Source organism: Rickettsiella endosymbiont of Rhagonycha lignosa, assembly GCF_964031165.1.
Classification (GTDB): Bacteria; Pseudomonadota; Gammaproteobacteria; order Diplorickettsiales; family Diplorickettsiaceae; genus Aquirickettsiella.
The window spans coordinates 1,552,956-1,610,626 of the sequence record NZ_OZ035011.1; the positions used below are offsets into that span (position 1 = coordinate 1,552,956).

Sequence of the window (57,671 nt, forward strand, 5' to 3'; positions counted from 1 at the left end):
TATTATTACCGTGAATTTCGTTCTGCAAAATTAACGGGTAATCAAGAACAGGATAAAAATTTACTTATTGAGGAATATGATAGTAAAAAACTAAGTCTTCAGCGACAAATAGAAAATTCAAAGAACAGTTTTTTTGGGCGTGTTTGGTCAGAGGAATCAAAACGCCAAATTAAAATTAGTACTCTTACTCTTCTTGAAACAGCAATAAATTCAAATGATAAAAGCCTTCTATTATTAATACCAAACCAGGCATATCAATCGTTGGGTAAAGAAACCGGCGATATGCAAGATATAATTGAAGCTACCGAATCATATTTTAGACCTCGCTAACTATATTTTTGTAAGCTTTTTAACTACAAATTAATCTGACTTATCTATAAACATAAAAAATGATTGTTTAGAACTATCATTAAATCGCATGTAATAATGCTTTATAGGCCATTATAGGCATGTAAGCTTTACTTATGAGCCCATATTAGGTATTTATTTAACCTAATATGATAAGAAAAATAAGACTAACTATAGCTGGCTTAGCGCTATTCAATATGATTTTTGCCCCGTTGGGATTTGCGGAAAATCCTCCTGTGGCATATCAACTACAGGGTCTAAATCAAGACCTTAAAAGCCCTGTTCAGGATGGTCTTGATCGAAGCCTGCGAACATTAGTACATCCGTCTGCTGAAGATGTCCAGCTTTGGTATCAACATTCGATCTCTGACATCAAACAAGCTTTGCAAGCATATGGTTATTTCAAGCCAACTATTAGGCATTCATTAAAAAAAATTGGTACGAGCTGGAATGCTAATTTTCAAATTTCTGTAGGTCCTCCTTTAAAAATTACATCATTAAAAATTTCAATCGATGATACAAACCAAGACCCAAAAATAACAAAATTAATTGCTGACTTTCCATTATATAAAGGTGATATTTTTCGCAGTGAAATATACGAGGAAGCAAAACAAAAATTACTTACCCAGGTTGTAGCAGAAGGCTATCTTTCGGCATATTTTTCTAAACACACAATTTTGATTAATCGAAAAACATATACATCCGAACTTATTCTGATTTTAAACATCGGTCCACGTTATTATTTTGGCCCTATCAGTTTCCAACAATCTATACTTAATAATAGTTTATTGCAACGCTATATCCCATTTAAATCGGGTGACCCTTATTCTTCAACGCAACTTTTAAAACTACAGGATAATTTAAATAAAAGTGGATATTTTCAAAACGTATTAATCCCGGATGTGCAAATAAACAAAGAAAATAAAAATTTGCCCGTTACTTTTATGTTGACGCCACGTGCATCCCAACAATATACAGCAGGAATAGGATATGGTACCGATGTGGGGATTCGTGGAACTTTAGGTTGGGAATCTCGTTATCTTAACAAGGAAGGCCATCGTTTAAGTGTTTTAAGCCAATTATCTAAAATACAAAACAGTCTACAAACAACATACACTATTCCTGGGAAACATCCCAATACAGATAATTATAATATTAATTTTGCCATTGTCAGAAAAAAATTAACTCAAGTAACAACTACCACTCAACAATTAGGATTAGGGAGTATAGGTAAATGGAGAGGGTGGAAACGCAATTTATTTTTAAATTATCAAATTGAACGCTTTAATTATCTAAATCGACCTAAGACTAACTCACATTTACTCACTCCAGGCTTAAATTTATCTTATAGTAAATTTGATAACTCACTTTTTGCACACCATGGTTATCAATTAAATTTCAGATTACAAGGCGCTAATCAAAACTTATTATCAACTACAAGTTTTTTACAAACAGAAATACAAGGAAAATATGTATTAAGTTGGGATGAGAAAAGTCGATTATTATTTCGTGGTGATTTTGGTTATACATTAACTTCTAATCTTGCAAATTTTCCTCCCTCATTGCTTTTTTATGCCGGGGGAAGCCAAAGCGTACGTGGTTATGCATACCAATCATTAGGTCCTGCGCCTTATTTAGTGGCAGGAAGTATTGAATATCAGCATAAACTTATTAACAATTTTTATGGTGCTATTTTCTTTGATGCTGGAAACGCCGTTAATAATTTCCCCATTCATTTACAAAAAGGATCGGGCCTTGGCTTGGTTTGGGCATCCCCTTTAGGCCCTATGGAAGTTACTGCAGGGAAAGCTTTGGATCTTCCTGGACACCCCGTAAGATTCCAATTTACAATGGGGTTTGATTTCTTATGATAAATAACAAGCAACAACCTTCGATTAGATGGTTGTTAAAAAGTTTATTAATCGTTGTGTTTATAATAAGTGGTTACTTAATTCTAAACACAGAAAAAGGATTAAAATCCGCGATTTTATTTGGAAAAGAATTTCTGCCAGGCCAGCTAAAGATAAAAATTATTCATGGACGACTTTTAGGACCAATTCAGTTAAAAGAATTATATTATCAAAATAATAAAATTAATCTTTATATTTCAGAAACACAGTTCGATTGGCATTGGAACGATTTATTAAAAGGAAAACTTAATTTAGGGCCCATCTTCATCGATAAATTAAATCTTTTTGTAAAACAAAAAACTAATCAAAAAAAATTAAACCCCTATCGGCAAAAAACTTTTCGACTTCCTCAAATTTTAAAATATTTAAAATTAAATTCCATTGATATCCATCAGATTAATGTTCAAACTGACGATATAAGCCTATTATTGCATGGTTCCGTACACCAACAATGGAATATTAATTGGCAAATAAATGTTAAGGACCTCAACAAATTTATTGCCGAGTCGCAAGGAAAAATAACCTTGCGAGGAAAGATAAGTGGAGCATCCTCATATCCTGAATTTAATATAATTGCAGAAAAGACTAATCTACTTTGGCATGACTGGCAGTTCAAACAAATTCAGGCTGCACTAAATATTGATAGTAAAAATAAAAAATGGTTTTTCAATTTAGCAACTATCCAGCTTAATAATAAAATATATAAACTTTTACCGTTACAATTAAAATTATCTGGATCTTTTTCACCATTCTCTTTACAAGGGAATTTATCCGAATTTAAACTGGAAAAATTAATTCAAGCAACACAATCCACGCAGTTAGTTGTTCCTAATACACAAATTGCTAGTCATCTATCAAAACATGGATTAGAAACATCGCTTCAATCCTCAAGTAATAAAAATCAATCATTTGCTCATTTATTATTACCCAATTATCAAATGCGGTCATTTCCAACATCAAAACAAACTTTGTATGCAAATATTGATTTAAGCTTTAAAGATTTAAATTTTTTAACTCAATTAATTACTGATTTAAAAAATACTAAAGGTATTTGCAGCGCTCAAATTAGAATTACAGGCTCATTTAATAAGCCATTATTAAATTTAAATCTTAATTTACAGCAGGCCAGTACAGAAATACCTGTTTTAGGTCTTAAATTAAAAAATATAAAATATCAGCTGCATACCGATAAGAATAATTTAATCGGTATTGGTCAAATTTATTCAGGAAATGGATTTTTAGAAATTCATTCTATAACCGATTTATTAAAACAAAATCTATCAACATTAATTGATTTGCAAGGAAAAGATGTAACTATAATTCATAATCCAGAATATCAAATTATAGCAACGCCAAAATTAAAAATTCTAGCCAATAGACAACAAATTGAAACCAATGGCATTATTTTATTTCCAAAAGGCAGCATTAAAATTAATCCTAAAAATAATAACTCAATTGAGTTATCTAACGATGTAGTGTTTGTAGAAGATAAGAAAAAATCTGTTACTTCACCTTTTAAATTTAAAAATAATATTAAAATCGAAGCAGGCGATGATATTCAATTACAATATCAAGGGCTTAATACTAAATTAAAAGGTTCACTTACTATAAAACAAGATTTTAATCATCCTATATTGGCATCAGGGCAATTAAAACTTTTTCCTGGTGAATATAGTTATTATGGTCAAAGCTTAAAATTAAAAGCTAATTCTTCATTAAATTTTGCCAATACGCCTATTGGTGATCCCACACTAAATATTTCCGCTAGTCGAAATATTTTAATTTTGCCGGTATCCACCCAGAATACCTCTGTTGATACTCAATCTAAATTAGGCTCTAATAATTTTATTCAATCCTCAATTTTTTCTTCTCAGTCTATACCAATTCAATTAGATATAGGTATACAGGTGAGAGGAACATTGCAAGATCCGCATATTATTTTATTCGCTAATCCTTCTAATATCATTAAATCGCAATTAGATATGCTTTCTTATTTAATTACCGGTCAAGCCAGTAATCAGCTAAGTGCCGCTAGCACGCAATTATTATTAACTGCTGCTAGCAATTTAGGGAGTGAAAAAAGTAATATTGGTCAAATTATTAGTAAAGTTCAACAGAAAATAGGTTTAGATCAATTGACTATTGGAAGTAAACCCATTTTTAATCCGACTACTAATAGCTTACAACAGAATACTTCGTTGATAGTTGGTAAAAATATTTCACCAAAACTTAACATCTCTTATAGTTTAGGTTTATTGGATCAAATCAGTATTTTAAACATCAATTATGTTTTAAACAAAAATTTTTATTTACAAACTACAAGTAGTAACTTTGCTAATGGCTTAGATCTATTCTATAAATTGGAAAAACAGTAACGGTCCTTTTTAATGATCATGAGCTAAACGATACATTAATACTGCTGCTGTTTGTGTTTGTATTGGCAAAGATTTAATGTCCAGCGTTTCATTTTCTGAATGAGCCCCCGTACCCACTGGACCTAAACCATCCAAATTAGCTTGAGTGATCGATGCAACATGCGAAATATCTGCAGCTCCACGTAATCCCGGATCAAGCGCTATAACGGGGCCATAGCCCAAATTAATACTAACCTCACTATATTTTTTTAGTAATTCGATATTGTTAGCAGTCAAAGGCATACAAGGGATACCTTCCTGAAAGTTAAAAACCGCCATAGTAGTCGGTAAATGGTGATTTATTATCTTCGCAATTTTCTTTTTAGCACTAATCTCCTGTTCTGGAGTTATAAAACGTAGATCACCTGTAGCCATCGCGGTTTTAGCGATAATATTATCTTTTCCATAAGCCTCGCCTCCAAAATAGTTCTTTTTATAATTAATGGAAGCACCGGCCAATATAAGTCCAGGGCTAAAAGATAAACCTTTCTCAGCACTCATTTGTTCTCGCATGGTATTAAGAATACGAGTTAATTCAAAAATAGCACCATAACCTGCTGGTTTTTGAAATACTTCGAATGAATGGACGCCGCTACCTTGTGTATTTATCTGCCAATGGTCAACTCCACGACGAGCTATAGTTGCTGTATTGGGAAGCGTAGCCCATTCAAAACCTAAAGCAACATCGCTATGCTGGGCAGCAGTAAATAAAGGTTTTCTTGAAATACTGGTTGGTTTCCCCGAATATTCTTCATCTCCAGTTAATACTACTGTAATATTCATATCACTAAGAACATTTACATCCTGCAATGATTTTAAAGCATAAAGAATTACTACATCTCCTCCTTTATCATCGATTACACCAGGTCCGGTCGCTTTATCTCCGTGACGTTCAAATTTCTGGAATGGACTATCTTTGGCAAACACTGTATCGAGGTGTCCAATTATGAGTATCCTTTTACCTTTTGTGCCTGAATGCTCAGCAACTAGAGTTCCTGCACGCTGCATATAACTCGGTTCTTCAACCCAATAGGTTTTAAAACCAAGCTGCTGGAAAAATGGTCTTAAAATTTCACCTACTTGATGAACCCCAGCAATATTAGCCGTACCACTATTAATATTGACTAATTTCTCTAATAAAGAAAGTTGTTCTAACTGCTGTTTACCAATGTAAACTTTTATCTGGGTTTCTGTTGATAATGTTTGAGCGCCTACTATTTTTGCAAAAAAAAATTGTGCACATAAAAAAATGAATAAGAGAACTTTCATATGATTTAATTAATTATAATCAGATACTTAATGAACCTTATCGATTGAATGCAAAATTTATGAGTTTGTCAATAATTATTTGCGTAGCATTAAGCCGTTTAAATTGGCTTAATTTAATTTTTAATTCATCTAAATTTTCATAACTTTCGAACAGTGTCTTGAGTAATTTTTCATCTGAAAATTCTTCAAAGTAGATTACCTTGCTTAGACCTAGCTTAGCGAAGTATTTTGCGTTGTGAATTTGATCTCCACGGCTAGCTTTTTTTGATAAAGGTAGCAAAATATTTGGCTTATTTAAGGACACTAACTCATAAATAGAGGTAGCGCCCGCACGGCTAATTACTAAATCTGCACTAGCAAGAACATCAGCAAATTCATCTTGTAAGTACTCGAATTGTTTATAACTTTTAATTCCCTCAAATGCAGAGTCGGATTTATTTTTACCGCAAATATGAATAACTTGAAATTTTTCTGTTAATGGATTTATTAAACGACGAATACTTTCGTTAACTATACTCGAACCCAAACCACCGCCCATGATTAATAAAACCGGTTTTATTTTTTCGGTAAAACCACAAAATTTTAAGCCTCTTTTAGGGTCTCCATGTTGCAGCGCATCGCGAATGGGCATGCCTGTCAGCAATATTTTAGAAGTACTTTTAATGTATTTAATGGTTTCAGGGAATGTAATGCAAATCAATTTTGCGAAAGGAAAACTGAGACGATTAGCTAAGCCAGGAGTTAAATCAGATTCATGAATAACAATTGGAATGCTATTTAATTTAGCAGCAATAACAACAGGCAAAGCAACAAATCCACCTTTAGAAAAAATAATATCCGGCTTGATTTTTCGACAAATTATAAGGCTTTGTATGATTCCCTTCATTAACAGAAAAGGAGTTAATAGATTTTTCCAGGTCCAATACCGATTTAATTTTCCAGCCGTAATGGCATAGTAAGGAATTTTTAAAGGTTTGATAAGCGAATGCTCTATACCTTTCTTAGAGCCCACATAAAAGATATCTACACCTTTATTCTGCAAAGCGGATATCAGAGGCAAGCTGGGTGTAACGTGTCCCGATGAGCCACCACCGGTAAAAATAATCTTAATTTTTTTTGTCATAACACAAAATTAAATCGCTGAATTGGAGTGTAGCTCTAATTTACCCTCAAGATGTACATCATGCGGAGCTTCCGGTGGTAAAATACCTTCATTAGTAAAGCGTTCCCATAAGCTAAATAAAAATTGCGATCGTACACCAGAACGTGAATTAATATGATTGAGGTCAACGTAATATTCAACTTTAAACTCTAACAAAATTTTATCAATTTCTTTAAAATATACTTCTGGTTTAGGATTCGTTAAAATTTTTGGGATTGTTGCTAATACTTCTAAAATAATATCCTTTATTCGTTGGGGATTATCTTTCCTATTGGTTTTAACAGTCACCAAAGCACGAACTACACTATCTCGGTGCGTCCAATTAATAAAATTTTTGCTAAAAATGTCCGCATTAGGCACTAACAATTCCTGACGATCATCCGTTGTCACCGTAATCGAACGAGCTCCAATATGGGATACTTGACCATCATAATTACCTACTGTAACCCAATCACCTACTTTTACAGGTCTTTCCACCAATAGAAAAAGACCCGTAAAAAAATTATTAAATAAATCTCTTAAACCCAAACCCACACCAAACGAAAAAGCTCCCAAAATAACGCCAATATTACCCAAGGTTAGTCCCAAAATATTTAATCCAACCAAAATTCCAATAGCAATAAGCGTATATTGCGTAAAAATAGCTAAACTATTACGTAAACCAAGATCTTTCGCATGAGCAAATAACCAACGATACGCAAATTCACGAGACCAATGAGCTATCCAAGTTAAAATTACCACTAATATTGCTAATTGCACAATCGTAAAACCAGTCACAATCGCGGTACTAGCTATAACGAATAATTTTTTAGACAGTAATTTAGAAAGACTTATCTTTAATGAAGGAATACGATCTCCCCAGTCGTAAAGTTCAAATAAGCCCAATATTGATAAAAATAATAATGCTAATTTTAAAATTTGATGAAATGGTTTCAATAAAGATTGGCTCCATAACCAACCATTTCTGAAATGGCGAATACATAGTTCGGAGACCCAGCGAACTAATTCATCTAAAAGACCTCTTAGTAATAGATAAGCAGTTAAGGCGACTAAGAATAAACCTTGGTAATGCGCTATAGCCCAAGCCAATTCAACATAACCCACTAATCCTATTAAAGCATTGGTTAATAAACTGAATGGGATTAAAAAACTTAACCATCGAATCACTCTTTTTAAATAAGCATGTTTATTTTCTATATAAGGTTCAAGTAATGTAGGAACAACTTCCCAACCCTTCATTAAGACTAAAGCTACTATGAGAAGAAATAACATAAATAAACGGCCAAACAAATCTTGAACTTCATAATTAACCGGTAATTGATTAACTAAAATTGTCGCTAAGGTAACTATGCCGCCGATCAATAATGTAGTTCGTAACCGATAATAAAGTTTGACATCATGACCACTTTCGTCAGTGGTATTTTCAAGCAATAAAATATGTGCAAGCTGAATAACAATACTAAATATTAAACAAACAACACCCATGCTAATAATCAAAGAAAATAATTTGATGGATATATTTAATAAAAACAATAACCCAATTAATCCCGCCAACAACATAATTCCGGATAAATGGCGTTGCAGTAATTGCAAAACAACTATTACGGTTTGTGCAGAAAAAAAACCTCTACTACGTTGCTGCAAACGTACTCGATCTACTGCTAAAAATCGCCTTAGTTTTAACCAAGTAGCAAACCATATCAGCACACCCAGTAAGACAATAATCCATTGCCAGCTTGATACTAATTCTAGCTTGCTGAAAACTGGTTCATAAAGACCTGCTAATTTATCTATGGTTAATCTAGGGATTTGAAAAATAGTTTGGCCTAAACCGACCCAAGCATTTAAATTCAAACCTGGTAACGTTTGTCTATTAGCTAGCTGTAGTTTTAGTTGTTTTGCTATAAGAACTTGTTCAGCATCTGCATCTTTAGCCAGTTGTTGCATTTTTACAAGTAAATTTTGATAGCCGAGAATAATTTCTTTTAATGGGGCTAATTTTATCTGATCATTCGTAAAAATAAACTCTTTTTGTTGGTGATTTTTATTAATTAAATCCAAATAATTTTGTAAAAATTTAATTTTATTATGAAATAAGTCAATTGAAGTATTGACCTGTTCATTTAGACTTTCAATTTTATGTTGTAAATTGCTGAGTGTGCTTAAGGATAATTTTTGATTAAACGCTGAAGCTAAGTCTTGTAATTTATTAGCTATTCTAGCAGTGTTTAGTTCTGTTTCGAGTAAATTACTTTTTTCTTCCGCTTCAAATATTTTAAATTCTATTTGATCATAAGAGTTATTATTGATAAAACCGGTTATTTCAGCTTTTTTTAGTTCTTCGCTCCATTGGTTTAGACGTTGCATCCAATTCTGTTGATCTTGCTGGAGGCGTAGGGTTAATACATCTAAAGATTCTTGGCGTTGCGTTTGCTGTTGTAATTGATAATTTCTTTGTAAATTTTGACGCCATTCTTCAGCAAAATTAATTGTCTGTTGCACAACATCGCGCGAATCTTGTAAAACCCTAACGCGCTTTTGCTGTAAGTTGAATAAATTTCGCCGTTCTTGCAAAGTTTGCTGCAGTTGTGCCTGTTGTTGCTGAACTTCTTGAGGAATAGATAAGCCTGGTGTCGAAATTTCCCATTGATCAATTGCATTTCGAATGGAATCTTGAATCAAATCAGTAGATTGTTGTGTGGTTTTTAGACTTAAATTAATACTTTCTAAATCAGCTTTTGCCATAGCAATCAATAAATCCAGATGCGCTAAAGATTGTTTGCTAACGACCGGTGAGGCGACTTTCTGTTCATTACGCAACCCCTGCAGTTTTCTTTTTAGTAATTCACCGCGCATCTGCTCAGCAACCAATTGTTGCTGAGTCAAATTTATTGAAGGAGATTCATTAAGCTCAGCAAAAGCCGGAGAATAAAAACCCCCTAATAAAACCATAAAAAAAACAAATAGTTTGTACAAACTATGACCTCAGGGTAAAGGTAAAGGTTGCTCAGTTATGCTTATAACGCTTTTTGCATAGCCGCGCCATTTCATCCAAACATAAACAGGCGCACTACTAAGTAATAATAATGTCCCATAAAATACAGTTTCTTTCCCCGAACCTATGATAACCCAAAAAGAGTAAATTCCCGCTAAAATTGCAATAACTACTGAACCAAATAATTTTCTACCTTTTTTAAAAAGCCCAGGATATTTAAAAAAAATAACCAACTCAGACATCGTAGTTAAAAAATAAGGAATCAGCGAGGCTAAAGTTGCTAGTAAGATAATAATTGTAAATTGTTTAACCAAACTATGATTTAAGGTCATCAATAATAGGAAGGAAATTAGAATACTAGAAATAACCAAACCCGCAACAGGTGTCCCATTTTCTGATTTTTTTAAAAAAATACTTGGAAAAAGTTTATCTTGAGCAGCTGCTAATGGAATTTGACCTTGAAGTAAAATCCAGCCATTTAAAGCACCTACACAAGAAATGACTGCCCCAATAGCAACTAAAAAACTTCCTATCGGTCCAAACATGATGCGTGCAGCATCAGCATAAGGAGCATTAGAATGCGCAAGTTCCGTTAACGGCATAACTCCCATTACTGCGATACTACTCAATAAATAAACAACTGTCGCTATGGTTACTCCCAGAATAGTCGCTTTGGGAATATTTCGATTAGGGTTATCTACATGACCAGCAGGAACTGAAGCAGATTCTAGACCGATAAAAGACCATAAAGTTAAAGTTGCTGCGCCGCTAAATGCACTTAAGTTAGATTTTCCGGATAAATTGAATGCACTCAAAAAATGGGGATGAATATAAAAAATCCCTACTAAAGCAATAAGTAACAAAGGAATCAATTTTAAAATAGTTGTCAATAACTGAAAAATCCCCGCGTGCCGAACACCTAGAATATTGATAAAAGTCATTAACCACACCAAACCAATACTAACAAAACAAGACCATAAGGCATTCTTAGCCAAAAGGGGCCAAAAAAAACTTAAGTATCCTGTTAAAGCAACAACTATTGCTGCATTACCTACCCATAGTGCAATCCAATAATTATAAGCCATCTGGAATCCAACAAAATCACCAAATGCCTCTCGGCAATAAGCATAAGGTCCTCCAATGAGAGGCATTACATTAGTTAGCTTAGCAAATACTAATGCTATTAACAAAGCACCTAGTGCTGTAGCGACCCAAGAGAGCAAACTAATACTGCCATAGGCTGCCAAGGAAGCGGGTAATAAGAAAATTCCTGAACCTATCATATTACCTGTAACTAGAGCAGTTAACATCCACAACCCTAATTTTTGTTGTTTCATTTTTTTGAACATTTTGAATCTAACCTCTGAATTTTGCGCAGAATAAAACGCTATGCCATTATACCCATCTCATATTTTAATGCGAAAAGTTTATGTCAAAAATTTCAGGCCTTTATGTAGTAGCTACACCTATAGGTAATCTAGAAGATTTTAGTCCCAGAGCAATAAACACACTACAAAATGTTAATCAAATTGCTGCCGAAGATACTCGCCATAGTCAAAAATTACTTAAACATTTTGGTATTATCACTTCATTAATTTCATTACATGAACATAATGAAGCAGCTTCCAGCAAGCTTCTTTTAGATTGTCTAAAAAAAAATCAATCTATCGCCTTGATTAGTGATGCAGGAACACCACTCATTAATGATCCAGGTTATCGTTTAGTTAAATTAGCCCACCAACATGGAATTCCAGTTATCCCTATCCCTGGTCCTTGTGCTTTAATAACTGCTTTATGTGCTTCCGGTTTAACGTGTGATAGATTTATTTTTGAAGGATTTTTACCCGGGAAAAGTATCGCTCGACAAAAAAAATTACTAGAATTCTTACATGAAACACGAACAATTATTTTCTATGAAGCACCACACCGTATTCTAGAGTCAATAGATGACATGTTGGCTGTATTTGGACCGAAACGTTACGTAGTTTTAGCTAGAGAATTAACAAAAACTTTTGAAACTATCCATGGCAATAATTTAGAACAATTGAAAATCTGGTTGAATTTAGATAAAAATCAACAAAAAGGAGAATTTGTCGTCCTTGTTGAAGGGGCTGAATATCTAAACCCATATGAAATTGATAAACAACGAATTTTAGGAATTTTATTAGATGAATTACCGATCAAGCAAGCAACTTCCATAGCTGCTAAAATCACGCATGAGAAAAAAAATAAATTATATGCTTTGGCTTTGGCTATAACGGGTAAATAACATGAATGATAATACTTTTGAAACCTTTCAGCGCGGAAGTACCGAAATACTTGTTGTTGATGAATTAAAAAATAAAATAAAAGAAAATAGGCCTTTACGTATTAAAGCAGGCTTTGACCCAACAGCTCCTGATCTACATCTCGGTCATACTGTGCTCATCAATAAACTTCGTCAATTACAAGATTTAGGTCATGAAATTGATATTATTATTGGCGATTTTACAGCACTCATTGGTGACCCATCAGGTAAAAATACAACCCGTCCACCCTTAAGTGTCGATCAAGTTACAGCCAATACCAAAACCTATCAACAGCAATTTAGTAAAATATTAGACCCAAAAAAAACCAACTTGCGGTTTAACTCTGAATGGTTAGGAAAATTATCAGTTACTGACTTAATTAAACTAGCATCCTCTTATACTGTAGCTAGAATGCTAGAAAGAGATGACTTTCACCAACGCTATCGCCAGCATCAACCTATTGCAATCCATGAATTCCTGTATCCTTTACTTCAGGGTTATGATTCTGTCGTATTAAAAACCGATATAGAATGCGGTGGTAACGATCAAAAGTTTAATTTATTGTTGGGGAGAGAATTACAGAAACATTTCAAACAAACACCACAGATAATTTTAACCATGCCTTTATTAGAGGGTTTAGATGGCATACAAAAAATGTCTAAATCACTCAATAATTATATTGCTATCGATGAACCGGCAAACGATATGTTCGGAAAAATTATGTCGATTTCTGACGAGTTGATGTGGCGTTACTTTGAATTATTATCATTTAAAAAGTCTTTACGTGATATTAAATCCATGCAGCAAAAAGCTACACAAGGTTTAGCCAACCCACGCGATTTTAAAATAGAGTTAGCCTTAGAAATTATTGAACGTTTTCACACTAAAGCAGATGCTGAAAAAGCGTTCCAGGAATTTCAACACCGATTTAGAGATGGTGCCATTCCCTCGCAAATTAAAGAACTGAATATTACCATTTCCGGAGAGAATTTATCGATTGCCCACTTATTAAAGCAAGCAGGATTAGTGGCGAGCACCTCGGAAGCACTGCGCTCAATTGAGGCTGGTGCAGTTAAAATTGACTCACAAAAAATAGAAGATAAGAAACTATTAATTAAATCTGGTACCAGCCATATTTACCAAGTTGGAAAAAGACGCTTTGCCAAGGTCACAATCTTAAGTAAATAACTTTTAAAAATACTAATCTCGACTTGCGCCCGCTGATTCTAGACGTTGCAAATAATGTTCCCAAAATTTAGCATGATGCTTAGATAAATCATAGAGTGTTTCCCAACTATAGATTCCTGACTGGTGGCTATCATCAAAAATTAATCTGATAGCGTAATGACCAACTGATTCTATGTTGATGATATTCACATTTTTTTTGTTAGTGACTAATTTTCCTTCGCTATGACCGTGTCCTTTAACTTCCGCAGAGGGTGAAAAGACTCTTAAGTATTCACAGGGTAACCTAAATTTTTCACCATTATCAAACAGTATTTCTAATATTCGGGTTTTCTGTAGAAGTTTTATATCGCTAGGAATAGGAACCATATTATAAAATAAAATGACTGGTATCTTGATCTTGCGCTAAAGGTGTTAGATGTTTATCTACGTAATTAACATCAATGTTTACTTTTTTATCGGTATAATCTGTCGCTTCAAAAGATATTTCCTCCAACAATCGTTCCATTACGGTATATAAACGACGCGCGCCAATATTCTCAGTTTTTTCATTCAGATCATAAGCAATTTCCGCGATACGCTGAATAGCAAGCTTATCGAAATTTAATTCTAATTCTTCAGTGCCCAGTAAAGCCTGGTACTGAACGATTAAAGATGCTTGGGGCTCTACTAAAATACGTTCAAAATCTTTCGCCGTTAATGCCTTTAGCTCCACTCGAATTGGCAAACGACCTTGCAATTCAGGAACTAAATCCGATGGTTTAGATAAATGAAAAGCACCTGCAGCAATAAATAAAATATGATCTGTTCGGACCATGCCATATTTTGTGGAAACAGTACAACCTTCAATTAAAGGCAACAAATCTCGCTGAACCCCCTCACGTGAAACGTCTGCACCACTCATTTCACCACGACGGCATACTTTATCGATTTCATCGATAAATACTATTCCGTATTGCTCTACCCATTCAATTGCTTTACGTTTCAAATCTTCTTCATCAAGTAACTTCCCAGCTTCTTCTTTTTGAATAACAGCTAATGCATCTTTTACTTTCATACGACGGGTACGAGTACGCGCTGTACCAATATTCTGCAGCATATTTTGCAATTGATTAGTCATATCTTCCATACCAGGGGGACCCATAATCTCTACCCCGGCTGGTAAAGCTGCTAACTCTACATCTATTTCTTTATCATCTAAAAGTCCTGCTCGTAATTGCTTACGAAAAACATTCCTCGCTATAGACTTTTCTTTATTTTTAAGCTCATCTGCAGCTTCATCTTTTGCTAAACGCACTGGAGGGACAAAACTGTCAATAATTTTGCTTTCTGCCGCCTCCAGAACTTGAGGATGAAGACGTGTAATTTCCTCTTCACGTAAAAATTTGAATGCAGAATCCACTAAATCTCTAGGAATAGAATCTACATCTCGTCCTATGTAACCTACTTCAGTGAATTTAGTAGCTTCTATTTTTAAAAAAGGGCAGCCCGTAATTTTGGCCGCACGTCGGCCAATCTCAGTCTTACCTACTCCGGAGGGACCAATCATCAGTATATTTTTTGGGGTAACTTCATCTCTTAACTCTGGATCAAGTAACATACGACGTTTACGATTACGCAAAGCAATTGCAATAGCTCTCTTGGCTTCATTTTGTCCTATAATAAATCGATCAAGTTCTAGCACTATTTGTTTAGGAGTCAAATCAATTTTACTTAAATGATCTACCTCGACAGACTTATCTATGTCATTAATGGGTTGATTAATATCTTCTGAAAAATTAGCGTCTACCATAGTTAGCTCAGAAACTTGATTGGTTTCATCAATAGTTGTATCAATTAAGTTAGATATATTAGTTTTCATTAATAAATAAGTAATTAGTTTATATTAAGATTATTATTTTTTATTGGTCACACAGTCAATTTCTTCAATAGTACGTTGATGATTTGTAAACACACAAATGTCTGCAGCAATAATTAAACTTTTTTCAACAATAGCACGAGCACTTAATTTAGTATTTTGAAATAATGCCAATGCAGCAGACTGTGCATAAGCTCCACCCGAACCTATGGCAATTAAATCATGCTCTGGCTCAATTACATCCCCATTCCCACTTAACATAAAAGATTTTTCTTTATCCGCAACTGCTAACATTGCCTCTAAACGCCGTAAAACTCGATCGGAACGCCAATCTTTTGCAAGTTCAACCGAAGCGCGGTCTAATCGTCCATTACATTCTTTTAACTTATTTTCAAACCGTTCTATTAATGTAAATGCGTCGGCTGTTGCGCCCGCAAATCCAACTAATACTTGACCGTCATATAATTTGCGAACCTTACGAGCGTTCCCTTTTAAAACAATCGCATTACCTAAAGTAACCTGACCATCTCCACCGATAACGACTTTATCGTTACGCCGGACTAATAATATTGTTGTACCATGTAATGACTGCACTATTTACTCTTTAAATTGTTGGATATTGAATCTACCACTATGGTGACATAGTTGACTATTTTCAAGGTCTGAAGATATTAATTCTACCTGTTTAGGGGGTAATTTTAATCAAAATCGCAGCTAATCCGGCTTCTTTTAAACGTTTTTTTTCCTTAGTTAGGCTACCTAAGCTCGAGGGACCAATAACGATCTGGTATATTAGCTTACCATTAACTAAGTTGGCCTTTTTTTGCACGGGAAATCCTTTCAGCAATGCTTGAGCTTGCAACTGCTCTGCATGAGCACGATCAGTAAAATTACCTAAGACGAGCATATAAACTTCATCATTGAATTGACCCATTTCTTCTTCTAATTGTTTTTTAGCCTCCGCAATAGCTACTTGTTCAGGCGTTGGGCTAAGCATTGTATCTATGGGTCTTTGTCCCGAAGAAGCATGAAGTGAAGTTGTCATATCATTGGATAACGGCATTTCCTTCATTGCAGAATCAACATGTGGTGATAAATTCAAATTGTCCTGAGGCAAAATATTATAGAAATCGAATTTTGGTTCTGGGGACTGAGGCGCAGGTACTTGGGTATTTTTTTTATCAGCTATCTTTTCGGCAGATTGAATAGCTTTTACTTTATGAACTGGCTTTAGTAAAAACAAGCCTAAAATAAATAAACCGATTGAAATTCCTAACATTACCCATAGATAACGATTGTTTCTACGTCTAGGAGTTAGATATTTATATTTTGTGTATTTTTTTGCATAATCTTTAGCCATTACATTACTTCCAAAGTCTCTACACCTAATAAGCTTAGGCCATTTTTAATTACTTGTGCAGTTGCTACAATTAAATTTAGTCTCGCATTTCTCAACTTATTATCCTCTATCAGAAAAACAAATGAATTATAATAAACATGAAAGTTTTGCGCTAAATCTCTCAAATAGTGTGCGATAATATGCGGCTCGTAAGAAGTGGCTGCTGATTCTAGTATTTCTGGATAACGATTTAGTAAAACCAACAAATCCTGTTCTTGTATTTCCTTTAATTCTTTAATCGCAGTCATACCTAAAGACTTATCCCAAACCCATTTTTTTGCATTGAGTTGACGCATCACACTACATATTCGTGCGTAAGCATACTGTACATAATAGACAGGATTAGCATTCGACTGCTCTTTAGCCAGCTCAAGATCAAAATCCATATGCTGATCCGCACGTCTTAATACATAAAAAAAACGTGTTGCATCAGTACCTACTTCTTCTCGAAGCTCTCGTAAAGTAATAAACTCTCCGCTACGAGTAGACATTTGAATTTTTTTATCGCCGCGATAAAGAATAGCAAATTGCACTAATAAAGCTTTTAAACTATCTGATGAAAAACCTAAAGCTTGTATAACCGCGCGAATTCTAGGTACATAGCCATGATGATCAGAGCCTAATATGTTAATTATTTTTTTAAATTTACGTTGTTCTAAAATACAGAGACGATAGGCCGCATCTGCTGCAAAGTAGGTAGGTTGTCCATTTTCGCGTAACAAAACCCTATCTTTATCATCGCCAAAGTCTGTCGATTTAAACCATAGAGCCCCATTGGCTTCATAGGTTTTTCCATTCGCTGTTAAACGCTTTATAGTTTTATCGACAAAATTGTTCTCAAACAAACTTTTTTCTGAAAACCATTCATCAAAATTTACTCTAAATGCACTAAGATCTTCTTTAATATCGTTCAAGATTGAGTTTAAACCTACTTTAAATATCTTTTCATAATCAACATCTCCTAATAAAATTTTAGCTTTAGTGATAAGACCGTCAATATGCTGTTCCTTATTCCCACCTTGAGGTTCGTCAATAGGGATACCTTTAAATACTAATTCAGCTGCTTTAAAAAAATCCTTACCATGTTGTGAAAAAAGTTGCTCAGCAATCTTATGAACATAGTTTCCTCGATAAGCGTTACTAGGGAAAATAAATTTTTCTCCGCAGATCTCTAAATAACGCAGCCAAACGCTGGTTGCCAAAATATCCATCTGCCTTCCAGCATCATTGATATAATATTCTGCACAAACTTGATAACCTACTGCTCTCAATAATCTCACCATAGAGTCGCCATAGGCTGCCCCCCGACCATGACCTACATGCAAAGGACCAGTAGGATTTGCAGAAACAAACTCAACTAAAACAGATTCATTATTGCCTAAATTTGAAATCCCAAATTGATTGGTTTGATTTAAAATCTCTTCGATAACTGGATGCCAAAAGGATTTTTTAAAAAAAAAATTTATAAACCCAGGTTTTGCTATTTCAATTTTTTCTAGTTTAGAATTTCCTGAAGAACAATCTATATTCGATTTTATTTTTTCAGCTAATTGTAGTGGTGATATTTGTAATTTTTTCGCCAACACTAAAGCAATATTACTTGAAAAATCGCCATGTGATTTTTCTCTGGCATAATCCACTTGGATAGTCAGTGAAGCAGGTAGGGATAACTCACCCATGCTTAACAAGGCTTTTTTGATTTCTTGTTGCACTATGCATTTCATAAGGATTAAATCACTAGAGGGTCAAGAAGGGCGAGATTATAACGCAATACGCTCCAGGAAAAATATAGCCAATAAGCTGATAAATAAAACCCTTTAGGATATTAAGTCTTTTCAATTCAAACGTTTTTAACCTTTTTCGACCTAAATGTTCAATCTTGATCTGGCAAATAACCTGCGACAAGGTTAATATCCCATCAAAATAATAATAAGAGCATTAAACCATGAAAGTCTTCGCCTATTGTTTATTTGTCAGTTTGTCCCTTTTTAGTCTTTTTAGCCATGCGCAAGTAACGTCGCATAGCAAACCTATAATAAGCAAGAATATCCTTATTAATGACTTCGATGGTTTAGATATTCAAGGTCCTGTTAATGTTTACATTGATGCAACCCAAACCCATCCTTCCTTACAAATTCTGGGGGACTCGAAAAGAGTCTTTGCAGTCATTTACAGTGAAAAAAACCATATTTTACACCTTGGAACCAAACCCATTTTTCACCCTGAACCTGGAGAAAGATTAACAATCCGTGTCAATACATCCCCGTCAAAAATAAAACAAATACAATTCAATAGTAATGCAACTCTTTTTGGCAAAGGACTGACTGGATCTTTATCGCTTCGTGCGCAAGGAAAAGGTCAAATCAATCTTTACACCAATAAGCTAGATCTAAAATCTCTTTACAGTAACGGTAATGAAAGTATTATATTTCATAATTTATTGAGTTCAAACTTAAAAATAGAAGCCCACAATTCTCATAATATTGTTATTCAAGGTATCGTTTCATTAAATGAGGTCGATTATACCGGAAATGGAAATTTGAAGGTATATTGGGTTAATAGCCCTTATTTAAGAATAGATGCTAACGGTAAAGGAAAAATTAGTTTAGCAGGAATCGTCAAAACTTTAGATATCAAATTGTCACAAGATACGCAACTATTTGCACAACAATTGCGTGTACATCAAGGTTTTGTAAAAACTGAAAAACAAGCTCAAGCAACTGTAAATGTTAGAAATACTTTGCGGGCATTTGCAAAAGACAAAAGCGTGATTTATTACCTATCTCCTTTAAATTTTATAAGCAAATATTCAGAAGGTGAAGGCCTGGTATTAAATAAAAATTAAATTTAATTTTTTACTAAAATAATCTCAACGCGACGATTAAAACTACTTGCTTTAACGTTTCGATTACTCGCAATGAAATCATGTCGACCGTACCCGATCGTACGCAGACGTTGCGAACCTATTCCGTGTGACCATAAAAAACTTGTTATTATCTCTGCTTGATCCTGTGTAATCGCAGACGCTGTTTGTGGATCATAAAGATCATCGCTATACCCCACCACTTGAATGAGACCGTCTCCGTAAGATTCTATGAGCTTAATGGTCTGACTAAGCTGCTGGGTACAATTGACAGTTAATTTCCCATTTGGCCGAAAGCAACCATCACTATAGGCAATGACTCTAAGTCGATCAGCAGTTTGGACTACTTGAATGACAGGAGGGGGTAAATCCTTTTTTTCCTTTGTGTTTTTTACTGTTTTTTTCTCTAGAGGTGGGTCATTCAATGAATGATTTGAAACACAACCAGCCATAACAAACATAACTGAAATTAATAAACAATAAAAAAACAGCGAGATTTTTTTCATGATTTTATCATCTTATTTTAATAATAGGACTAATTATTCAGCCTCTTACGTAACCTAGCATAATAAAAGCCATCCGGTCCATGAATTTTGGGGAAAATTTGTCTTCCAATACTACAAGCTATTCCCCATGATTCGTCTAAAACCTCTTCCTTGGCATCAGAATGGTGAGATAAAAAACGAATTAATACATCGCTATTTTCTTCTGGCAAGACCGAACAAGTCACATATAATAAAACACCATCCGGCTTTAATATCTCCCAAAGACTTGATATCAGTTGATATTGTTGTTCAGCTAATTTACCAATATCCTCCTCTCTGCGTAATAATTTAATGTCCGGATGCTTACGAATAACTCCGGTTCCTGAACAAGGAGCATCTAATAATATTCTATCGAATAAGCCTTCTTTCCAAATGCTTTTGAGATTCTGTGCTTTCGCACAGAGCAATTGTACTTTGGTATCTGATAAGCTTAAACGATTCAAATTATCTTTAACTTTACTTAAACGGATTGCATCGGAATCGACAGCTACACAACTTAGTAGATCAGATTGTGATTCCAGAATATGTGTTGTTTTCCCTCCCGGTGCCGCACACGCATCTAAAACTTTCTGCCCAGGCTTTAGCAGCAATAAAGATGTAGCCAATTGCGCGGCCGTATCTTGTATAGAAATTTCTCCTTCCATAAAACCAGGTAATTTAATTACCGGACAAGATTCATCGAGTATAATTCCAGTTGCACTCAATTCGCTTAAGTGTCCTGTTATACCTTTATCTTTTAATTTTTGTACGTAATCTTTTCTTGTAATTTTTAAAAGATTAACTCGCAGACTCATAGGAGGTAAATGATTATTAGCAGCTAAAATTGTTTGCCATTCATTGGGCCATGCATGTTGTAATTTTTTAATTAACCAATCAGGATGAGCAAAATGACTATCTTTAGGTAATTTTTTTAATAAACTGACTTTTTGTCGTTGAAATGATCGTAATACCCCATTAATTAAGGGTACCGCCCAAACTTTGTGTAGTTCTCTCGCTCCTTGTACTGTTTCATGAACAGCAGCATGCGGAGATGTCCTTAAATAGTTAAGTTGATAAAGACCTATTAACAATAACGCATAAACGTCTTGATCAGAGGCATTAAGAGGTTTTTTTAATAAATAGGTGCAAAGTTGCCTCAAAGGGGCATACCAACGTATCACTCCATAACATAATTCTTGAATAAATGCTCTATCGCGCGAATTAATATTAGCATTTACACCTGCTGATAAAGCATCCTTAAGCGATATTTTTTCTTTTAGAACACGAGAAATAATTTGTGCGGCTGTTGCCCGAGAATTAGACATACATTCGATCTAAAATCGCACCTACATGAAATAATTCCGATTTATCATGGATGAAACTTGAAATCGGTAAGCATCTGCCTCCGGGCCATTGCACTTCTAATAAACGTAATACACCTTTCCCTGTAGCCACATCTATACCTTCTCGATCAGCTTTTAAGATTAAACCTGGCTTTTCAGAAGTGGTTTCATCAAGTACTTCGGCTTTACAAATGCGCAATATAGACTTTCCTAATACTACGCGAGCAATTGGCTTAGGGTGGAAAGCACGCACCATTCTATCTAAATAAATTGCAGGCTTTTCCCAATCTATCTCAGCTTCTGATTTATTAATTTTTTTTGCATAGCTACTTTCTTTTTCATTTTGTGGCTCTGAACGATACGAACCATTTTCAATGACACTTAAGCTCTCTATCAGTGCTCTAGCACCTAAATCAGCTAGCCGATCTTGTAAAGTTTGATTTGTATCATTGGGCTCGATAGTACAAGAAAGTTTCTTTATCATTTCACCTGTATCAAGCCCCTCATCCATCTGCATAATAGTAACGCCGGTTTCTTTATCACCTTCTAAAATAGCACGTTGAATAGGTGCTGCTCCCCGCCAACGTGGCAATAAGGATGCATGCACGTTGATACACCCAAAACGAGGAACTGTTAATATTGCGGGCGGCAAAATAAGTCCATAGGCCACCACCACCATTAAATCAACATGAAAAGAAGCTAATTTCTTTTGCTCATTAGCATCACGCAAACTAATTGGCTGCTGGACAGGAATTTTATTCTCTAAAGCCAGTTTTTTAACAGGACTCATTAATAATTTTCGACCCCTTCCAGCAGGGCGATCAGGTTGTGTATAAACAGCATATATCTTATGACTGGAATTCAACAAAGCTTGTAAACTGGGCAAAGCAAATTCAGGCGTCCCTGCAAAAATAAGTTTCAAGACTTCCCCCTTTTCTTTATTTTATCTAGCTTTTTACGTGCTAATTGACGTTTCAGAGAAGATAAATGATCTAAAAATAGCGTACCATTGAGATGGTCCACTTCATGTTGTATACAGTGCGCCAATAAATCCTCAGCTTCTATTTCATAAGGTTTTCCATGTCTATCTAAAGCCTGTAATTTAACCCAAAGTGCTCGTGGAGCTTTATCATAAACCCCCGGCACTGATAAACAACCTTCTTCCATTAATGCCTCACCTTCCTTCTCAACAATGACTGGATTAATTAAACACCAGGTTTTCGATTTATTATTAGAAACATCAATAACCGCCAGCTTTTTGCTTATAGCAATTTGCGGAGCCGCTAAGCCTATGCCCTTAGCGGCATACATCGTATCAAACATATCATCAATGAGTTGCTGTAAAGCCTCATCAAAAACTGTAATTGGCGCTGTGACTGCGCGCAAACGTACATCTGGGAGCTGGATAATAGGATAAATAGCCATAAAATTCTTATCTTCTTTTACTCATCAAAATCAAAAGTCATTATGATACTTGTATTAATAGTATACTAAATCTAGCATTCGAACAGTCTAAAAACAGATTTTCCTTTCTTCGAATGCTTAAGTCAATCGGTCTTCTTTTCAAAAGGGGGTCTAAATTGACAGCTAAGCTTTTTTATTAAAAAGTTTGCTTAAAAAATAAAAAACTCTTCAAAATTGGTTAAATTTTTTAGTAATTTTGTTTGTAGTCAAATGGCACAATAGGCAACGACTTTAATTTATGATAGATTTCCTAGAAAAAATAATAGCTTTTAATAATGAAGATGGATTCCTTGACTTAATTTAAGCAATTTAATCGACAAGGAGGTCTTTATAATTAAATAGTAATGAAAAAAAATATTATTCCTTTCATATATGATACGGTTCTCATCGAAAATGTCGATTCTTTCCTTAAATTTGTCAGACAACCACTGCCTCTAGACGAACTATGGAAAAAGATTCCCAATGATATTTTAAATGCGAAATTAGGTGAATTAGAATTTAAATCTGAAAATCGTAATAGCACTGAATATTTTATTATTAAGTTTAAAGATAATAAAAAAACAGATAAGGCTGAACTTCATAATGGAGTTTTGAGTGAGCTCGGCATCACAGTTACAGATAAAACACAATCTATCCATAAATTGATTAATTATAATTATAAATTTACCTTAAAAAAATCCTTAAAAAAAATTATACTTTCCCTTTCTAAAGAATATACTGAGATAAATGTTGCTAATATTATTACTAACAGCAAGCGTGAAAAAAAATCAAATATTTATGATAATAATGAAGCTAATGAACTTTTTTTTATTTTGTTAAAAGCCTTGTTATTGCGGGAAATTACCGTAAAGGAAAGTTTTTCTGCCCACACTTTATTAGATTGGGCAGTCTATTTAACAAGTTGGTTTATTTCTGATACCAAAAAAAATATTTATGCGCAAGGGATATATTATTCAGAGAAATATAATGAAATCGATGCTTTAATTTATAAATTAAATTCTTTTCATGACACTCAATCATTAGCAACACAATTGCTCTTGTTAAACAATCAATGCCTGCAGGAATTATTTAATATTGTTCAAATTAAAGATTCTAATAGTAGAAAAGCAATTGAAGTCATAGAATGGTTTCAATCTAAAGCTAAAGAAACTATTATTCAATTTCAAGAAAATAATTTTCTAAGTTTAGATCAACTTACTATTTTACACAAAATACTAAATGCAATAGCTAAGTTAATCCCTAGTTTTATTTTACAGAAAAAAACAAGAATCGGTTTTTTCCAGCAATGTACTCCACAAAACAAAATATTATTAGAAATAGAAAAGATTATTCAACCGCATTTTATCGAATCGTTAATGCGGAATAAACCAACGTAATAATTTACTAATCACAATTATAGTCGCAACGCCGGCTAGATATAAGCCAATAAACCATAACCATTGTCGTAAGCGTTTTTTCATATACTCATCAATAATGGATGACTGTTTTTACTTTCCCTCTAAAAACATGATAGGAATAAAGAGTATAAACTAATAAAATCGGTAATATAATTGCTGCTCCAACTAAAATAAATTTTAACGTAGAGGGCGGGGCAGCTGCTTCCCAGACCGGAAGCACATGCGGGATAATATAAGGCCATGCACTAATACAAAATCCGGTATACGATAAAACAAACAAGCTTATCGTTAAAACAAACGGCAGCCTTTCTTTTTTCTTCTGTAGGCAATAAAAATTATAAAATACTATCAATATTGTTAAAATAGGCAAAGAAGACAAATAATAAAAATTTGGTAATGAAAACCAACGGTGCATCACTTGTGGCTCAACAATCGGCGTCCAAATACTCACACTGACTAGAAAAAAAGCAACTAGGGGTAATAAAATTTTAGCTGCTTTAAACATTCTTTCTTGTAAAATGCCATCTGTTTTTATAATAAGCCAGGTTGCTCCTAATAATGCATAACCACAAATTACGGCAACCCCTGTAAAAATAGTAAAAGGTGTAAACCAATGATAGGCCGAATGTGATAAAGGCAGATGATTACCATATCCTTTTACAAAGGTGCCTAAAATGATACCTTGAATAAAAGCAGCTAATATTGAACCCACTGCAAAAGCAATATCCCAAATAAACTGACTTTTATGCGCTTTGAAACGAAATTCGAAAGCCACTCCACGAAAAATTAGTGCGACTAATAAAATCATTATCGGCATATATAAAGTTGGTAACAAAATACCATATGCCATTGGAAAAGCAGCGTATAATGCCGCCGCGCCAAACACCAACCAAGTTTCATTTCCATCCCAGACCGGCACAACGGTGCTCATCATAATATCTCTATATTCACTCGATTTAATCCAAGGAAATAAAATACCTACACCCAGGTCAAAACCATCCAGCAAAACATACATCATAATAATTAGAGAGATTATGGTTGCCCAAGTAAGAATTAAAAGCATTTATTTCCCCTCTGGCGCTAAATATTTAAAGGGTGTTTCCGTTATCACTTCTGCAACGGTTTCATCTAATACTGGTGGAGTAGGTCCTTTACGAATTAATTTAAAAAAATAAAATAAATAAAAACCAAATATAATCCCATAAACAGTAATTAATAATGCCAAGGAAATGATAACCTGATGAAGAGGCACGATAGATGCACCTTGGGAGGTGCTGATTAAATTATATACTATCCATGGCTGCCTTCCAGATTCTGCTGTAACCCAACCGGCAATAGTGCTCAAAAAACCTAAAGGCGCTATTAATATACATAAACGATAAAGCATTTCGGAGTTGTATAACTTTCCACGGCATCTCTGCCATAGCGCAAACAGCGCAACGAAAAAAAATAAAAAACCTATACCTACCATAACTCGAAACATCCAAAACGTAGCTCCTACTACTGGTCTATCTGCACGTGGGACACTTTTTAGACCTAACAATTTACCATCCCAATGGTGCGTATTAATTAAGCTTGCAAGTTTTGGAATGCTTATTGCGTAATAATTTTTTTCTTGTTTACTATTAGGTATAGCAAATAATATTAAGGGAGCACCCTTTTGCGTTTTCCAATTAGCTTCTATCGCAGCAGTTTTTAGTGGTTGGTACTCGAAAACTTTTAATCCAACCATATCACCTAACAATATTTGAACTGGAGCTATCACTATAGCTGCGGCAAAAACAAATGAAAAACAAGGTTTAGCGATATCAAGATCTCTTTTCTTTAATAAATACCAAGCTGAGACTCCTGCAATAGCAAAACAAGTGGTTAATAAAGACGCCATAACCATGTGCAGAAAACGAGGAATAGCTGAAGGATTAAATACTACCGCCCACCAACTATCTACAACATATTTTCCAGCTTCAATGTGAAAACCAGCAGGGGTCTGCATCCAAGAATTTGCAGATAGAATGCCTAAAGCAGAAAATAACGTTCCTAAGGTTACTAGCAAAGTCGCTAAATAATGCAATCTTGGACCCACTTTATCCCAACCAAATAACATTACACCTAGAAATCCAGCTTCCAGGAAAAATGCAGAAAGTACTTCATATACGAATAAAGCACCTATGACACCTCCTGCAGTACTAATAAAAGGTCCGAAGTTAGTGCCTAACTCATAAGCTAAAACAATACCTGATACAACACCCATACCAAAGGTAAGGGCAAAAATCTTAGTCCAAAACTGGCAGATTCTTAAATAAACAGGATTCCCAGTTTTTAACCAAATTCCTTCCATTACTGATAAAAAAACTGCTAAACCAATATTGAGCGTAGGAAACAAAATATGAAAACCAATCGTAAATCCGAACTGAATGCGGGAGAGAAGTGTAGTATCGATAATCATAGCGCACTTAATTAACGGAAAAATTGCTATGCAGTATACTCCACTTTCTGAAAAAACGAATCCTGTTGATTAATTAATGTATTAAATATTTATACATTGAAATATTCTAACTGGAATAATATTTAACCAACGAGTAATAAAAGAAAAATCAGTTTAAGTTTATGTTTACATATTAAATCGTCAATCACTGATAAAAGACAAGCTATAAACAAGATTATAATGAATGGTTGTGAAAATATTTGCGGTCACAGCTCGAAAACTTCTTGGAAAAATTTAATAAATGCTCTAGCATAGAAGCTTGCCTATTTTTCCATTAAAATTAGCGCTGTCCTGAATCTCATAGTCTTTAATAAGGAAGTTGCACTTGAGTACTCACGATCCTTTACGTCTATTTTTTGCTGTTGAACTTAATTCAGAACTACGTCAAGCCTTATCTCAACTTATTGATGAACTGAAGCAAGAGCCTTGGGGGCACCGCGTTAGATGGGTACACCCAGAAAATTTACACGTTACCTTACGTTTTTTAGGAACTACTAACCCTGAGAAAATTTCCGAATTAGCTAAACATGCCCATAATGCTATCAATAAGATTCAACCTTTTCCTCTTCAATTGCATAATATTCGTTTTTTTCCATCTCCAACGGCGCCACGCGCCATAGCTGCGGATATTATTCCTACTTCGGAACTATTTGAGCTTGCTAATGCCTTAGAAGAGGTTGCTTCAAACTTGGGTTTTACTCCCGAAACCAAACCTTATTTACCTCATTTAACTTTGGGTCGGATTATTCATCATCATGCTCCCAATCTACGCGAAGAGTTAAATTTAAATACTAGCCCTATGATAGTCAAAGAAATTGTCCTATTTAATAGTAAAAAAACTGAATACAGCCAGAGTTATACGCCACTTGAGTATATTTCATTACAAAAATCTGAAATATATAGTAAAACAGAAGCTTAAAATTTAAAGGGGGGTATTAAGTGATTTAAAACTAGGAATAAAATCAAAAAGAATTTTATTTTTTGTCACAGAAATTAATTACCTTCCTTCTGAAAAAATAATGGCGGAGAGGGTGGGATTCGAACCCACGTGGGACTTTAAATCCCCATCCGATTTCGAGTCGGCGCCATTATGGCCGCTTTGGTACCTCTCCAATAAGTTTTTATTATAATCTTTGCACTTGAACTTTTGTCTATGTTGCCGCTCAATTCGCAATACTCATGTATAATATACACTCCAATTGCTTCATTTTCATTGCGCTTTACCAAAAAGCCAAATGAATATTAATAATTTTTAAAATCCAATTAACGTAATTAAGCTCAGTAAACCTTACTGAATTATATAAAAATCATAGAGTTTGAATTAATTAGTTGGCGGAAGTAAGTCAGGTAATTTCTTAGGGCTACAACCAACATTCGGGGGAATAATATATCTCTCTTCTCTAGAAATCTGTAAACCAGCTGGTACTTTCAGCAAAGGTAACTCTTGACTATTTAAATATTGTGAACGTTGTGTTTTTATATACTTATTAACTGAAGAACAAGCGGTTAAGTTTACAGTAAAAATGATTAATATTAAACAAAATGGCATCGTTTTCATTTTAAGATAGCGCCTCTAATAATTCGATAACATGCTTTAAGCTAGCTTGGCATCCTGCTGACAACGTTGTCAAAGGGAGACGCAAAGCCGATGATAAAATTAAACCCCTTTCAGCCGCTAACCATTTAACAGGGATAGGGTTAGTTTCAATAAATAAGCCTTGATACAATGGACGAAGCTGCTGATCTATTTTATCGGCTGCTTCCCAATCTTCCTTCTTGGACAACTCGTAAAGATTGTGTATATATTGCGGCACAAGATTTGCTGCTACAGAAATGACCCCTTTCCCGCCTAAACGCATAATTTCTAAAGCAGTATTATCATCACCGCTATAAACATCTATGTTTTTACCACATAATGCTAAAATATTTTTTACTCGCTCAGGCTGACCTTCTTTTATACCCACAATATTCGCAATACCCGCCAATTTAGCCACAGTTTCAGGTAGTAAATCACATCCTGTACGTTTAGGTATATTGTATAAAATTTGGGGAATAGGGACTTTATCTGCTATCAAGCGATAATGTTGGTAAAGTCCTTCTTGTGTAGGAAGATTGTAATAGGGAGTTACTAGTAGACATGCATCTACGCCTATTTCCATAGCTACTTTTGTTTGCTCAATGGTCTTATGGGTAGACTGTGTTCCTGTGCTGGCTATGACAGGTATACGGCGATGAGTTTGTTCGACGACTGTTTTTATGACATTATTTTGCTCTTCAATATTAAGCGTAGACGCCTCTCCCGTCGTTCCTATAACGACGATAGCGTCCGTACGCTGCGCAATATGCCAATCAACTAGCTTACGTAAACAAACATAATCAACATCTCCATTTTCTCGCATAGGTGTTATCAGTGCAACTATACTGCCATGAAACATATTTTCATTCCTCTTATTATCAAGATTACCTATTCTTCGCACTTGAATTTTTGCCTGTGCTGCCACTCAATTCACAATCCTCATCCTAGAATCCCGATTGTTGCATGGGCACGGCACTCGCAAAAATTCCCATTGCTGTGAATTTAGACTGCTCGTACTTGAAAAAGATGGCTTTTTAGGTTGTCGGTGAGCAGTATATATAAAACAAAACGAAATTTAAAACCCTTCCTCGAAGAGCAGAAGTATAGAGGATATAAGCCGTCTATACTACTGGTAGAAATGGTAGATAACTCAGTTAGTTCCGGTGTAAGATAGCCTTGAAATTTAGCTAGCTTATCATTTTAATATAGAAGAACTTCTTTTAATAAAACTATTTCGGAATTAAGTTGAGTAAAGGGATTACAATAAAAAGATTTAGGATTACTAAAGAATTTAGAATGTAAAAGATAGGATTTAAATTATGTCTATTTTTGAGCATACATCACAATTAATGCCACTAAGAAATTGGCTAAAAGAGTCTTGTTTTCTAGCAAACTCAAGTTTTGAGCTCGAACCGTTAATTAATGATGGTAGCTTTAGGAAATATTTTCGATTGCGATTAGGTAACTCAAGCCATATTGTCATGGTTGCTCCCCCAGATAAAGAAAACATAATTGCATTTATTGCAATTGCGAAAGATTTTGCACGTCAAGGCATTTACACACCTGAAATACTTGCTTATAGCATTGAACAAGGATTTATGTTGTTAAGTGACCTAGGGAATGATTTATATCTTAATATTTTAAACCAAAATACTGTCGATGATTTATATGATCGAGCTCTTTCAGTTATTTATCAAATTCAGGTTTGCAATCCTAAATTTCCAGACAATAAGCCCTTAGATTTGTTTAATGAAGAATTTATACGCATTGAATTAGGAATATTTATTGATTGGTTTCTGAAAAAACATTTAGAACTGACAATAACCGATGAGATCGGCAGGGTACTTGAAAATACTTTTAGAGTACTTATTAACTCTGCTCTTGAACAACCACAGGTCTGCGTTCATCGGGATTACCATTCGCGGAATCTACTTTTATTAGAAAATAAAAGTGTAGGGGTTTTGGATTTTCAAGATGCTGTTTATGGACCTATTACTTACGATGCCGCTTCATTATTGCGCGATGCCTATATTGATTGGCCGAAAGAGCAAGTCCTTAAATGGATATTGAAATTTTACAATATGATCAACATTAGTCATCAATATACTGAAGAAAAATTTGTACGTTGGTTTGATTTAATAAGCCTACAACGCCATCTAAAGATACTTGGTATTTTTGCACGGCTTAATTATCGTGATGATAAACCACATTATCTTCCCATGATTTCGCGAGTATTAAATTATATCAACAAGACTTGTGAAAATTACGTTGAACTTTCTCATTTTAAAGAAATGTTACAAACAAAAATTCAACCGAAACTTTATGAGAAAGAAAAAAAATGAAAGCGATGATACTTGCAGCTGGCCGTGGTCTACGTTTACGACCATTAACAGATAAAACGCCTAAACCGTTAATATTAGTTGCTAATCAACCATTAATTGTGCATCAAGTGTTAAGATTAGCGAAAATCGGAATTAAAGAAATAGTTATTAATGTTTCATATCAAGCTAAACAAATTATAGATACGCTAGGAGATGGTCGAGCTTATGGGGTTAAAATCGATTACTCTTTTGAACCTACAGCTCTTGAAACAGGAGGAGGAATTCTCCAAGCACTACCCATTTTAGGATCTGATCCATTTGTTGTCATAAGCACCGACATATGGACAGATTTTTCGTTGGAGGGTTTATTATCTCACTCATTAAATTCGATGGCATTAGCTCATCTTATCTTAGTAGACAATCCCAGCTTTCATCCTCAAGGTGATTTTAATCTTACCAAAACTGGTTTATTAAACTTAGATGACACCTCGAATAAATTTACTTTTGCGAGTCTTGGAATTTACCATCCTGATTTATTTCAAGGTAAATCGGGTGCATTCCCGCTATCATCACTACTTTATGAATATATTGCTGAAAAGAAAATAACTGGGGAGTATTATAATGGCGTATGGTTTAACATTGGAACGCCCACTGAGTTGGAACGACTCGACGAATATCTGAAACAAAAAAAGTAAACAGCAATAAATTCATAAATTGAATTTTTGGCAAGCCGCCGCGATAATGGAACAATCGAGGATATTAAGCATACATGAGGATTGCGAATTGAGTGGCAACACAGACAAAATTCAAGTACGAAAAGTATATGCAAAATTCAATTATCAGTTTCATCGGTGCCGGCAATATGGCAAGTAGCCTTATCAAAGGGTTATTAAAAGAAAAATATCCTTCAAAAAATATTTGGGCGGCAAATAATAATATAGAACAACTGAATAAGCTAAAAAATCTAAATATTAATTTGACCACCGACAATCGTTATGCTGTACAAATGGCAAATATTGTTGTTTTAGCTGTAAAACCACAAATATTAAAAACTGTTCTTATTGAAATTGAAGATCTAATTCAAAAAAAAAAATCTCTGATCATTTCACTTGCAGTGGGGATAAACCTAGAAAACATAGCACTTTATCTATCAAATCCGTCCTTAGCCATTATACGTTGCATGCCTAATACACCTGCATTAATAGGTTATGGGGCAACTGGTTTATTTGCAAATCAGAATTGCTCAAGCTTTCAAAAAAACGCAGCTGAAAGCATCTTTCGTAGTGTCGGAACCATTGTGTGGTTACCTAAAGAAGAACAAATCGATGTGGTAGCCGCTTTATCAGGAAGCGGTCCAGCTTATTTTTTCTTTTTTATGGAAGCTTTAGAAAAAGCAGCTGTTGAACTAGGTTTATCTAAAGAAAATGCTAACTTGCTCACTTTACAAACTGCTTTAGGATCGGCTCAAATGGCTAAAGAAAGTAAAAAATCGATGGCTGAATTAAGACAGGAGGTAACCTCGCCAGGTGGCACGACTGAAAAGGCGCTAGAATTTTTTAAAAGTTCTCATTTTCCTAATATTGTAAAAGAAGCTCTTAAAAAAGCAAAAAATCGCGCAGAAGAGATTGCTAAGGATCTTAAGTAAAGTAAATCTAATTTATGTTCAATAATTTTAGTATTGTAAATGTAACGATTAATTTTTTATGACACATGAAGCTATCTACCCATGTTTGCAAGCAACTATTTCCTGAGCAAATAGTTGAGAAAATAAGCCATTTAGCCAGCGGAAGAATGGGTTGTGTTTACAAAGTTACTCTCAACAATGGTGAAATTCTTTGTGTTAAAATTTTAACTTTGGGCCACACCACTAGACTACAAGATTGCAATGGTTGGAAACTGGCATACGAGGATTTAGGTTTTAATTTTAAAACAGGTAAGGATAATCAGTATTTTTATTTCACGATTCCTTATTTTGAAGGTCAGCTATTTCATTATGCAACTGAGTATAATCTGAAATTAAGATTTGAAATTATTCAGAGTTTAATTAAAGCTATCACTGATATTCACAGAAAAGGGCTTATTCATCGAGATTTAACATGCAATAATATAATTCTTGACAAAGAGGAAAAAAATAAAGTTCACATTATTGATTTTGGTAGGAGTGTAAATGCTTTTAATTTGTATATTTCCAGCTCAGATACAGATTACATCGATAATTTACAATTATCAGGACAAAGCACAACAATTTCTAACATAAGAAGAATTTTTCAACCTTATACTGCACCCGAACATTTTAGGAAACATTACAATAATAATTCTACAATTGGATTTCGATCCGATTATTATTCCATTGCTCAACTATTCAGGTTTTTAATTCCAGAATATTCTTACCTTGCAGATGAAATTATTCATACGGAAGGGATAGATCGCAATGCAGCTTTTGCAGAATTTTCGGATCGAATAGATGATATTCTTACAAAAAATAAAAATAATCCAACGTTTAATGAGTCTAATAACTCTTACTGTAAAGATCTTAGAGCTGTATATAAAAGAATAATTTTTTTTGTTAGGGAGATTCTTCATCGATTATTCAGTCTAACTTTTCAATCTCCCGACTCAAGCCCCAAAAAAAATAGGTGCAATAAACATCAGACGTCAGTTTTTTTTAAATTAGACAAACCAAACTCTTTAGATACTAACTTTGCAAGTTCTTTACCCAGAAACGCTATGCTGTATAGATAACCGGTCCAGCATTTCGAATAGCCAGGCTTACATCAAATTGCTTAAAGTTATTAATGAATTTATCGATTAACTCATGCGCCTTAAGATCATAATCTTTTGGATTCTTCCAAGTCTTTTTTGGATTTAATAAATCACTCTCTACACCTAATAAATATTTAGGAATAGAAAAATTAAAACCCGGCAACAATTCTGATTCAGTTTTACTTACTTCATCAGTCAAAATACCTTTAACAACGGCGCGTGTTACAGGGATAGAAAAACGTTGCCCACCATCTCCGTAGGCGCCGCCAGTCCAACCCGTATTAACAAGATATACTTTGGCATGACTTGTTTTTAAACGCTTAATTAAAAGTTCTGCATAGATCTTAGCTGGCCGCGGGAAAAAAGGTGCACCAAAACAAGTACTAAACGTGGTCTTAATGGGCTCTGCTTGACCTACCTCAGTGCTACCCACCAATGCAGTATATCCACTTAAAAAATAATATGCCGCTTGTTCATGATTTAAACACGCAACCGGTGGTAATACGCCAAATAAATCACAACACAAGAAAATAACTGCATCTGGCAAGCGATCGACGCGATTTGCTCGAAAACGAGATTCAATAAAATCTACTGGATAGGCGACTCGAGTATTCTGGGTTAGCGTTGCATCTTTGTAATCTGGCTCTAAAGTTTCTGGATTTAACACTACATTTTCCATTACTGCGCCATGCCGTATAGCGTTCCATATTAAAGGTTCACGTTCTTTAGAGAGATCAATGCATTTAGCATAACAACCACCTTCAAAATTAAAGACACCCGTTTCACTCCAACCATGCTCATCATCTCCAATCAAAAAACGATCCGGATCGGCAGATAAGGTGGTTTTACCTGTCCCAGATAATCCAAAAAATAAAGCAACATCACCCTCTTTCCCTACATTAGCTGAACAATGCATAGGTAAAACATCTACTGCGGGCAGTAAATAATTCATTACTGAAAACATTGCTTTTTTGATTTCACCCGCATACTGATGTCCACATAATAAAACTTTACGATCGGTAAGATGGATAACTAAAGTTGCATCGCTATTAACTCCATCCCGCTGCGGATCAGTTTTCAATCCTGGAAGACTTAATATCGTCCATTCTGCTTTATTAATTTTTCCGTAAAAATCATTTTGACGAATAAAAAGTTGTCGCGCAAATAAATTATGCCAAGCATACTCAGTAATTACTTTGACGGGTAAATAATAGGTTGGGTCAGCCCCAACTTGAAGATTAGAAATAAATAGATCTACTTCTTTGGCATATTGTTCGGCACGTTGCCATAACAGTTGAAAGCGATCTTCTGAAAATGCTTGATTAACAGAATCCCAATCAATGTCTTTTTCACTTTTAGGCTCAGCGACAATAAATTTGTCTTTTGGTGAACGGCCCGTTCGTTTGCCTGTAGTCACTGAAAAAGCACCATTAGCTGCGATCAGACCTTCTTTACGTTCTACAGCGTGGTTTATTAATTCTTCCGTAGATAAATCAAAAAAGGTCTTAGACGAATTTTTGGATTGAACGGCCGACATAGCCTACGCTCCTTAGCTTTACAGGAGTCGGCATGTTAACACAGATAAAATAGCAATAACATTCTAGACAAAACCTTTATATTAAGGCCGCATTCTAAACGCAAAATTATTTTGCGATTCATAGGATTCAGCGGGTGGCGATAAAGCTAAAGGAGAAAAAATTAGTTTGGATATTATATTTAATAATATTAATATAAAATCTCGATAATTTTCTAGTATCAAATCATAGATTTGATTTTTAAACCCATATTTTTTAAAAAAACCAGGTGAAGCCCATGGCAAATCTGGAGTTAATAGCTTCGAAAATTCAGGAAAATGAGTTTTTGAGCTGAAATCAAAAAGTTCCGATTGTACTGTGAAATCTATATCTTCTTTAGATAATTTTTTTGTCCTAATTTCTTTGGATTCAGAATCTAAGGTGATAGTGTGTTTTACAGTAAACTCCATTAAACTAATATGTTGTTTCGTATTAAAACCTAAACAAGGAACAACATTTTCTTGATCCATTAACTGCAACCTAAGCTTGTGATGATTAGAGTTATATAACTTATTTTTAATAAAATTTTGAAAATAAGCAATTTTTTCTAGTTCTGATTCTTTTAAAATACAAGTAACCATTTCGCCATTTTCATTACAAACTATTTTAAAACCCTATTCAGGAAGGAATTTTAATTTGCTTACACTAAATTTCTCAGTAATTACCAATTGTTCAGAGCTAAACTCACAAACAATATGATGTCTACTTCCATCAGAAGTAGAGGGTGCAAAACCTAATGAATTTAAATGAAATTCTAAAAAACGCCTTGCAGAGTAAAACATTCCTCCCTGATGAAAATTGAGCAAAATAAACTCTTGGAATTTTTCATCTAAATTTTTTATCCTACTAAAAAAAAATTCGTCTGGATCAGGCTCTATTGGTTTTTTTTCTGGAAATTAAGTATTTTTATCAAGGTTAATCTGTGTATAGGACCATTCTCCTAATTCATCATCTTTAACTGTTAAACCGTGTATTCTTTTTAAATCCTGCCCTACTTGACTTTTACTCCCTGTGTTATCCGCATGAGCAAATCTTTGCAATGCTTGAAGACACTCCCCCTCAAAGCTTAATTCGATCAGCTTATTCTCCGATGTTGGAATTTTTGTCATTATTTTTACTAATTAAATTTCAGGTATTTTAAATGCAAATAACTTGAATTAATTATATTATATTAGCAGAATAGTCTTAAGTTAAAATTAAATAGGCCTATGATTACCTCAAAACCACGTTTACTCACTGGCGATACTCCGACGGGTAAACTCCATCTTGGCCATTGGGTAGGCTCTCTAGCTTTACGCATAGGCTTACAAAAAAGCTATGATTGTTACTTTATTATCGCTAATGTTCATGCATTTACTACGCGCGCGGAATTTCCTGAAGAAATTCGGCAGAATACTTTAGAGATTGCATTAGATTATCTCGCCGCCGGCATCGACCCTAAACAAAGTCATATTTTTGTTCAATCGGAAGTTCCCGCCATTGCTGAACTTACCTGCTTTTTCAGTATGCTGATTTCTTTTCCTAGAGTTATGCGTAATCCAACTATTAAAGATGAAATCCGCCAAAAAAATCTTGGTGAGAATTATCCTTTTGGTTTTTTATTGTATCCAGTCGGTCAGGTGGCAGATATACTTAGTTTTCGCCCTGAAATTGTACCTGTAGGGGAAGATCAAATTGCTCACCTAGAGTTAGCACGCGAATGCGCACGTCGCTTTAACCAAATTTATTGCGGAGTTGATCCACAAACAAAAGATGAAAATTATGTTTCCAGCGGAGGATTGTTTCCTATTGTCCAACCGAAACTCAGCCCAGTGCGTCGTTTAATTGGAACTGGACCACCCAACGCTGATGGGATATTTCCCAAAATGAGTAAATCTTTAAATAATGCCATTTATCTAAGTGATGACCCCGATACAATCAAGAAAAAAGTGATGGGCATGTATACCGATCCACATCGATTACGAGCGACGGACCCGGGAACTGTTGAAAATAATCCTTTATGGATATTCCATGATGTATTTAATCCAGATAAAGGCTGGGTTATTGAAGCGAAAGATAAATATCGTAAAGGACAGATTAAAGATGTTGAATGTAAACATCGATTAGTCGATATTTTGGTTGAAATAACGCAACCGATGCGTGAGCGTCGAAAAACCTACGAAAATGAACTAGGGGAGGTCTTAAAGATTTTAAAACAAGGAACGGAGCAAGCCAATAAAATTGCTGAAGACACTTTAGAAAAAGTTAAAACCTTTATGAAACAGGATTACTTTAAACGTACTCTTAAACTAAAGAAAGATTAGAGATAAGAATTTTTAAGTCACAGGTAAAGTCACTCCTCTCTGACCTTGATATTTGCCTTGTCGATCTCGATAAGAAACTTGGCAAATCTCATCAGATTCCAAAAATAACATTTGTGCCACACCCTCATTTGCGTATATTTTAGCAGGCAAGGGCGTCGTATTGGAAAATTCCAAGGTGACTTGACCTTCCCACTCGGGTTCTAATGGAGTGACATTCACAATAATTCCACAACGTGCATAAGTTGATTTACCGACACAAATGGTAAGAATATTCCGTGGAATGCGAAAATATTCAACCGTATGCGCTAAAGCAAATGAATTCGGAGGAATAATACACACATCATTTTTTATATCGACAAAACTTCCTTCCGAAAAACTTTTAGGATCAACAATAGCAGAATTGATATTCGTAAAAACACGAAACTCATTAGCACAACGTACATCATATCCATAGCTAGAAACGCCATAAGAAATGATCCGCCCACTCGCCGTTTGACGCACCTGTTTCGATTCAAACGGCGCTATCATATTGTAATCTTTTGCCATGCGGCAAATCCATGCATCAGATTTAATGGACATAATTTTTTCCTCAATGCTCTTTGCATTTGAATTTATTTCTACTGTAGCTCCATTCGCAATCATGATGGCTATCATATTACCAAATTGCTTAAGAACGCTGCACTTGCACAAAACTCAATTGTTGTGAGTATACTATTTTTTCTCTATGACAATTTTCGGAAACCGATAAGCTGTCTTTGATTGACTTAGCTGTTCGACTATTTTTTTGGCTATTTCTCGATAGACATCAGCAATTTCACTGCGTGGTTCTGCAATAAAAATAGGTTTGCCTGAATCCGCTTGTTTACGAATCCGGCTGTCTAACGGTAAAACACCTAATAAATTAATATTGTACTCTTTGGCAATTCGTTCGCCACCACCATCACCAAAAATAGGTTCCTCATGACCACATTGTCTACAAACATGCATACACATATTCTCAACTACACCCAATAAAGGCACTTTAACTTTATTAAACATTCCTATCGCTTTGCGTACATCCAACAAAGCAATATCTTGAGGAGTCGTTATAATCACTGCTCCGGCGAGAGGGATTTTTTGTGTGAGAGTCAACTGGATATCACCAGTGCCTGGCGGTAAATCGACGATTAAATAATCCAAATTATCCCAATGTGTATCATTTAACAGTTGCTGTAAAGCACCTGTTGCCATCGGTCCACGCCATATCATAGGCGTATTCACATCAATCAAATAACCTATAGACATAGATTGTAAGCCATAGGCATATACAGGCTCTAAGGTTTTACCATCCTTACTAGTCGGCTTCTCACTAACACCTAACATCTGGGGTTGATTAGGGCCATAGATATCCGCATCCAATATTCCAACTTTAACATCTTTTTTTTCTGCGAGCGCCAATGCTAGATTTACGGCAGTTGTTGATTTGCCAACACCCCCTTTTCCAGAGGCAACTGCAATTATATATTTAACTCGATCAGTAAGCTTTAACATAGGGGGTATTTCAAATTATAGCTTGACGCCACTCCTCGCAAAAAGGCAGAATCTAGGAATCAATAATACGCAAAAGATAAGTATGCAGCAAACACCTCGTAAATTATTAGTTACTATCGCATTACCTTATGCTAATGGCTCTTTACATATCGGTCATTTATTAGAACATATTCAAGGGGATATTTGGGTACGTTTTCAAAAAATGCTAGAGCGCGATTGTATTTTCATCTCGGGCGAAGACGCGCATGGAACTCCCGTGATGTTAGCAGCTCAACATCGAGGAATCAGCCCTGATACATTAGTAGCTCAAATTGCCGAAGAACATAAACGTGATCTTTCTGGGTTTTATATTGATTTTGATAAGTTTTACACAACTCATTCACCAGAAACTGAAGCATTCATAACACTTATTTATCAAAGAATGAAAAATAAAGGGGATGTGTATAGCAAAATTATTCAACAAGCTTATGATCCTAAAGCGCAAATGTTTTTGCCGGATCGTTATGTGAAAGGTATCTGTCCTTGTTGCAAAACTCCTGGTCAATTTGGTGATAATTGTGAAGTATGTAGTTCTACCTATTCCCCTCTGGATCTCATTGATCCTAAATCGACAATTACAGGGGCTACGCCGGTAGCAAAAGACTCAGAACATTATTTTTTTCAGCTTTCTAATTACACCGAATTCTTGCATAACTGGATAACCCAGGGTCATCATCTTGCCGAAGAAATAAGTAATAAGCTTCTAGAATGGTTTAAAGAAGGTTTACATGATCTAGATATTTCACGTGATGCGCCTTATTTTGGTTTTAAAATTCCGGGAACGGAGAATAAATTTTTTTATGTATGGATCGATGCACCTATCGGCTATATGGCAGCCTTTAAAAATCTTTGCCTGCATCGAAAGGATTTAAATTTTGACGAATATTGGTATCCTGCCACTAATACCGAATTGTATCATTTTATTGGTAAAGATATCATTAATTTTCATGCTATCTTTTGGCCAGCTATTTTAAAAAGTGCAGATTTTCGTACACCTACAGCAATTTTTGTACATGGTTATGTGACTGTTAATGGTCAAAAAATGTCAAAATCCCGCGGAACCTATATTTCCGCACGGCACTACCTTAATCATTTAGATCCCGAATATTTACGTTATTATTTTGCTTCCAAACTAAGTCACAAAACAGAAGATATTGATTTTAGTTGGCATGATTTTATCCAAAAAATTAATTCGGATTTAATCGGTAAGCTAGTCAATATTGCTAGTCGTTGTGCGAGTTTTATTAATAAAAAATTTGCTAATAAACTATCGGTAACTTTATTGATGCCTAATCTAATTGTTGAGTTTATAAGTAAAGGTGATGAAATTGCAGCTTATTATGAAAACCGAGATTACAATCGAGCAATGAAAAGCATTATGGAATTAGCTGATCAAGCTAATCAAATGATAGATGCTGAGAAACCTTGGCTCTTGATAAAAAATTCTGACTCAATTCGACGAGCTCATGAGGTATGCAGCTTAGGTTTAAATCTTTTTAGAATTTTAATGATTTACTTAAAACCGGTATTACCTATCACAGCTGGAAAAACAGAAAAATTTCTAAATATTCCTGTAATGACTTGGGACCAACGACAAAATACCTTATTGGATCATACTATTAATACTTTTGAACCCTTATTACAGCGCATCCCTGAAGAAATTATCCAGAATATGCAGAAAACGGATTCTATTGCTACCAATTAAACTAGTTATTGTTTATCTTATCTAAAAATGAAATCGAAAAAAATATCTATTTCAACAAAAGATCTTACAGCTCTAGTTAACGAGATTGACGCTTTACTTCCACAAACACAATGTGGCCAGTGTAGTTATTCTGGTTGCCTCCCTTATGCTCAAGCTATTGCAGAAGATCAAGCTAAAATAAATCGTTGCCCGCCGGGAGGTATAAAAACGCTGCAAAGTTTGGCAAAATTGCTAGAAAAAAAATCTGAACCATTTATGGAAGAAATGCATAAACAGATAACCCCACCCATGATAGCGTCTATACGCGAGGCTGAGTGCATTGGGTGTACGAAATGCATCCAAGCGTGTCCTGTCGACGCTATTCTTGGCGCTGCCAAGCAATTACATGTTGTATTAACGCAAGAATGCACTGGATGTAGACTTTGTCTTTCGCCTTGCCCGGTTGACTGTATTGATATATTGTCGTTAAGTCGGTCTAATTATAATCCCCAACAAGCACGAGAACGTTATTATGCAAAAAAACAACGTCTTGAATTAACACAAGATCAAACTAGTCTAATTAAAAATAAAACTCAACCACAAAACGAACAAAATGCTTATATTCAAGCTGCAATTAGACGAGTGAAAGAAAAAAAACAACGCTTACAATCGACACACACAAAGCTCGCTAATAACATTTAACTAAACATAACTAAACATCTAATACTTGATAGATATTGTAGTTTTCTGAATAAGTGAAGATTTGACCAGTTTTAATATCAAAAAACCAACGATGGATAGTTAATGCTTGAGTTTCTGTTTTTTCTTTAATCCAAGGAAATGTCATACAGTTTTCATAAGAACGATTTAAAGCTAATTTTGCATATTCATCTGGATTTTTTATCTGATTCCCAGGTATTTTTATTGAAGAAACCCATTTAGTAATAAAATCGTTTTGTGATAAATTTTGGCTATTTAATAAAGCATCTATTCCTCCGCATTGACTATGGCCTAATAAAATAAGATGCTTAATATTCAACAAACAAATTCCAAATTCTAAAGCGGCGCTTGTTCCATGCAAAGCTTCATCCTTTTGGTAAGGCGGCACTATATTCGCAACATTGCGCACCACAAATAAATCGCCCGGATTACATTGTAGTATTAGTGCTGGATCGACACGTGAATCACAACATGAAACAACCATTATTTGCGGTTTTTGACCCGTGTCGGATAAGTATCGCATTACAGCATTATCACCGACAGCATATTTTTTTCTAAATACACTGTACCCATGCAATATTTTACTAAAAATATGACCCATGTTTTTCTCCATATCAATACTTACTTTAAATAAATATTTAATTTGAGACTGGTTTATTATTATAAAAAAGAGCCAAAAATTACCTTTGAATAGTTAAAATCGTTAATACTAAACTAGATACTTCAATCCTTAATTAAGATATTAAATTTAACCATCATTAATGATTCTCTTTAGTGATATTACGACAAAAATATATCAAAGAAAAGCCAATAAAAACAGACAATTGTTTAAAATGTGGTAAATATATTTCTAGATATTAACGACGAGCATTTTCGAAATACTTTAAATTTTTATGAATTTATTTACGATAAGCATCTGAAAGTTCTAGATAAAATTCAGCAACGCAAATGACGAGTTTCTTTAAAGAAATGGCGTCCCCAAGGGGAGTCGAACCCCTGTTACCGCCGTGAAAGGGCGGTGTCCTAGGCCTCTAGACGATGGGGACCTACGGTTTTAAAGTCCGCTATTTTGGCTGCGCTGGACTAGAATGTCAATGTCTAAAATAAATACATGAAAGCGTTTTTTACAAAATCTATTTTTACCCTGTATATTAAGCTTAATTATTTTTAACGGGGGATAGTCTCATGTCTAACCAAACTATAAACCTTAGCGATGCACTCTATCAATATATGTTATCCATTTCCTTGCATGAGCCTGCCATTTTAAAGTCGTTAAGAGAAACGACGCTTAAATTATCATCCCATGGTATGCAAATCTCACCTGAACAAGGCCAATTGATGGCACTTCTGGTTGAATTAATTGGTGCTAAAAGAACTTTAGAGATAGGGGTCTACACGGGTTATAGCTCTTTAGTCATAGCTTTATCCTTACCTGAAACAGGAAAAATTATTGCGTGTGACATTAATACTGAAACAAGCGCTATAGCGCAAGATTTTTGGCAAAAAGCCGGTGTAGCCCATAAAATTGATCTGAAATTAGCACCGGCATTGGAAACTCTTGATAGTTTAATTAAGCAAAATTACTCGAATAATTTTGACTTTATCTTTATTGATGCAGATAAGCAAAATTATTTAAATTATTATGAGCGTTCATTAACATTACTGCGACCAGGTGGTCTAATGGTAATCGATAATGTCCTATGGAGTGGCCGCGTCGCTGATACACACATCCATGACAAACAAACTCTAGCTATTCGCGCATTTAACCAAACTATTTATCAAGATAAACGTATTAGTATGAGTTTAATACCCGTAGGTGATGGACTTACTTTAATAAGAAAACGTTAGTTGGTCCTCGGTTCTTTGAATAAAGAAAATTATATTGTCGCAATGTCTCCTTTTTGTTCTAACCATATTTTTCGATCGCCCGATCGTTTTTTTGCTAATAACATATCCATCAAAGTAATCGTTTTTTGTTCATTATCTATGGTAAGTTGAACCAGTCTTCGAGTATCGGGCGCCATTGTTGTTTCGCGCAATTGCATAGGATTCATTTCACCTAAGCCTTTAAATCGCTGTATGCTGACTTTTCCTTTTTTATTTCCGGCATTTAATCTATCCAAAATACCTTGCTTTTCTTCATCATCCAAAGCATAAAAAACTTCTTTGCCGATATCTATACGATAAAGTGGTGGCATAGCAATATAAATATGCCCCGCTTCAATTAAGGATCGAAAATGTTTTAAAAATAAACCGCATAGCAACGTAGCAATATGTAAACCATCAGAATCCGCATCCGCTAGCACACAAATTTTACCATAACGTAACCCTGTTAAATCGCCGGACCCAGGGTCGACACCCAGAGCCACAGCAATATCATGAATTTCTTGTGACCCTAATACTTGATTACTCGCTACTTCCCAAGAATTTAAAATTTTCCCTCGTAATGGCATAATTGCTTGAAACTCTCTGTCTCGTGCTTGTTTTGCAGAACCACCCGCTGAATCACCTTCAACTAAAAATAACTCTGTGCGACTTAAATCAGTTAGCGTACAATCGGCTAACTTCCCTGGCAATACTGCTCCACTTAAAATCTTCTTACGTGCGATTTGCTTACTGACTCGTAAACGTTTTTGTGCATTAGCTATCATTAGTTCTGCTAAATTTTCTGCCTCAGAAACATGCTGATTGAGCCATAGGCTAAAAGCATCTTTTATTACACCTGAAACAAATGCTGCAGATTGGCGTGAAGTCAGTCTTTCTTTAGTTTGACCGGAAAATTGAGGCTCCAATAGTTTTACAGATAATACATAGTGGCATCCTTCCCATACATCTTCAGGTGCTAATTTTAATCCCCGGGGCAATAAATCACGTAATTCGCAAAATTCTCTCATTGCTTCTAGTAAACCGGTACGTAAACCATTGACATGTGTTCCACCTTGAATAGTTGGAATTAAATTAACATAACTTTCCATCAATCCTTCACCACTTTCTAAAAGCCAGCATAATGCCCAATCAACTTCCTCAGTTTCTGCTGCAAAATGCCCATAAAAAGGCTCTGTGGGTAAACAAGTATATTGGCTTAAACTATCCTTTAAATAGCTAACTACACCATCCTCATAAAACCATTCCTCTTTTTTATTGTTTGGTTTGTCAGTAAAACTAACGTGTAAACCTGGGCAAAGAACCGCTTTAGCACGCAAACTATGTTTTAATCGATTGACCGAGAACTTTTCCGTATCAAAATAATGCTTATCAGGCCAAAAACGTAAAGAAGTTCCTGATATGGCCTGATCAACTTTACCTAGTTTTTTTAAGTTGGATTTTTTATTTCCATTTTCAAATTGAATTTGATATATAAATCCATCGCGCTTAATAGTGACTTCTAAATGACGCGATAAAGCATTGACGACGGATACACCGACTCCATGTAAACCACCTGAATAGCGATAATTTTTATGGTTAAATTTACCGCCCGCATGCAGTCTGGTCAGAATAAGTTCTACACCTGTCACTTTTTCTTCAGGATGAATATCAACAGGCATACCTCGACCGTCATCACTAACTGATAAAGAATTATCCGAATATAACACCACATCAATATGTCGTGCATAACCAGCCATCGCTTCATCAACACTATTATCAATTACTTCTTGTGCCAAATGATTAGGCCGAGAGGTATCGGTATACATACCAGGTCGTCGTTTTACCGGGTCGAGGCCGCTTAAGACTTCGATCGCTTCAGCCGTATATTTTTTTGAAGAAGAAGATTTAGATTTCATAAAATAATAGTTACTCGCTTTTTTTCAAAAATACATCTCTCACAATTTGCTCATTATGTTGTAACCATTGTAAAGCAATAATAGTTGAAGCATTATTAATTTTTCCTTGATTAAGCAAACTATAAGCGGTTTTTAATTTTAAAACATGTAAACTAATATCTTCACCTTCCTCAGACACCCCATGAATTCCTTGTGCTAATTTGGCATTAACTTGTCCACAGAAAAGATAAATACGTTCTGAGCTTCCTCCTGGACTCACCCAATATTGGCAAATGGGAAATAAATTCGTTATTTCTAGACCACTTTCTTCCTGTGTTTCTCGTCGTGCTGCTTGTTCTACACTTTCATCTTTATCAATGACACCGGCTACTATTTCGATTAACCAAGGGCTTTTGGCTTTATTAACAATTCCTACTCGGAATTGTTCGATTAAAACCAGTTGATCATTCTGCGCATCAAACAATAGAACCCCCACTGCCTCACCTCTTTCAAAGACTTCCCGTAGTCGTGGCTGACTCCATTCCCCATTATATAGACGAAATTGGACTTTCAATTGTTTTATCTGAAAATGTCCTTGATAAACTATTTGCTGCTGCAAAATTTTGACATCTGAACCGTCGAAATGGGAATTCATAGGCCTATATCTCAATTATGAAATCTGGCATAATAGCAAGCATCTATCTAGAAAAATCTACGTTTTTGTTCTTTTAGTATAAAAAAAATAATGATACAACTCGACCTTTTTATCCCTAAATCGGCTAGACGGCTATCCATATGCTCTAAATTAGTGCTAGGTATTTATTTACCTTTTGCATCCTTCACGCCTGTTTTTGCTGCTGATTTAATCGATATTTATAAAGCAGCTTTAAATAGTGATCCTATCTATCAGGCTGCGGTATCCACCCGATTATCCCAACGCGAAGCGATACCTCAAAGTGTAGCTGTACTTTTACCTAATATCTCAGCCCAAGCGAATGTTTCAAATAATTATCAAAACATTAGTCAGCTTCCTACTACCGGACAACCGAATGGAATAAGCAACTTCCAGTCTCAGGGATATAATATTTCCTTTAGACAACCTCTAATTAATGTCAATGATTGGTTAGCGGTTAAGCAAGCTAATAATACTGGGAAACAAGCTGATCTAACATTAGCAGCAGCTGCACAAGATTTAATTTTTCGCGTAGCGACTGCTTATTTTAATGTTTTATCCGCTCAAGACACTCTTCGATTCGCTAAAGCAGAAAAAAACGCTGATAGTAAACAATTGAATCAAGCTCAGAAACGCGTCCAAGTAGGTTTAGATGCCTTGACTAGTGTTTACGAAGCAAAAGCAGCGTACGATAAATCACTCGCTACAGAAATAAGTGCAGAAAATACTTTACGCAATAATCAAGAGGCATTGCGCCAATTAACCGGACAGACTTATTCCTCCATAAAAGCCTTTACAAAAAACATACCTTTGCAAAACCCGCAACCCAACAATATCGAACAGTGGATTGATGCAGCCACCCAGAATAATTTGAAGCTAATGGCTGCGCGCTATGGTGTAGAAGTCGCTCGACAGAAAATAAAGATGCAAGCTTCTGGACATCTACCTAGCTTAAGCTTAATAGGTAATTATGGAAAAACCGATACTTTTAATAATGTTCCTAATTCACTTAATAATAATGGCGGAACTTTAGGCTTAGAATTAGATGTTCCACTCTTTGCCGGCGGTGCAGTCTCTTCTAAAACCCGTCAAGCTCAATATGATTTTCAAACGGTTAGTGCTAATTTAGATAATACTTATCGACTACTGATCGTTAATACCCGACAAAAATATAATGATGTTCTTGCCGATATCAGCAAAATCAAAGCTGAGCAGCAAGCCATCAAATCTGCTCAACTTTCGTTAGATAGTACCGAAGAGAGCTATAAAGCAGGAACACGAACTGTCGTTGATATCCTGATTGCACAACAAAATCTGTATGATGTAAAACGTACTGCGGCTAATGATCAATATAATTATCTGTTAGATACACTTTTACTAAAACAAGCCGCAGGTAGTTTAAAACCAGATGATTTAATGCTGATTAATAAATTTCTTGCTTAATTACATCATTCGATAATTTACTCAAAGAGCTCTTGCATGACCATTAAAAACGTGATTATTATCATTAACCATATAGGGGCTTATTAACGTTTCTATTTCTTCTATCTTGCTCATCGATTCTGTTTTTCCTCTCTTAAAAAAACTATGCTCGCCTAATGTCGTTAAAAATCTATGTTTGCCTAACGTTGTTCTTTTTTCATTTTCCAGTGTAATATTGTTATTAGAATCAGTCTGATTGTTTTGTTTTAATTTTTCCATATAAGCTTTCAAAATAACTACTTTTTCTTGCGCTGAGTCTGAATTAACGATGCTGAGTCTACCTATTTCATCTTTGCATATATTAATAGCTTTTTGTATTGCAACTGCTTTAGGTAGTGTTCGAGCAGATCCAGATTCATTTAATTCACTTACATTGTCAGCTAAATGTTCATGCACATGTTTAATATCAAATTGGTGCCACTCTTGTTTTATCGCTTCTAAAAGTCCTAAGGAAGACGTTTCAGTGCTTGTACAACGATTTAACTGACTAAATAAACAATTTAAAATTCCGAGAATAGTTGCAGGAATAATAAAGATAATTTTTCCTATCCAATTAAAAATTCCGCCGTGATCATGATCGTGATGATCAGCTTGTTTATTACTAAAAAGCTGACTTACATCTGTCATCAATTCACTTAATGCTGAAATACCAACCATTAGCAAACAAGGAAGATTAAAAAATCTGTCCGATGCGACGCCAGTAAAGAACACATGAGTACCAAAAATAAGTAATTTAAAAATACTAAGTACTATTTTTAAAGGAATGCGTAATAAATGTAACAAATGCTGCAAATAATTTTCATTTGGCATTTGAGTTACTAATTGAGTTACTAAATTTTTATAAGATTTTATAAATGGTTTAAACAAATTATTAATCGATCCTTCAGCCAGTAAACCGACTGTTTGAAAAGAATTTTTCAAAATAAACAATAACTCACTTGACATGAAGGAAAGCGTTGCAATCGTACAGAGGGTGACATTAACATATTGTTTTAATTGAATAAAAGCTGTAAATCCAGTTGCACCTGCAACGATTAAACCACAAGCTAACGCCATAAAACTCAATACCATTCGCACCGCATAGGTACAAAATGTTTCTTGTTCTTTTAATTTAAACCAATTTATTAATTTATTAAAAAATTGTGCAAATGATTTTCCAATCACAAGGCAAATATATTTTAAAATATTTGGTCGTCCATTATATGTTTGTTCTATTTCTTTATTAAGCTCTCTCCACCAAGTGGATAAAGTCTCATTTAAAATCAAATCTGTTGAAGTATTATAAATTAAAATAGCATAAGAAATAGCTGCTAAAATAGCTAATGGCCAGATGACCACAGATGCGATCGTTGTAGACAACCCTAAAGCGATTAAGACTGCCGGGAAAGTGTAGAAAGTAATAACTCCTAAACATAACCCTACACCAAGACTAAACAACATTCCAAAGCGCAAAGGCCATAATTTTATGACCTTTTTAGATACTTCTTCCTTAAGTTCGTTAATAAAATCTTCGCTTAAATTTTCTGCGTTATTTAACAATTCACAGCTTTTTGGTTCAACGACCGATTTGATTAGCAGTTTTTTTAAAAGCTTTAATCGAGCTTTTACCTCTTTGGTTTCAGATTTCTTTTTATGACACAACTTAACTTGTTTAATAAAGTGTTGATTAGCAACATAGCTAGCTACAAAAAAGCTTGTTTTTAAAAAAACTAGTTTCTTGAGGTTTTTTTCTAAATTTAAGAATCGGAGTTCATCTTCAGGTTCAACATAGCTTGGAGTGCCGTCTCTTCTAAGTTTAAAATTAGAAAAATATTCTTTTATTTCTTGCTGATTTTTAGCATCAATTGAATGTTCTTCAATTTTTTGCTGATTTTCGACATCAATTGAAGGATTTTCTTTTTTGTGAAATTTCTTATACTTACTTAGAAGAGTATTTTTATCATAATCAATTTCCTGAAAAATATCTTCATCATTAACAATTTTCTTTAGTTTATATTTTTTGTTAATATCAACAAAAAAATCATATAAATTATTTTTAATTTCTTTTTCATATTGTTCTATAAGAACCAAATCATCTTCAAATTTCTCAATAATTAAATATTGCCACAGCGTTTTTTCACTTAATAAGCTAAATCTACTAAATCCTTCGATAATATTCTTTCTGTAGATTTCACCTTCTACAATAGTTGCGCCGCATGCTGCATATCTTGCATATCCCACATAAGGGGTAGGAGCAAGATCTGCAATTTGCCTAGCGCTGGTTAATCCATCAGCAGCAACTTGAGCACCTGCTAACAGCCAACCAATCGCTGTCTTTATTGCTTTTCTTTTTTTCATAACGCACTCTCACTTCAATGGGGTATAAATTAATTTTTTATACAGTATAAATTACTTAGCTTAAGAATCCATTAAATGATATTAAGAATCATTCCTATTTGAAGGCGAGATAATAACCAAGAAAGGTTGAATCATCAAGAGAATTTTTTGTAGTGGGCATTAATGACAAATATTTCTCATGCAATGCGATGGTTGAGCTACATAAGTTTTGTAAGCTGGAATCATTATGAATGATATCGTCTGTTCGTTTAATACTTTCTGTAGCTGATATTTGTGCAGCCAAAATGGCATTAATTTGGTTTTTTTTTAATAAATCACGTTCATGTGCGCGTTGAATTTGCAACTCTCGTGAGGTGGTGACCAATAAAATACGATTTAATTTAATATAATCATTAGTAGAGGGTTTTTCCTTGAGTAATATAGAAGTTCTTTCTTCTAACAATAACGGTATCACTAGTAAACAATAGATGCCTGTAGCTTTTTTTAGGGCTATTTGTATTGCTCGATATATTAATGGATGTAATAAGCATTCTAACCATTCTCGATCTTTGGGATGATCAAAAATAATTGCTCGTAGTTTATCTCGATCGATAGTCGCATTTTTTTTTAATATGCTAGCACCAAACCGTGCAATTAATTGATCACGGATTTCCGATGAATTATCAATAAGCTCCCGACCAATTTGGTCAGCATCGATAATACTTACCCCCAATTCCGCAAAGTAATGAGCAACCGTAGACTTGCCACTTGCAATTCCACCTGTTAACGCTACAGTGAACACGCTGGAAAATTAATGCGTAATAATAGAATTCGAAGGATTTTCTTTTTTCCCACTACCGCCTTTATCTTCCTGTTCTTGCATTTGCTGGGCATACAACGCTTCAAAATTAACAGGCGCTAAATAGAGGGGTGGAAAACCCGCACGGCCAACCAAATCTGATACAGCTTCTCTAGCATAAGGGAATAAAATAGTGGGGCAAGTTATACTCATTACTTGATGGTTTTGCTCTTCAGTGAATCCTTTTAGCGTAAAAAGTCCTGCTTGTTTCACCTCAACCAAAAATAAGGTTTTATCTTTTGACTTCGCTGTGACAGTGATTTGTAAGACAACCTCATGATTATCGGCACCGATATCACTTGTATTCATAGTAAACTGCAAATTTAATTCCGGTTGCCACTCTTCTTGAAAAGCCTGAGGGGAATGAGGAGTTTCTAGTGACAAATCTTTAACATAAACACGCTGAATAATAAATTCAGGCTGTTGCGAAGGCTTGTTTGGTTGATTCATAAATTACTCGTCTTTTAGTAAGGTGTCTAATTCGCCAGAGGTAGCTAATTTTGATAAATCATCAAACCCTCCGATAGATTTATTATTAATAAATATTTGTGGCACTGAACGTCGATTACTTAGTTTCACCATTTCAGCTAGTTTATTAGCATCTTTATCAACTTGAATTTCTTCATACTTAACTCCTTTTTTGTTCAGTAATTCTTTAGCATCTGCGCAATAAGGACAACCTAGAGTTGTATATATCACTACTTTTTGCATAAACACCTCTTTATAACTCGAAAATTTAGCTTTTAATAATAGGTAAAGCGGCATTTTGCCAGCTCATAATCCCACCTTTAAGGTGGAAACATTTTGCAAACCCTGCATTTTTTAATAGTCTACCAATTTTATGGTGTGATTGCCCCTGACTATAGTTAATGATAATAGGCCTTTCTAGATATGAGTCAAGTTCACTTAGTCTAGCTTTGAGTTCAGAAAAAGGTATATTAACAGACTCAGCAATATGTCCTTTTTTAAAACTGAGCTCATCACGAACATCTAAAAAAATCGCGTCTTCTCGGTTAACCTTAAAAATAGCCTCTTGGACACTAAGAGGCAACGTACCGGTTAACTTAGCATGTAATTCAAAAGTCAGTAATAAAATTAAAATTACAAAAAAAACTAGCCATAGCTCCCAATGTTGTAAACTAAATTCAATGAACTGCTGCATTTTCTTTAACCTTTATGATATTTATCTTATCTTAGATACGCTAGTCTAGCGAAATTTAATACCCATCGCTATACTCTCTTACATTTTAATATCGAGAAATGGTTTTATGACTACCCAAATAGAAAATCAGCATCCATTAGGGTTAATAAATAAGCAAGCAGATTATAAAAATTTGTTAACTGAATTGATGAACATGGCAAAAAAACAAGGGGTTACTCAAACAGAAGCTAGCATTAGTCATGATACCGGATTTTCAGTCACTGTTCGCAACCAAGAAGTTGAAACAATTGAACATAATCGGAATAAAAGTTTAGGAATAAATGTTTATTTTGGTCGCAAAAAAGGTTCTGCAAGTACCTCAGATTTTAGCGCTCAAGCCATAAAAAGCACTTTTGAAGCGGCTTGTCATATAGCACGTTTTACTACTGAAGATCCTTTTAATGGCCTAGCTGAATCGCAATTTTTAGAAAAAACACCCTCTGATTTAGACCTTTGTCATCCTTGGTCAATTGACCCACAAAATGCTATTGCATTAGGTAAAGAATGCGAAGCAAATGCGCTCGCTATAGACAGTAGATTAACATTTTCAGAAGGAGTCAGCTTATCTACACAGGAAGCTATTTATGTTTATGCAAACAGTAATGGGTTTCTAGCTGGGTATCCTAGCTCGTTGCATAACATTTCTTGTAATCTGATAGCAAAAGATAAAATGGGTATGCAGCGGGATGGTAGCTTCACAATAAATCGCAATCCAGATCAACTCCAATCGATTGAAAAATTAGCCAAAGAAGCTGCTGATAATACCGTTAAACGCTTAAGTGCAAGACGTATTTCAACCTGCCAAGTCCCAGTGATTTATCATTCAGAAATCGCCCCCGGCTTGATTAGAACTTTTCTTGAGGCAATTTCGGGGGGAACACTTTATCGCAACGCCTCTTTCTTGGTCGACCATATCGGAAAACCCGTTTTTGCTAAAAGAATCTCTATTTATGAAAAACCTCATATGCTGAGTGCTTTAGGAAGTGCTCCTTTTGATGACGAAGGAGTCCGTACTAGCGATCGTGTTTTAATTGATGAGGGTATTTTATGCGGATATTTATTAAATAGTTATTCAGCCAGAAAGCTAGGCTTGCAAACAACAGGAAATGCAGGTGGGTTTCATAATATTTTGCTAAAAACGAGTCAATTTAAGCTTAATGATCTATTGAAACAAATGGAAAAAGGTTTATTAGTCACGGAGGTTATGGGACAAGGTATTAATTTAGTAACGGGCGATTACTCTCGTGGTGCAGCTGGTTTTTGGGTTGAAAATGGAGAGATCCTATTTCCTGTGGAAGAAATTACTATTGCTGGTAACTTAAAAGATATGTATCAAAATATTGTGGCTATAGGCAATGATATTAATTATAAGAGCACCATTCAAACTGGCTCAATCTTATTAGAAAATATGATGATCGCGGGCATGCAAAACTCTCAAATAGAGCAATAAATTATTTATCTATACTCTCAGTAATTGAATTCTTAGCGCAAGGGCGCTGCGAGAATGAAGTAACCGGAATATATTCAAGATACATGATGGATTGCGAATTGAGCACAACACAACAAAAAATTTAAATGCAAACCCATATCTAAGTCGGTTCTGTGATAGACCATACGCTTATACCATCCAAAGTACCGAGTGATAAATAGGTTTTTAAATAATCTTGAAACAAAACATCTAACACTCTTCCTGCTTTTGATGAAGCCATGCGGCAATAAAGCTGGCCGTTATTCCAAATAGCAAAGCTCATATGCAATACATTCATAGAAGTTCCTATTCGGGAACTTAGATAAGAATCATGACCGACAAAAAAGATTAAACTGCCACTAGGAATTTTTTGCCTCAATTCAGAATTTTGTAACAAATCAAAGACTGGAATATAAGAAATACTTACATTTTTACTTCCATACAAATCCGCACCTTCTTTTTTTAATTGAGATAACCGCGCTTCTTTTTCTTGGGGGCTTAAATAAGGAATTTGAATTCTATCGGTAGTTAAATGGCGATACCAATTTGGCAAATTAATTTGGGTTCTGCTAACATTTGTTTTACGACCCGCAATTAAATAACTCAACTCCTGAATATATCCATTTCTTTTATTATTGGGGATCCAATCAGCACTGGGAAAATGATTACGTTGAGTAAAACTCACATTACCTTGTTTATAACGAATTTGATTGATTTTGTTTCTAAAGTCTGGAAGACTTCTAGCTAGTGCTAGAGCCATGACCGTATCAACATAGGTTTCACAATCAAAATAATCAAATCGATATAAAGGATTTTGATCGTATTTTCCATTGATACCTTCACCCAGCGCACCTTCTAAATAAGGGGTATTTAGTAATGCTGCACTTTGAATTTCAATTCGTCGCTGAATTGGATAATTCTGGTTTAATGAAATTAATTGATTGACGATTTCATCATTAGCCTGTGTATCGGCAAAACTTAAAGGAATAAACAAAAAATAGAATACAATGAGGGTACAAAGAACTCGGCAGCACCTTATCACCCCTCTTCACCGAACCTATCAGTAACTAATTTTTCAAGCACCGTCAAGGCTGCAGCTTCATCTTCTCCTTGAACGATGACTTCAACAGGACTACCTTGCCGGGCTGTAAGCCCCATCACTTCTAAAATACTCTTTCCATCTACTTGTTTACCATTACATTTGAGCGTAATTTGGCTAATAAAACATCTTGCGATTTTGACCCACTTCATAGAAGCACGTGCATGTAATCCCAATTTGTTATTTATCGTAATAATTTTACATATCATATAATGAGGAAACTAATCCTCTATTTTTCCTCTATACTAAAACTTTCGCCACATCCACAGGCAGCCGTTTGATTTGGGTTAATGAATTTCAGCGTGCCATTAAGTCCATTTTGTACATAATCGATACAAACCCCCTTTAAGATAGGAAAACTCAATCGATCAACAAAAACAGCTAAATCATTATCAATAGAAAATTTTAAATCTTCAGAATGGAAGCTATCTACATAATTCACTTCATACGCAAAACCTGAGCAACCAGAACGCTTAATACTCAAACGAAAACATTTCCCCCGTATTTGCTTGGCCAGGATCTTTTTAATATGTTTAATCGCGGAAGGAGTTAAATAAAGCTGACCCTCCTTACTTTTATTTTGAGCAGGATCGTAGATAGGAACTTTAACTTGTGTCATAAGTCCCATATTACCACTTAATAAGTTAGGTAACAAAGTACTGCTCTTAGTCCTTCTTTCATTAGGGTAATATACCTGAATTTTGTAGTTATTTTACTTACAAAAACAAGCTAAAATGGATTTTTTTTACCCATAATTCTCAAAAATTTAGCTTCATAAATCCTCAATAAATGAACTTTATAGGCTTGTAAGGTTAGCAAAAAAAACTTTTCAATTACAAGCTTTCCAAACTGTAAATCCATTCGATGCAACGCCCAACCATAACTTATAATTGATTATTAAAAATTAATGCTTCCATCAGCATTAATCCTAACTTTTTACTTGTGTCATAAAAGTGTTTGTTGTACGGTTAACTTAGATATTAAAATATATTCAATTTGCATTTTTTTTATAACTCTCTCATATGTTTAACAAATTTGATACTAAACTTCTTGGGGGTATTTTACTCATAGTCGGAACAGCAATAGGGGGCGGAATGCTAGCATTACCTATTGCGACGGCCGAAGCTGGATTTACAAATTCTTTGATTCTTCTGTTCCTATGCTGGTTCATTATGACCGCCAGCGCTTTTTTGGTCCTTGAAGTTAATTTATGGCTTCCTGCAAATACTAATATTATTTCCATGTCGAGAATTTTATTAGGTCGTTGGGGTGAATCTATTGCCTGGATAAGTTATCTATTATTATTTTATTCCGTACTTGCAGCCTATATGGCGGGTAGTGGAGATTTTCTTAGTGGGTTATTGCTTAATTTAGGTTTTAAAATACCCAACTGGTTATCTATATTCCTATTCACTGCTATTTTAAGTTACGTGGTTTATCAAGGCATACATTATGTCGATTATGTGAATCGTGGTTTGATGTTTAGTAAATTTAGCATTTATATTTTACTTATTTTATTTATTATTCCATCTATTTCTAGCACTAAGTTAAAAGATGGAAACTTGTTTTACTTAACAAGCGGAGCAACAGTAATGATAACCTCATTTACTTTTGCGAACATCATACCAAGCTTACGCACTTATTTTAAAGATGATATTCCCAAATTGCGAAAAGCTATTTTAATAGGTAGTTTAATTCCTTTATTTTGTTATTTATTTTGGGATCTATGTATCATGGGAGTACTCTCTCGTGAAGGAAATCATGGGCTAATTAGCATGTTACATTCCAAACACTCAACCAGTGAGTTTGTTATGCAATTAAGTAACACATTAAATAATCCATTAATCACGTTTATGACCAGAATTTTTACTTCAATTTGCTTAGCTACCTCTTTTCTAGCCAGCGGATTGAGTTTATCTGATTTTTTGGCTGATGGTCTACGCACTACCAAGCGAGGAAAGGGTGGAGTTATTGTTTATTTAGCTACTTTTTTACCACCTATGACAGTAGTATTATTTTATCCGGGTGCTTTTATAGGTGCATTAAGTTATGCTGGAATTTATTGTGCAATACTTTTTGTTTTGCTTCCATCTCTAATGGCCTGGCGCGGACGTTACAGAAAAAATTCTTTAGCGAAAGGATTTAGAGTTAAAGGAGGAAGGCCATTATTACTAGGCCTTGGTATTGCAGGCGTTTTATTTATAAGTAATGGAGTCCAAATAGCTTTTACCTAAGCCTTAGATTACAAGTATATAGGATATTTGCTATAGGTATTGAATTGCATCTTTCTTATCCAACCACTTACAACCCTTTCATCTCGGCCCGCTACCCCTTTTCCAAGTAAAAGTCCAATATTAATAGGGAATCAATTAATAGGACTTTTGAAATTATATTTTGTTTACAAAAAAATATAACGATTTTTTAAATGTTTTTAAATTCGTTATAGCAACAAAGTAACTTTATTTTTCCTAAAATTAACTAAGAAATTTTAACAATTGAATGGGGGACAGATATGATAATAGATGGTGTTTTAGTCGGAGTTGTACTAGCAGGACTGGAATTAGGTGTAGCTTGGATATTGGCCTGTGTAATTAATCATGAGCCATCATCTGAAAAAAAGGAGGAAAAAGAACCTCCTTTAACTTTTTCAGCAAATTTCGCTAATCTAGCTAATTTAAAATAAAATTTTAAGTTTATCGCTCTGCTTATATATTCGAGATTTTAAGCAAAAAAATCTATAAAAAAATTAAAAAACCTCTGGAAACATTTTAAAAGTTTTCAGGGGTTTTTCATTTAAGTTAAATCATTTCATTATTGACTGGTTTCTGATTAAAAATATTTTCTAACATAATATATAAATCTTTGTATGGGATAGGCTTCGTTGAAAAATTATCTATTTCGGCTTCTTGGCACCATTTTTTTAAATTATTAGTAGGATATGCACTTAATAATATTATCGGCATTCGGTTCGCTTTATTATTTTTTTCCAGTATACGAATTCTCTTTCCAACTTCAACTCCTGGCATATCAGGCAAACCGGCATCGAGAATAATAAGGTTATAAGTCCTATTCAGACACATATCTAAGGTTTGCTGCCCATTTATGGCAATATCAGCTTGATAGCCCATCTTTCTTAAAAAAATACTATGTACGCGTTGTATTATAAGCTGATCTTCAACTAATAAAATTCTTTTTTTTTATCCACTTATTTTTCTATCCTTGCTTAAAAATTCTAAATATCATTTTTTATAATTTATAATAGTCCATTAATGGACTATTATGCAACAATATAAAACATGTTGAACAAATAAAAAAATTTGATTTAAAATTATAATACTGGCATAATTTTCAGGTTTTAAAAAAATAATTTAGCAAGGATCTTGTTTAATTTATTTTAT

54 protein-coding genes and 2 tRNA genes (1 of these 56 only partly in view) are annotated in these 57,671 nt (G+C 34.6%); 20 read left to right on the forward strand and 36 right to left on the reverse strand.

Annotation, left to right across the window (positions count from 1 at the left end; all coding sequences use genetic code 11):
- From AAHI99_RS06955 to AAHI99_RS06965, 3 genes are all read left to right on the forward strand, one after another.
- Positions 1-330, forward strand: partial view of a hypothetical protein gene (locus tag AAHI99_RS06955; protein ID WP_342227538.1) — the end only. Its footprint begins 747 nt before the window's first position; 330 of the gene's 1,077 nt are visible here — the last part of the coding sequence; the start codon falls outside the window, past its left edge; the stop codon is at positions 328-330.
- A 254-nt stretch (positions 331-584) separates the two neighbouring features.
- Entirely contained in the window at positions 585-2,219 is a 1,635-nt protein-coding gene (locus tag AAHI99_RS06960) for an autotransporter assembly complex protein TamA (protein ID WP_342227539.1), read from the forward strand.
- Positions 2,216-4,633, forward strand: a complete 2,418-nt coding sequence (locus AAHI99_RS06965; protein ID WP_342227540.1) for a translocation/assembly module TamB domain-containing protein — start codon at positions 2,216-2,218, stop codon at positions 4,631-4,633. Before AAHI99_RS06960 ends, AAHI99_RS06965 begins: the two co-directional genes overlap by 4 nt.
- Positions 4,634-4,642: 9 nt before the next feature.
- On the opposite strand, the gene AAHI99_RS06970 is transcribed toward AAHI99_RS06965, so the two are convergent.
- Genes AAHI99_RS06970 through AAHI99_RS06985 form a run of 4 tightly spaced genes read right to left on the reverse strand, consistent with a single transcriptional unit; the run spans position 4,643 to position 11,447 of the window.
- Positions 4,643-5,941: a M20/M25/M40 family metallo-hydrolase gene (locus tag AAHI99_RS06970; RefSeq protein WP_342227541.1), complete on the reverse strand. Its 1,299-nt coding sequence runs from the start codon at positions 5,939-5,941 to the stop codon at positions 4,643-4,645.
- Positions 5,942-5,978: 37 nt separating this feature from the next.
- A complete protein-coding gene (locus AAHI99_RS06975; protein WP_342227542.1) occupies positions 5,979-7,064 on the reverse strand; it encodes an undecaprenyldiphospho-muramoylpentapeptide beta-N-acetylglucosaminyltransferase in 1,086 nt (361 codons plus the stop codon).
- 9 nt (positions 7,065-7,073) lie between these two features.
- Positions 7,074-10,079 carry a mechanosensitive ion channel family protein gene (locus AAHI99_RS06980; protein WP_342227543.1) on the reverse strand — a complete coding sequence of 1,002 codons (3,006 nt, stop codon included), beginning with the start codon at positions 10,077-10,079 and terminating at the stop codon, positions 7,074-7,076.
- Between the two features lie 9 nt (positions 10,080-10,088).
- Positions 10,089-11,447, reverse strand: a complete 1,359-nt coding sequence (locus tag AAHI99_RS06985) for an amino acid permease (protein ID WP_342227544.1) — start codon at positions 11,445-11,447, stop codon at positions 10,089-10,091.
- 80 nt (positions 11,448-11,527) lie between these two features.
- Here AAHI99_RS06985 and rsmI point away from each other — a divergent pair, with 80 nt between their 5' ends.
- Both rsmI and tyrS read left to right on the forward strand, forming a co-directional pair.
- On the forward strand, positions 11,528-12,367 hold the full coding sequence (rsmI, locus tag AAHI99_RS06990) for a 16S rRNA (cytidine(1402)-2'-O)-methyltransferase (RefSeq protein WP_342227545.1): 840 nt from the start codon (positions 11,528-11,530) through the stop codon (positions 12,365-12,367).
- A gap of 1 nt (position 12,368) precedes the next feature.
- Positions 12,369-13,574: a tyrosine--tRNA ligase gene (gene tyrS / locus AAHI99_RS06995; RefSeq protein WP_342227546.1), complete on the forward strand. Its 1,206-nt coding sequence runs from the start codon at positions 12,369-12,371 to the stop codon at positions 13,572-13,574.
- Between the two features lie 12 nt (positions 13,575-13,586).
- On the opposite strand, the gene AAHI99_RS07000 is transcribed toward tyrS, so the two are convergent.
- The 5 genes from AAHI99_RS07000 to argS all read right to left on the reverse strand — a co-directional run bounded on the left by AAHI99_RS07000 (position 13,587) and on the right by argS (position 18,552).
- Positions 13,587-13,940 carry a DUF971 domain-containing protein gene (locus AAHI99_RS07000; protein WP_342227547.1) on the reverse strand — a complete coding sequence of 118 codons (354 nt, stop codon included), beginning with the start codon at positions 13,938-13,940 and terminating at the stop codon, positions 13,587-13,589.
- Position 13,941: 1 nt separating this feature from the next.
- A complete protein-coding gene (gene hslU, locus AAHI99_RS07005; RefSeq protein ID WP_342228376.1) occupies positions 13,942-15,279 on the reverse strand; it encodes an ATP-dependent protease ATPase subunit HslU in 1,338 nt (445 codons plus the stop codon).
- A gap of 186 nt (positions 15,280-15,465) precedes the next feature.
- Positions 15,466-16,023 (reverse strand): ATP-dependent protease subunit HslV, encoded by a 558-nt coding sequence (gene hslV, locus AAHI99_RS07010; RefSeq protein WP_342227548.1) that lies wholly within the window; start codon positions 16,021-16,023, stop codon positions 15,466-15,468.
- Between the two features lie 91 nt (positions 16,024-16,114).
- Complete coding sequence (locus AAHI99_RS07015; RefSeq protein WP_342227549.1) at positions 16,115-16,789, reverse strand: SPOR domain-containing protein; 675 nt, start codon at positions 16,787-16,789, stop codon at positions 16,115-16,117.
- Positions 16,789-18,552, reverse strand: a complete 1,764-nt coding sequence (gene argS / locus AAHI99_RS07020; protein WP_342227550.1) for an arginine--tRNA ligase — start codon at positions 18,550-18,552, stop codon at positions 16,789-16,791. The genes AAHI99_RS07015 and argS overlap by 1 nt, the downstream gene beginning before the upstream one ends.
- A gap of 221 nt (positions 18,553-18,773) precedes the next feature.
- Here argS and AAHI99_RS07025 point away from each other — a divergent pair, with 221 nt between their 5' ends.
- Positions 18,774-19,673, forward strand: coding sequence for a GIN domain-containing protein (locus tag AAHI99_RS07025; RefSeq protein WP_342227551.1), 900 nt, complete (start codon positions 18,774-18,776; stop codon positions 19,671-19,673).
- A 2-nt stretch (positions 19,674-19,675) separates the two neighbouring features.
- Here the strand turns inward: AAHI99_RS07025 and AAHI99_RS07030 are convergent, their stop codons facing one another.
- From AAHI99_RS07030 to def, 4 genes are read right to left on the reverse strand one after another with little or no spacing between them, the layout of a single operon-like run.
- A complete protein-coding gene (locus AAHI99_RS07030; RefSeq protein ID WP_342227552.1) occupies positions 19,676-20,197 on the reverse strand; it encodes an OmpA family protein in 522 nt (173 codons plus the stop codon).
- A 29-nt stretch (positions 20,198-20,226) separates the two neighbouring features.
- Positions 20,227-21,540, reverse strand: coding sequence for a 16S rRNA (cytosine(967)-C(5))-methyltransferase RsmB (gene rsmB, locus AAHI99_RS07035; protein ID WP_342227553.1), 1,314 nt, complete (start codon positions 21,538-21,540; stop codon positions 20,227-20,229).
- Positions 21,533-22,480 (reverse strand): methionyl-tRNA formyltransferase, encoded by a 948-nt coding sequence (gene fmt / locus AAHI99_RS07040; RefSeq protein ID WP_342227554.1) that lies wholly within the window; start codon positions 22,478-22,480, stop codon positions 21,533-21,535. The genes rsmB and fmt overlap by 8 nt, the downstream gene beginning before the upstream one ends.
- Positions 22,477-22,983 carry a peptide deformylase gene (def, locus tag AAHI99_RS07045; protein ID WP_342227555.1) on the reverse strand — a complete coding sequence of 169 codons (507 nt, stop codon included), beginning with the start codon at positions 22,981-22,983 and terminating at the stop codon, positions 22,477-22,479. Before def ends, fmt begins: the two co-directional genes overlap by 4 nt.
- Before the next feature lie 383 nt (positions 22,984-23,366).
- On the opposite strand from def, the gene AAHI99_RS07050 reads away from it, so the two are divergent.
- Positions 23,367-24,398, forward strand: a complete 1,032-nt coding sequence (locus AAHI99_RS07050) for a hypothetical protein (RefSeq protein WP_342227556.1) — start codon at positions 23,367-23,369, stop codon at positions 24,396-24,398.
- Between the two features lie 91 nt (positions 24,399-24,489).
- Here the strand turns inward: AAHI99_RS07050 and cydB are convergent, their stop codons facing one another.
- Positions 24,490-25,482 (reverse strand): cytochrome d ubiquinol oxidase subunit II, encoded by a 993-nt coding sequence (gene cydB, locus AAHI99_RS07055; protein WP_342227557.1) that lies wholly within the window; start codon positions 25,480-25,482, stop codon positions 24,490-24,492.
- Entirely contained in the window at positions 25,483-26,865 is a 1,383-nt protein-coding gene (locus AAHI99_RS07060) for a cytochrome ubiquinol oxidase subunit I (protein WP_342227558.1), read from the reverse strand.
- 364 nt (positions 26,866-27,229) lie between these two features.
- Here AAHI99_RS07060 and thpR point away from each other — a divergent pair, with 364 nt between their 5' ends.
- Positions 27,230-27,823, forward strand: a complete 594-nt coding sequence (gene thpR, locus AAHI99_RS07065) for an RNA 2',3'-cyclic phosphodiesterase (protein ID WP_342227559.1) — start codon at positions 27,230-27,232, stop codon at positions 27,821-27,823.
- A gap of 101 nt (positions 27,824-27,924) precedes the next feature.
- Here thpR and AAHI99_RS07070 read toward each other — a convergent pair.
- The 3 genes from AAHI99_RS07070 to dapA form a co-directional block, all read right to left on the reverse strand.
- Positions 27,925-28,016, reverse strand: a tRNA-Ser gene (locus AAHI99_RS07070).
- Positions 28,017-28,225: 209 nt separating this feature from the next.
- Positions 28,226-28,462, reverse strand: coding sequence for a hypothetical protein (locus AAHI99_RS07075; RefSeq protein ID WP_342227560.1), 237 nt, complete (start codon positions 28,460-28,462; stop codon positions 28,226-28,228).
- Between the two features lies 1 nt (position 28,463).
- Entirely contained in the window at positions 28,464-29,339 is an 876-nt protein-coding gene (gene dapA / locus AAHI99_RS07080; protein ID WP_342228377.1) for a 4-hydroxy-tetrahydrodipicolinate synthase, read from the reverse strand.
- A 460-nt stretch (positions 29,340-29,799) separates the two neighbouring features.
- Between dapA and AAHI99_RS07085 the strand changes: the two genes are divergently transcribed.
- From AAHI99_RS07085 to AAHI99_RS07100, 4 genes are all read left to right on the forward strand, one after another.
- The gene (locus AAHI99_RS07085) at positions 29,800-30,822 is read left to right on the forward strand and encodes an aminoglycoside phosphotransferase family protein (RefSeq protein WP_342227561.1); all 1,023 of its coding nucleotides are present in this window, start codon (positions 29,800-29,802) and stop codon (positions 30,820-30,822) included.
- Positions 30,819-31,496 (forward strand): N-acetylmuramate alpha-1-phosphate uridylyltransferase MurU, encoded by a 678-nt coding sequence (gene murU / locus AAHI99_RS07090; RefSeq protein WP_342227562.1) that lies wholly within the window; start codon positions 30,819-30,821, stop codon positions 31,494-31,496. Before AAHI99_RS07085 ends, murU begins: the two co-directional genes overlap by 4 nt.
- 128 nt (positions 31,497-31,624) lie before the next feature.
- The gene (gene proC, locus AAHI99_RS07095) at positions 31,625-32,446 is read left to right on the forward strand and encodes a pyrroline-5-carboxylate reductase (protein WP_342227563.1); all 822 of its coding nucleotides are present in this window, start codon (positions 31,625-31,627) and stop codon (positions 32,444-32,446) included.
- A gap of 65 nt (positions 32,447-32,511) precedes the next feature.
- On the forward strand, positions 32,512-33,543 hold the full coding sequence (locus AAHI99_RS07100; protein WP_342227564.1) for a protein kinase domain-containing protein: 1,032 nt from the start codon (positions 32,512-32,514) through the stop codon (positions 33,541-33,543).
- Here AAHI99_RS07100 and AAHI99_RS07105 read toward each other — a convergent pair.
- The 3 genes from AAHI99_RS07105 to AAHI99_RS07115 form a co-directional block, all read right to left on the reverse strand.
- A complete protein-coding gene (locus AAHI99_RS07105) occupies positions 33,527-35,101 on the reverse strand; it encodes a phosphoenolpyruvate carboxykinase (RefSeq protein ID WP_342227565.1) in 1,575 nt (524 codons plus the stop codon). The two genes, AAHI99_RS07100 and AAHI99_RS07105, sit on opposite strands and share 17 nt — an antisense overlap.
- Before the next feature lie 81 nt (positions 35,102-35,182).
- Complete coding sequence (locus AAHI99_RS07110) at positions 35,183-35,719, reverse strand: hypothetical protein (RefSeq protein ID WP_342227566.1); 537 nt, start codon at positions 35,717-35,719, stop codon at positions 35,183-35,185.
- A 315-nt stretch (positions 35,720-36,034) separates the two neighbouring features.
- Entirely contained in the window at positions 36,035-36,247 is a 213-nt protein-coding gene (locus tag AAHI99_RS07115) for a hypothetical protein (RefSeq protein ID WP_342227567.1), read from the reverse strand.
- A gap of 99 nt (positions 36,248-36,346) precedes the next feature.
- On the opposite strand from AAHI99_RS07115, the gene trpS reads away from it, so the two are divergent.
- Positions 36,347-37,441, forward strand: coding sequence for a tryptophan--tRNA ligase (trpS, locus tag AAHI99_RS07120; RefSeq protein ID WP_342227568.1), 1,095 nt, complete (start codon positions 36,347-36,349; stop codon positions 37,439-37,441).
- A 12-nt stretch (positions 37,442-37,453) separates the two neighbouring features.
- Here the strand turns inward: trpS and dcd are convergent, their stop codons facing one another.
- Positions 37,454-38,020 carry a dCTP deaminase gene (dcd, locus tag AAHI99_RS07125; RefSeq protein ID WP_342227569.1) on the reverse strand — a complete coding sequence of 189 codons (567 nt, stop codon included), beginning with the start codon at positions 38,018-38,020 and terminating at the stop codon, positions 37,454-37,456.
- A 132-nt stretch (positions 38,021-38,152) separates the two neighbouring features.
- Positions 38,153-38,971: an iron-sulfur cluster carrier protein ApbC gene (gene apbC, locus AAHI99_RS07130; protein ID WP_342227570.1), complete on the reverse strand. Its 819-nt coding sequence runs from the start codon at positions 38,969-38,971 to the stop codon at positions 38,153-38,155.
- Positions 38,972-39,053: 82 nt separating this feature from the next.
- Here apbC and metG point away from each other — a divergent pair, with 82 nt between their 5' ends.
- Positions 39,054-40,715, forward strand: coding sequence for a methionine--tRNA ligase (gene metG, locus AAHI99_RS07135; protein ID WP_342227571.1), 1,662 nt, complete (start codon positions 39,054-39,056; stop codon positions 40,713-40,715).
- A gap of 27 nt (positions 40,716-40,742) precedes the next feature.
- Positions 40,743-41,396, forward strand: a complete 654-nt coding sequence (locus tag AAHI99_RS07140; RefSeq protein ID WP_342227572.1) for an RnfABCDGE type electron transport complex subunit B — start codon at positions 40,743-40,745, stop codon at positions 41,394-41,396.
- A 10-nt stretch (positions 41,397-41,406) separates the two neighbouring features.
- Here the strand turns inward: AAHI99_RS07140 and AAHI99_RS07145 are convergent, their stop codons facing one another.
- Together AAHI99_RS07145 and AAHI99_RS07150 are read right to left on the reverse strand one after the other, a co-directional pair.
- Complete coding sequence (locus tag AAHI99_RS07145; RefSeq protein ID WP_425288717.1) at positions 41,407-42,015, reverse strand: carbonic anhydrase; 609 nt, start codon at positions 42,013-42,015, stop codon at positions 41,407-41,409.
- Positions 42,016-42,384: 369 nt separating this feature from the next.
- Positions 42,385-42,460 (reverse strand) — tRNA-Glu (locus tag AAHI99_RS07150).
- A gap of 139 nt (positions 42,461-42,599) precedes the next feature.
- On the opposite strand from AAHI99_RS07150, the gene AAHI99_RS07155 reads away from it, so the two are divergent.
- Positions 42,600-43,262: a class I SAM-dependent methyltransferase gene (locus AAHI99_RS07155; RefSeq protein WP_342227574.1), complete on the forward strand. Its 663-nt coding sequence runs from the start codon at positions 42,600-42,602 to the stop codon at positions 43,260-43,262.
- 29 nt (positions 43,263-43,291) lie between these two features.
- Here the strand turns inward: AAHI99_RS07155 and parE are convergent, their stop codons facing one another.
- Both parE and AAHI99_RS07165 read right to left on the reverse strand, forming a co-directional pair.
- A complete protein-coding gene (parE, locus tag AAHI99_RS07160; RefSeq protein ID WP_342227575.1) occupies positions 43,292-45,196 on the reverse strand; it encodes a DNA topoisomerase IV subunit B in 1,905 nt (634 codons plus the stop codon).
- A 10-nt stretch (positions 45,197-45,206) separates the two neighbouring features.
- Positions 45,207-45,830 (reverse strand): NUDIX domain-containing protein, encoded by a 624-nt coding sequence (locus AAHI99_RS07165; protein ID WP_342227576.1) that lies wholly within the window; start codon positions 45,828-45,830, stop codon positions 45,207-45,209.
- Between the two features lie 90 nt (positions 45,831-45,920).
- Here AAHI99_RS07165 and AAHI99_RS07170 point away from each other — a divergent pair, with 90 nt between their 5' ends.
- Positions 45,921-47,291, forward strand: a complete 1,371-nt coding sequence (locus AAHI99_RS07170; protein ID WP_342227577.1) for a TolC family outer membrane protein — start codon at positions 45,921-45,923, stop codon at positions 47,289-47,291.
- 21 nt (positions 47,292-47,312) lie between these two features.
- Here AAHI99_RS07170 and AAHI99_RS07175 read toward each other — a convergent pair whose 3' ends face one another.
- The 5 genes from AAHI99_RS07175 to AAHI99_RS07195 form a co-directional block, all read right to left on the reverse strand.
- On the reverse strand, positions 47,313-49,667 hold the full coding sequence (locus AAHI99_RS07175; protein ID WP_342227578.1) for a hypothetical protein: 2,355 nt from the start codon (positions 49,665-49,667) through the stop codon (positions 47,313-47,315).
- A 94-nt stretch (positions 49,668-49,761) separates the two neighbouring features.
- Positions 49,762-50,448, reverse strand: a complete 687-nt coding sequence (gene coaE / locus AAHI99_RS07180; RefSeq protein ID WP_342227579.1) for a dephospho-CoA kinase — start codon at positions 50,446-50,448, stop codon at positions 49,762-49,764.
- 9 nt (positions 50,449-50,457) lie between these two features.
- Positions 50,458-50,955, reverse strand: a complete 498-nt coding sequence (gene secB, locus AAHI99_RS07185; RefSeq protein ID WP_342227580.1) for a protein-export chaperone SecB — start codon at positions 50,953-50,955, stop codon at positions 50,458-50,460.
- Positions 50,956-50,958: 3 nt separating this feature from the next.
- Positions 50,959-51,216 carry a glutaredoxin 3 gene (gene grxC, locus AAHI99_RS07190; protein ID WP_342227581.1) on the reverse strand — a complete coding sequence of 86 codons (258 nt, stop codon included), beginning with the start codon at positions 51,214-51,216 and terminating at the stop codon, positions 50,959-50,961.
- A 25-nt stretch (positions 51,217-51,241) separates the two neighbouring features.
- Positions 51,242-51,667: a rhodanese-like domain-containing protein gene (locus tag AAHI99_RS07195; protein WP_342227582.1), complete on the reverse strand. Its 426-nt coding sequence runs from the start codon at positions 51,665-51,667 to the stop codon at positions 51,242-51,244.
- Between the two features lie 106 nt (positions 51,668-51,773).
- On the opposite strand from AAHI99_RS07195, the gene pmbA reads away from it, so the two are divergent.
- Positions 51,774-53,156 (forward strand): metalloprotease PmbA, encoded by a 1,383-nt coding sequence (gene pmbA / locus AAHI99_RS07200; protein ID WP_342227583.1) that lies wholly within the window; start codon positions 51,774-51,776, stop codon positions 53,154-53,156.
- Positions 53,157-53,295: 139 nt separating this feature from the next.
- On the opposite strand, the gene AAHI99_RS07205 is transcribed toward pmbA, so the two are convergent.
- Genes AAHI99_RS07205 through AAHI99_RS07215 form a run of 3 tightly spaced genes read right to left on the reverse strand, consistent with a single transcriptional unit; the run spans position 53,296 to position 54,892 of the window.
- A complete protein-coding gene (locus AAHI99_RS07205) occupies positions 53,296-54,168 on the reverse strand; it encodes an N-acetylmuramoyl-L-alanine amidase-like domain-containing protein (RefSeq protein ID WP_342227584.1) in 873 nt (290 codons plus the stop codon).
- Positions 54,169-54,212: 44 nt separating this feature from the next.
- A complete protein-coding gene (locus AAHI99_RS07210; RefSeq protein WP_071662866.1) occupies positions 54,213-54,482 on the reverse strand; it encodes an HPr family phosphocarrier protein in 270 nt (89 codons plus the stop codon).
- Positions 54,483-54,502: 20 nt separating this feature from the next.
- The gene (locus tag AAHI99_RS07215; protein ID WP_342227585.1) at positions 54,503-54,892 is read right to left on the reverse strand and encodes an iron-sulfur cluster assembly accessory protein; all 390 of its coding nucleotides are present in this window, start codon (positions 54,890-54,892) and stop codon (positions 54,503-54,505) included.
- Positions 54,893-55,295: 403 nt separating this feature from the next.
- On the opposite strand from AAHI99_RS07215, the gene AAHI99_RS07220 reads away from it, so the two are divergent.
- Both AAHI99_RS07220 and AAHI99_RS07225 read left to right on the forward strand, forming a co-directional pair.
- Entirely contained in the window at positions 55,296-56,507 is a 1,212-nt protein-coding gene (locus tag AAHI99_RS07220; protein WP_425288718.1) for an amino acid permease, read from the forward strand.
- Positions 56,508-56,785: 278 nt separating this feature from the next.
- A complete protein-coding gene (locus tag AAHI99_RS07225) occupies positions 56,786-56,956 on the forward strand; it encodes a hypothetical protein (RefSeq protein WP_339050407.1) in 171 nt (56 codons plus the stop codon).
- A 115-nt stretch (positions 56,957-57,071) separates the two neighbouring features.
- Here the strand turns inward: AAHI99_RS07225 and AAHI99_RS07230 are convergent, their stop codons facing one another.
- Positions 57,072-57,401: a response regulator gene (locus AAHI99_RS07230; protein ID WP_342227587.1), complete on the reverse strand. Its 330-nt coding sequence runs from the start codon at positions 57,399-57,401 to the stop codon at positions 57,072-57,074.
- Positions 57,402-57,671 lie beyond the last annotated feature (270 nt).

Coding starts and splice junctions, on each gene's coding strand:
- rsmB (WP_342227553.1), bottom strand. CDS start 21,540: ATGTCTAATTCTCGGGCAACAGCCGCACAAATTATTTCTCGTGTTCTA.
- AAHI99_RS07145 (WP_425288717.1), bottom strand. CDS start 42,015: ATGGGTCATATTTTTAGTAAAATATTGCATGGGTACAGTGTATTTAGA.
- AAHI99_RS06985 (WP_342227544.1), bottom strand. CDS start 11,447: ATGTTCAAAAAAATGAAACAACAAAAATTAGGGTTGTGGATGTTAACT.
- AAHI99_RS07000 (WP_342227547.1), bottom strand. CDS start 13,940: ATGGTTCCTATTCCTAGCGATATAAAACTTCTACAGAAAACCCGAATA.
- AAHI99_RS07030 (WP_342227552.1), bottom strand. CDS start 20,197: ATGAAAAAAATCTCGCTGTTTTTTTATTGTTTATTAATTTCAGTTATG.
- AAHI99_RS07100 (WP_342227564.1), top strand. CDS start 32,512: ATGAAGCTATCTACCCATGTTTGCAAGCAACTATTTCCTGAGCAAATA.
- apbC (WP_342227570.1), bottom strand. CDS start 38,971: ATGTTAAAGCTTACTGATCGAGTTAAATATATAATTGCAGTTGCCTCT.
- metG (WP_342227571.1), top strand. CDS start 39,054: ATGCAGCAAACACCTCGTAAATTATTAGTTACTATCGCATTACCTTAT.
- dcd (WP_342227569.1), bottom strand. CDS start 38,020: ATGTCCATTAAATCTGATGCATGGATTTGCCGCATGGCAAAAGATTAC.
- def (WP_342227555.1), bottom strand. CDS start 22,983: ATGGCTATTTATCCTATTATCCAGCTCCCAGATGTACGTTTGCGCGCA.
- AAHI99_RS07115 (WP_342227567.1), bottom strand. CDS start 36,247: ATGACAAAAATTCCAACATCGGAGAATAAGCTGATCGAATTAAGCTTT.
- pmbA (WP_342227583.1), top strand. CDS start 51,774: ATGACTACCCAAATAGAAAATCAGCATCCATTAGGGTTAATAAATAAG.
- AAHI99_RS07170 (WP_342227577.1), top strand. CDS start 45,921: ATGATACAACTCGACCTTTTTATCCCTAAATCGGCTAGACGGCTATCC.
- argS (WP_342227550.1), bottom strand. CDS start 18,552: ATGAAATGCATAGTGCAACAAGAAATCAAAAAAGCCTTGTTAAGCATG.
- trpS (WP_342227568.1), top strand. CDS start 36,347: ATGATTACCTCAAAACCACGTTTACTCACTGGCGATACTCCGACGGGT.
- AAHI99_RS07195 (WP_342227582.1), bottom strand. CDS start 51,667: ATGCAGCAGTTCATTGAATTTAGTTTACAACATTGGGAGCTATGGCTA.
- AAHI99_RS07015 (WP_342227549.1), bottom strand. CDS start 16,789: ATGGCTAAAGATTATGCAAAAAAATACACAAAATATAAATATCTAACT.
- rsmI (WP_342227545.1), top strand. CDS start 11,528: ATGTCAAAAATTTCAGGCCTTTATGTAGTAGCTACACCTATAGGTAAT.
- parE (WP_342227575.1), bottom strand. CDS start 45,196: ATGAAATCTAAATCTTCTTCTTCAAAAAAATATACGGCTGAAGCGATC.
- murU (WP_342227562.1), top strand. CDS start 30,819: ATGAAAGCGATGATACTTGCAGCTGGCCGTGGTCTACGTTTACGACCA.
- AAHI99_RS07140 (WP_342227572.1), top strand. CDS start 40,743: ATGAAATCGAAAAAAATATCTATTTCAACAAAAGATCTTACAGCTCTA.
- AAHI99_RS07105 (WP_342227565.1), bottom strand. CDS start 35,101: ATGTCGGCCGTTCAATCCAAAAATTCGTCTAAGACCTTTTTTGATTTA.
- AAHI99_RS07175 (WP_342227578.1), bottom strand. CDS start 49,667: ATGAAAAAAAGAAAAGCAATAAAGACAGCGATTGGTTGGCTGTTAGCA.
- AAHI99_RS07225 (WP_339050407.1), top strand. CDS start 56,786: ATGATAATAGATGGTGTTTTAGTCGGAGTTGTACTAGCAGGACTGGAA.
- secB (WP_342227580.1), bottom strand. CDS start 50,955: ATGAATCAACCAAACAAGCCTTCGCAACAGCCTGAATTTATTATTCAG.
- AAHI99_RS07215 (WP_342227585.1), bottom strand. CDS start 54,892: ATGACACAAGTTAAAGTTCCTATCTACGATCCTGCTCAAAATAAAAGT.
- AAHI99_RS06970 (WP_342227541.1), bottom strand. CDS start 5,941: ATGAAAGTTCTCTTATTCATTTTTTTATGTGCACAATTTTTTTTTGCA.
- AAHI99_RS07025 (WP_342227551.1), top strand. CDS start 18,774: ATGAAAGTCTTCGCCTATTGTTTATTTGTCAGTTTGTCCCTTTTTAGT.
- tyrS (WP_342227546.1), top strand. CDS start 12,369: ATGAATGATAATACTTTTGAAACCTTTCAGCGCGGAAGTACCGAAATA.
- AAHI99_RS07060 (WP_342227558.1), bottom strand. CDS start 26,865: ATGATTATCGATACTACACTTCTCTCCCGCATTCAGTTCGGATTTACG.
- cydB (WP_342227557.1), bottom strand. CDS start 25,482: ATGCTTTTAATTCTTACTTGGGCAACCATAATCTCTCTAATTATTATG.
- AAHI99_RS06975 (WP_342227542.1), bottom strand. CDS start 7,064: ATGACAAAAAAAATTAAGATTATTTTTACCGGTGGTGGCTCATCGGGA.
- AAHI99_RS07075 (WP_342227560.1), bottom strand. CDS start 28,462: ATGAAAACGATGCCATTTTGTTTAATATTAATCATTTTTACTGTAAAC.
- proC (WP_342227563.1), top strand. CDS start 31,625: ATGCAAAATTCAATTATCAGTTTCATCGGTGCCGGCAATATGGCAAGT.
- AAHI99_RS07110 (WP_342227566.1), bottom strand. CDS start 35,719: ATGGTTACTTGTATTTTAAAAGAATCAGAACTAGAAAAAATTGCTTAT.
- AAHI99_RS07050 (WP_342227556.1), top strand. CDS start 23,367: ATGAAAAAAAATATTATTCCTTTCATATATGATACGGTTCTCATCGAA.
- AAHI99_RS06965 (WP_342227540.1), top strand. CDS start 2,216: ATGATAAATAACAAGCAACAACCTTCGATTAGATGGTTGTTAAAAAGT.
- AAHI99_RS07165 (WP_342227576.1), bottom strand. CDS start 45,830: ATGAATTCCCATTTCGACGGTTCAGATGTCAAAATTTTGCAGCAGCAA.
- grxC (WP_342227581.1), bottom strand. CDS start 51,216: ATGCAAAAAGTAGTGATATATACAACTCTAGGTTGTCCTTATTGCGCA.
- AAHI99_RS07085 (WP_342227561.1), top strand. CDS start 29,800: ATGTCTATTTTTGAGCATACATCACAATTAATGCCACTAAGAAATTGG.
- AAHI99_RS07210 (WP_071662866.1), bottom strand. CDS start 54,482: ATGATATGTAAAATTATTACGATAAATAACAAATTGGGATTACATGCA.
- AAHI99_RS07155 (WP_342227574.1), top strand. CDS start 42,600: ATGTCTAACCAAACTATAAACCTTAGCGATGCACTCTATCAATATATG.
- AAHI99_RS07220 (WP_425288718.1), top strand. CDS start 55,296: ATGTTTAACAAATTTGATACTAAACTTCTTGGGGGTATTTTACTCATA.
- dapA (WP_342228377.1), bottom strand. CDS start 29,339: ATGTTTCATGGCAGTATAGTTGCACTGATAACACCTATGCGAGAAAAT.
- AAHI99_RS07230 (WP_342227587.1), bottom strand. CDS start 57,401: ATGGGCTATCAAGCTGATATTGCCATAAATGGGCAGCAAACCTTAGAT.